Genomic DNA, 45,109 nt, shown 5'->3' on the forward strand with positions numbered 1-45,109 from the left:
TGGCCGACCGGCGGGTCAATCATCCCAAGGAGGTGGTGGCCGAAGGGGAAGAGTACGACCTGCGCATCATCCGCATTGATACGGACCGGCGGCGCATGGGGCTGAGCCTCAAGCAAGCGACGCCACCCAGCACCAATGAGGTGGAACTGGACTGGACGATTGCCCCCAGCCAGGAGGCTGATGGCAACGCCAGCTCCAACGGCCAGGTCAGCCAGGCGTCGGTCTGACCCAGGTCGCCAGAAGGTTGTTGCACCGAGCCGTGGGGGCGCTCGCCGCCCCCACGGTGATTTGCTCCATCCTGCGCCCCTGTCCGTACCCATCCTTCCCCCGGCTGATTTGAGCCCCACCCCGCTTCTCGACTCCCCATTTGAAGCTGCAGCACGCCGGTTTCGGGCGCCTGCAGGGCGTCCGTTCCTGTGGGGAACCCGTGGCAGCCTGGCAGCGTCTAAAGGGTGTATAACAGAGGTACCAACCATCGGCAGCGGGCCCATCCCGCAAGGATGACCACCGGCTCTACGACAAAAGGCCGGTTTTGTGCCCAAACCATCGTCACTTTGCACAGAAAACCTACGCCGAATTATCGGTTGACAAAGATTATCCCCTATCGTTAAAATAGCCATAGGGGAGGTTATCCGGACTGATACCGGATGGTGAGTGGAAATCCAGCATCTGTCGACCGATTTCAGCTCATGCCACTCCCATTCCCGAGTGGCACCCATGACAAATTTACCGACCAACACACGAGTGAACATGCATCAAGGGTGCGCCCCAGTTGGGGGGAGTACTGGCTGCCAGCCACGCCGGTTTGCAGCAGTGAGCTCTGCCATGGGGGATGCACCCGTAGCGTACGGTGGCATCGCACGCAGGGCCTTGCCCCTGCCACGGCTAGAGGATTCCTCATTTCGCTGATTCTATGGCGCCCAAAGAGGAACTAACGTTACGGCATCGGGTCCGCGCGATTTGGTACACTGTGTGAGCCTGAGGGTGAAAAGCCTGATGGAAACTGTTTCTCTAGAGTACTTCGGGGATCACTACAATGTCTGATAAACTGGATCGTTTTACGAAACGTGCGCGGCGGGTTCTGACTTTGGCGCAGGAAGAAGCGCTACGCCTGAACCACAACTACATCGGGACCGAGCACCTGCTCTTGGGGCTGGTGCGCGAGGAGAACGGTGTCGCCGTCAAGGTACTGCGGGAGCTTGGCGTAGAGCCTGGCCAGGTGATCCGGGCAGTGGAACGCACGGTGGGCCGGGGTGAACGTCCGCCCTTTGGCAAGCCGACCCTTGCCCCGCGTACAAAGCGCGTCATTGAGCTGGCCGTGGATGAAGCCCGCCTGATGGGGCATCATTATATTGGAACGGAACATCTCCTGCTCGGCCTGGTGCGGGAAGGGGAAGGCATCGCCGTCAACGTGTTGCGTGGTCTGGGCATCAACCTGGACCGGGTGCGCACCCAGACTGCCCGCAACATCCTGCAGACCCAGGCCCAGTCCAAGGAAAAGCAAAAGAAGGAATCGAAGACGCCCCTGGTGGATCAGTTGGGCTATGACCTGACCGCGGCCGCCGAAGAGGGCAAGCTGGATCCGGTCATCGGGCGCCAGACAGAGATCGAGCGCATGATCCAGATCCTGACCCGGCGCACCAAGAACAATCCAGCCCTGATTGGCGAGCCAGGCGTGGGCAAGACGGCCATTGTGGAAGGGCTGGCCCAGCGCATCGTGGAGGGCAATGTGCCCGAACCGCTGCTCAACCGGCGCCTGGTGATGCTGGATGTGGGCAGCCTGGTCGCGGGTACCATGTATCGAGGCCAGTTTGAAGAGCGCCTCAAGAAGGTGATCGAGGAGATCATCTCGTCCGGCTCCATCCTCTTCATCGACGAGGTGCACATGCTGGTGGGGGCCGGTGCCGCCGGCAGCAGTGTGGATGCCGCCAACATCCTGAAGCCTGCCCTGAGCCGGGGTGAGCTCCAGGTCATCGGCGCCACCACCCTGGACGAGTACCGCAAATATATCGAGAGCGACGCGGCCCTGGAACGGCGCTTCCAGCCCATCCTGGTGGAGGAACCCTCCATCGAGGAGACGGTGGAGATCCTGAAGGGGGTCAAGTCTCGCTACGAGGATCATCACAAGCTGCTGATCACCGACGAGGCCCTGGTCTCCGCAGCCACCCTGGCCGCCCGCTACGTGCCGGATCGCTTCATGCCGGACAAGGCCATCGACCTGATCGATGAGGCCGGCAGCCGGGTGCGCATGTACAAGGCGCCCTACGCCGCCAACCTGCGCGAGACCTTCATGAACCTCAAGAAGCTGCAGAAGATGAAGGAAGAGGCGTTGGAGACCCAGCGCTTCGACGACGCCATCGACCTGCGCTATCGGGAGGTGGAGCTGGAGGCCAAGCTCAACGAGCTGCGGGAAGGCTGGAACGAGGCCGCCAACCAGCCCAAGGTGACGCCGGAAGACATCGCCGAGGTGGTCTCCATGTGGACCGGCGTCCCGGTCAGCCGCATTGCCGGCGAGGAACGGGAACGCCTGCTGGAGATGGAAAAGGTGATGCGGCAGCGGGTGATCGGCCAGGAAGAGCCCATCAAGGCCATCAGCCGGGCTGTGCGCCGGGCTCGGGCAGGCCTGAAGGACCCGCGGCGGCCCATCGGGAGCTTTATCTTCCTGGGGCCCACCGGCATCGGCAAGACGTTGCTGGCCCGTACCCTGGCCGAGTTCCTCTTCGGCAGCGAGGAAGCGCTCATCAAGCTCGATATGAGCGAGTTTATGGAGCGCCACAATGTGAGCCGCCTGGTGGGCGCGCCTCCTGGCTACGTGGGCTACGAAGAAGGTGGCCAGCTGACCGAGGCAGTCCGCCGCCGGCCCTACAGCGTGATTTTGCTGGACGAGATCGAAAAGGCCCATCCCGAGGCCTTCAACATGCTGCTCCAGATCATGGAGGACGGCTATCTGACTGACGCCAAAGGTCGACGGGTCGACTTCCGCAACACCCTGATCCTGATGACCAGCAACATCGGCGCCAAGCTGATCCAGGGCGCCCATCGGGTTGGCTTTGCCATCACCCGGGAGGACGAAGAGAGCCGGGAGCAGGAATACGAGGCCATGAAGGCCAAGGTCATGGATGCCCTGAAGAAGACCTTCCGGCCAGAGTTCATCAACCGCCTGGACGGCGTCATGGTCTTCCGCAGCCTCTCCCGGGATGAGATCGCCATGATCGTGGAGCTGGAGCTGAAACCGTTGCGCATGCAGCTGGCCGAACAGGAGATGAAGCTGGTCCTGACCGACGCAGCCCGCCGGGCAGTGGCCGACCTGGGCTACGATCCGGAGTACGGCGCCCGACCGCTGCGCCGGGTGATCCAGAACCGGATCCAGGATCCGCTCAGCGAAGCGCTCCTGGCCAACAAGTTCGGGCCTGGCGACACCATCCAGGTGGACTACCGGGAGACCACCCGGGAGGATGGCAGCGTGGGCGAAGACTTCGTGCTGGAGGTCATCGAGCACGAGAACGTCGACGACGAGTCGTCCGAGACGGCCGACGCCGTGGAAGCCATGCTGCAATAAGCGGCCAGGCCTACGTCCCCTGGTCAACCCCGGCAGAGATGCCGTGTACGGAATCAGAGAGGCCGACCCTTTTGGGTCGGCCTCTTTTCCTTTCAACTTCGGACGCTTGCCCAGGAGAATGGGGCACGCGCCCGGGGATAGGGCCCGGTTTGGCCGATTCCCTTTTCCGGCGTATTATGATGTACAGGGCCTGAACCTCTTTTCACCCATCCAACCGACCCATCTAACTTCTGGAGGGAAACGATTATGAGCGAACGAGTAGGCTTCATCGGTCTCGGCATCATGGGGCGCGGGATGGCCGCCAATCTGCTCAAGGCTGGCTTCACCGTGCGCGTCTGGAATCGAACGGCCAGCCGCATGGAGCCCCTGGTCGCCCAGGGGGCTGAAGCAGGTGAAAGCCCGGCGGATGTGGCCGCCCATAGCGATATCGTTATTACCTGTGTCAGCGATACACCTGACGTAGAGGAAGTGATCCTGGGCGAGAAGGGGGTGATCCACGGCGCCAAGCCAGGATCCCTGGTGATCGACTGCAGCACCATCAGCCCCAAAGTTACCCGCCAGATCGCCGAGAAGCTAGCCGAAAAGGGCATCCATATGCTGGATGCACCCATCAGCGGCGGCAGCGAGGGGGCGGCCAATGGCACCCTGAGCATCATGGTGGGCGGCGAAGCGGACCAGTTCCAGCGGGCCATGCCGGTCTTCCAGGCCATGGGCAAGACCATCACCCATGTGGGCGGGACAGGCGCCGGCCAGACGGTCAAGCTGGTGAACCAGGTGTTGGTGGTGGGAAACTGCCTGGCCATGTGCGAGGCGCTGATGCTGGCCCAGGCGGGCGGCGTCGACCTGAAGAAGACCTACGACGCAGTCAGCCAGGGTGCCGCGGGGAGCTGGATGTTCACCAACCGGGCCCCCCAGATCATCCAGCGGGACTGGCGTCCGGGCTTCACCGTGGCCCTGCAGCAGAAGGATCTCCGCCTGGTGTTGGAAGCTGCCGATGAACTGGGCGTGCCCATTCCCGGCACCAGCCTCATCTTCCAGCTCTACCGCACCCTGGAGGCCCGGGGGCATAGCGAAGAGGGCAACCACGCCCTGATCAAGGCGCTGGAGAACCTGGCCGGCTATCAGGTCGGCGGCTGAGCGCACTTCTTTAGCTGCATCCGGGTTGAGCGGGGCTCCGGCTTTTAGGTAGCCGGGGCTCCGCTTTTTTGGGCGCTGCCCAGCCTTAGCCGCCCAGCACGCTGCCCCGCATTTCCATGGGCAGCAGAAAAACCCACACGCTGGCCACGGCCAGGAGGGCCAACAGGAGAAGCCACGGCCATGTGGAGGACCAGGCCCTCTCCGGCGACAGACGGCGACCGGCCGCTATGGTCACCCGGGCCGCCATGGCCAGGCCGCCCGTCACCAGCAGAACCTGGATCAGCTGGATCGTCCAGATGGGCGGGACGAAGCGCGCGGCCAGGGCCCAGTTGGGTTCACCCAGCAGGGGCCAGCCCAGGGTGTCGGCCAGGAAGGTCTGAAAGGCCGGCACCAGGGTCATGGCGCCCGTGAGGAAATGGAAGAGGTAGTGGGCCAGCCAGATGGCCATCCCCAGGGGCACAAAGCCATAGGCAAAGCCCATCACCAGCCGGTTCAGGGGGCGGGCAACGCCGCTGCTGTGCCGGCTCCACCACGCGGCCAGATAGGCCAGGGCCAGGGGCCCGGCCACCGCGCCCACCAGGAAGATCAAGCCCAGCACCAGGGCCTCCTCCCGGGTTTGCAGCCACTGGGCCAGGATTGCCTCCAGCCGGTAGGCCGGTGGCGTCATGGCGAAGGCATTGAGCCAACCCAGAAACGCGGCGCCCAGGGCCAGCAGGGCCAGATCCAGACGATGGGGCCAGCTTTGGCGAAATAACTCGTCGCCGGGGGGCCGGGTAGCCAGGGCCACGTTGTCATAGGGGCAGGCCCGGACACAGTCCAGGCAAAAGGTGCAGTTGAGGTTGCTCTGGATGGTGGGGACGAACAACTCCAACTGACAGCCCAGCTGGTTGTCACTGCCGTTGATACACTCGTGGCCTTCGCACTCCCGGCAGACCTGAAGATCGCGGGCCTGGATCTGGAGCGGGCTGACGGTGCTGTAGAGAAAGTTGAAGGTCCCCAGCGGGCAGAGGTAGAGACAGAAGGCGTCCCGGGTGAAAAAGGCCTCCAGGACGAAGGCGGCGACGAAGTAGGCCACTGCCAGCCAGGCGGTCCACCAGGGGCTGGCCCACAGGTCGTAGAGTTCATAGACGTACAGAATCGCCACCAGGCTGGCCAGAGCCAGCCACTTGTTGCGCAGAGGCCTGGGCCAGCGGTGTCTGGGCCGTCCCAGCCACTTGGCCAGCTTCCGAGAGAGGATGAAGGGGCAGGCTGCGCAAAAGAGGTTGCCCACCAGCAGGAGGGCCAACACCACCAACCCCCGATAGTGGACCCAGGCGGCCACCGTGGCCACATTGCGGGAGGCCAGGGGGCTGCCCACCAGGCCGTCGATCACGATGATGGCCGCCAGCCCAAAGAGAAGAAGCTGGGCGGCGGTACGGCTGTGTTTCCAGCGGAGCAGGCGGCCCAGGAGGGGCAGGCGCAGCAGGTCCAGGGCGTGACGTCGATTTTGAATCGTATTCAACATGATGGATGATGGGAGCTAAGATCCCCGCCGGGCGGTCCAGGGCACATCGGGTACCTGGGCCCGGTGGTTGGCCACCCGGGCAAGGGTGAACAGCCAGTCGGACAGACGGTTGACGTAGGCCAGGGCCTGGGGGCTGATGTCTTCCTGGCGGGCCAGGTGGACGATGGCCCGCTCTGCCTGCCGGCAGACCGTCCGGGCCAGATGCAGGTGGGCGGCCAGGGGGGAGCCGCCCGGCAGAATGAACGACTTTAGCGGCTGCAGCTCGTCGTCGAAGTGGTCGATCTCGGCTTCCAGCTGGCGTACTTCCTCTTCGCCCATGCGCACCACGTGGGCACTGCGCACATCCAGGGGCGTGGCCAGATCGGCACCCAGCACGAAGAGCTCATCCTGGATGCGCCCCAGCAGTCCATCCAGCTCGACGTCCTGGACGTAGAGGCGGGCCACACCCAGATGGGCGTTCAACTGATCCACCAGCCCATAGGCTTCGATACGGGCGTGGTCCTTGGGCACCCGGCGACCGCCGAACAGGCCTGTCTCGCCGGCATCCCCCGTCTTCGTGTAGATCTTCATGGCGCTTTCCGCTCGATTCCTCGTATCCCTATCTTTTCCCGATCTTTGCAGATTTGAGCCACCGATGTTGCAGTCGAATCGTGAACGACTGAATATCCACCCCCTATTCTACCCGATTCGGGCCAATTCTTGGGGATGGGCGAACCTTTGGGAAGCGTCGCCAAAACAGGGAGAGAGCCCACAGGCAGTGAGGGGAACTGTGGTATAATGAAGGTGCCGGGATTGTGTTTTTATTCACAAACCGGCGGGCGGATCCGCCATCGGTGATGGGCCGCCTGCTATCGATGAGGATAGAACAGGGGATGCCTGGGCTGGACGCCCCCGGCGCGCTGGCAAGGCATCCCAGGAGATGAACCATGAACAGGCACAAAGTATTGGTCCCTCTGGACGGTTCCAGCTTTAGCCGTCAGATTTTGCCGTACATCCAGGAGTTTTTGCCGCCTGCTGAAAACGAGCTCATCCTCCTGCGGGTGGGCGAACGGCCTGCTGGCCACGTGGGGCGACCGGCCCGCTTGACGGCCACGGAATCCCCGGTGGCCATTCCCGAGAGCCCCCAGGACGTGGTGGCCGCTGCCCATCCCATCTACGCCAGCCAGGAGATGGAGAGCGCCCAGGCGGAGTTTCAACGGGAGGTCCAGGCGGAACGGCAAGCCCTGGAGGCGGCCGGCTACCGGGTGACCTGTCAGGTGCGCTTCGGTGAGCCCGGCCCCGAAATCGTGAAGTACATCGAGCTGCATGACGTGGACCTGGTGGCCATGACCACTCATGGACGGACCGGCCTGGGGCGGCTGTTGTTCGGCAGCGTGGCCGAGTATGTGACCCGCCATATCTCCATCCCCATGATGGTGCTGCGCCCATCCCCGGCGGGGGGATCCCGGTCTACTGGGTGAGTTCCTGCCAGATGGCGGCCTTGTGGGGATCCTCCAGGAGACCTGCCAGGTTGAAGACGATGAGCCCTTGGCGGCCCGCTGTGGCGGCGCTGGCACAGGCCTGGGCAAATTCGGCTGCGGGGTATTGGTGGGCCGGCCCAGGGATGGCTTCCACCACCGGCCAGACGGCACAGTTGGCCTGGGCTGCGACCCGGGCGGTGACCTGGCCGGCCCAGCTGGGGGAGCGGCCACAGAGGTGGTGATAGACCATGGGCGAAAGCACATCGGCCACCTGACCCAGGAGCCGGGGATCCTGCCCAACGATGCGGATGTGGGCATCTGCCATGGGCAGGTCATCTTCTGGGCCGCCGGTCCAGGGCACCAGAAAGAGGCCCAAAAGGGCTTCCGGCTGAAGCTGGTGTAGAATCCGGGCCGCTTCGGCCACGAAGCTGACGATCTGCCGGCAGCGCCACCCGAACCAGGCTTCGGCCGCATGGTTCAGGATCCAGCGCGCGGCCGCGACGGCCGTGTCTGTGTCCGGGGGCAGGTGGATGCCCGTGTCCTGCTGAAATTGGGCCAGGGTAACCGGGTCGAAGGACGTGTGGTAGAGCCGGGGAGTGCTCCGTTCCCAGCGGGCCGGCCAGCGAATGAAGTCCAGCCAGATGCCATCCAGGGGCAGGGTCCGGGCCAGCTCTTCCACCCGCTCCAGGCGCGCCGCCCGCAGGGCAGGCAGGGTAGGCAGCGCCGGGTAATACCATTCCTCGGCCGGAGCAGGGTCGCCGTTATCGGTGATGGGGCGCGCAGCCGGCATCTCTTGCCAGAGTTCCGGACTGCCCAGGAAAATGGCGCACGAGGCATAGACCCGGAGCCCGGCCGCGCGGAGCCCCTCCACCCAGGGCTGCTCCAGCCGTTTGAGGAAGACGCCCCTGCAGCCCAGTTCCTGCAGCCGTTGGACCACCTCGGGGATCGGGCGGCCGACAAAGGGCGGTGATTGGGGATCCAGGCCGTAGGCGATGGTCTCTACCATAGAAGGGCTCCTCTCTGTCTGGCGGAATCTGGTGCACCGGCCGTGGCTTCAGAAGACGGGCCGGCGTTGGGTTGGTCCTTGCCATTATAACCGACCGCACCTTTTGGGGGTACAGAGCATGTACCAACCGGTGAAGATCGCCATCTTTTTGACAAAGTCCCACCGAGGCGGTATAGTTGTGCTTCGAATGGGCGAATAGCTCAGTTGGTTAGAGCGCCTCGCTTACACCGAGGAGGTCAGGGGTTCGAGTCCCTTTTCGCCCACTCCATTTTGCATGGGTGCATGACCCCATTGGGGACTCACGTTGGGATTCACCGCAGCGAAGCAGTCGGGACGGTTGACCCGTGTGTCCCCCACGGGAAGCACCCCTCGGCGTGGTCGGGGTGGAAGCAGGGAAAGACGGAGCAGGGCTGACCAGGCGGTCAGCCCTTTCTTGTGGCAATAGCTGGTGGCTACCGCCGTCGATGTGGCAAATGGGGACGGGGAAGCGCCAGCCAAAGCAGCCAGGAGAGTCAGACACCCATGGCGGATCCACAACAGGAGAATCGCGCGGAAGAGACCCTACATGCCGAATATCGGCGGCTGCCGGCGGTGGATGCCCTGTTGCGGGAGCCGGCCATAGCCGCCCTGACGGCCTGCTATGGCCAGGAGTTGGTCACCGAAACCCTGCGCGAGCTGCTGGCGAAGGCCCGCCAGGCCATCGGGCAGGGCAGGCCGGCCCCGCCGCCGACGGCCTGGCCGGGGCTGTTGGAGCAGGCCCTGCGCCAGGCCCATGCGCCAACCCTGCGGCCGGTAATCAACGCCACCGGCGTCATCATCCACACCAACCTGGGGCGGGCACCGCTGAGCCAGGCGGCCCGCCAGGCGGTGGATGAGATCAGCCTGGGCTATAGCAACCTGGAGTACGAACTGGACGCCGGCCAGCGGGGCAGCCGCTACGACCACGTCCGCGAGCGCCTCCGCCGCCTCACCCAGGCCGAGGATGCCCTGGTGGTCAACAACAACGCAGCCGCCGTGTATCTGGTTTTGGCCGCCCTGTGCCAGGGCCGGGAGGTCCTCATCAGCCGCGGGCAATTGGTGGAGATCGGCGGGGGATTCCGGATTCCAGATGTGTTGCGCCAGAGCGGCGCTCGACTGGTGGAGGTAGGAACCACCAACCGCACCCATCTGCGGGACTACCGGGAGGCGCTCACGCCGGAGACGGCCGCCATCATGCGGGTGCACACCAGCAACTTTCGGCAGCTCGGCTTCGTGGCCCAGCCTGCCCTGGCCGACCTGGCCGCCCTGGCCCGGGAGTACGCGGAAGCCCAGGGCCGTCCCCTCTGGCTGATTGACGACCTGGGCAGCGGCACCCTGCTGGATACCACACCCTATGGTCTGGCGCCTGAGCCCCGGGTGCAAGAGAGCCTGGCAGCCGGGGCCGACCTGGTCACCTTCAGCGGGGACAAGCTGTTGGGCGGCCCGCAGGCCGGCATCATTGTGGGGCGAGGGGAACTCATCGGGCGGCTCCGGCGTCATCCCATGGCCCGGGCCCTGCGGGTGGACAAGATGACTCTGGCTGCGCTGGACGCCACCCTGCGCAGCTACCAGCAAGGGCGGGCCCAGGCAGAGATTCCGGTATGGCGGATGATCGCGGCTTCGCTGGAAGCGTTGCGGGCCCGGGCCCAGGGCTGGCGGCAGGCCCTGCTGGACTGGGGCGTGCCGCCAGCGCTCCTTTCCCTCCGGGACGACGAAAGCGCCGTGGGTGGTGGAAGCCTGCCGGGGGAAACCCTGCCCACTGTGGTGCTGGCCGTCCACGCCGACCAGCCTTCCCAGATGGCTGCCCGCCTGCGGGCCAGGGAGGTGCCCGTCATCTGTCGGATTCAACAGGAGCAGCTCCTTTTCGATCCCCGGACAGTTTTGCCGGAGCAGGACCCGGTGCTGCTGGACACACTGCGGGAAGCCCTGGTAGATGGTGCTGAAACCGGACATGCCCAGGGTTGACTGAATTCAGGAGGCCAGCAAGGGCGCAGGAGAGCACGAAGGACAGAGCATGGGAGAGATGGTCTTTGTCAAGCTGGGCGGTTCTCTGATCACCGACAAGCAGCAGCCAGAGACACCCCGGCGGGACGTGATCCGGCGCCTGGCCCAAGAGATCGCCGCCGTGCGTCGGGCCCACCCGGCGCTACAGTTGGTCTTGGGCCACGGGTCGGGCAGCTTTGGCCACGTCTACGGCCGGCGCTACGGCACCCGGTCGGGCGTTCAGGATGCGGAAGGGTGGTATGGCTTTGCCGCCACCGCCGATGCCGCCGCCCGTCTCCATCGGATTGTGGTGGGCGAACTGCTGGCCGCCGGGGTGCCGGCCTGGGGGATCCAGCCCGGCGTGGCCCTGCGCTGCCGGGACGGCCAGATCTACGCTGGCCCGGATGAGGCGGTTCAACTGGCCCTGGGCCGGGGCCTTCAGCCGGTCCTGTACGGCGACGTGGCCCTGGATGACCTGCGTGGCGGGACGATTGCCAGCACCGAGGAGATCTTCCTGTGGCTGGCCCGGCGTCTCTCTCCCCGGCGGGTGGTGTTGTTGGGCCAGGTAGATGGCGTCTACAGCGCCGATCCCCACCTGCATCCTGCAGCCCGGCCCATCCCCACCCTGGATGCCGCCTCGCTGAGCCAGCTCCAGGGGGCCTTCGGCCAAAGTCATGGGGTGGATGTCACCGGGGGGATGGCAGCCAAGGTCCAGCAGGCGGTGGAGCTGGCCCAGGCGGTCCCTGGGCTGGAGGTGATTATCTGCAGCGGGCTGCCGCCTGGTCACCTCTCCCGGGCCCTTACGGAGGAGGCATGCACCATCGGCACACGCATTGTGTAGCATGGTGTCGCGGTGTAGCATGGTGTCGCGGTGTAGCATGGTGTCGCGGTGTAGCATGGTGTCGCGGTGTAGCATGGTGTCGCGGTGTAGCGTGGTGTCGCGGCTGGGGTGGCCGGACGGCCTGCGCTTTCGCCGGCTATCAGAGTGCAGCCGGCCCGGGATCCCTGGGGCATTTGCAGGAAGAACTTGGCAACGAGTATAATTCTCTCTATGCGCTGAGCTGGCCGGTGTCGGCGTGGGCTGTCCTTGACAGGAGCGCCCTGGAGCATCCCACACAGCCAGGCTGCGAAAGGTAAGAAGATGATTACTGTAATCTCGTTTATCATCGTCCTCGGCATTCTCGTGTTCTTTCACGAGCTGGGGCATTATCTGGTGGCCCGTCGCCACGGCATCGTGGTGGAGGAGTTCGGCATGGGCTACCCGCCGCGCCTGGTGAAGCTGTTCACCTACGACGGGACGGACTTCACCCTGAACCTCATCCCCTTTGGCGGCTTTGCCCGCATGAAGGGGGAGGATGCGGCGGACATGTCGCCGGGGGCGTTCAACGCGGCCAGTCGCTGGGCCCGGGCCTCCACCCTGTTGGCCGGCCCGATGATGAACGTGGTGTTGGCCGTCTTCCTGTTTGCGGCCAGTTTCATGGCTGGTTTTCCTGCCGCCGCGGCCTATCCCCAGCTCAACCAGATTCCTGCCGGTTCCACTGCTGCTGCAGTCGGGCTGGAGCCGGGTGATATTTTGTTGGCCATCCAGGGACGGCCGGCCCACGTCAGTGCCGTGCCCGACTTTCAGTACCGGGTGTTGCCCCAGCCCAATGCCGCCCAGGACGGCGCTGCCGGCCTGACCGTCAGCCGGAATGGGCAGATTGTGACGCTGCCCCTGTCCGATGGCTCCCTTACCCTGGAAGCGCTATTGACGGGGACCTCCTATGTGCCCGTGCTGAGCACGGAGATTACCCTGGTGGCCCCGGACAGCCCGGCTCAGGCGGCCAATTTGCAGCCGGGGGATCTGGTCTACGCCGTCAACGACACGGTGATCACCTATGAGGTGCCCCTCAACGAGGTCATCCAGGAGCATCTGGGTGAGCCGGTGATCCTGCACCTCCTGCGGGGCGATAGGTGGGTGCAGGTGGAGATCACACCGCGGGTGGATCCGCCTCCTGGCCAGGGGGCCCTGGGCGTCCAGATCGGCCCCATGACCACCCTGGCGACCCTGCCCTGGTGGCGGGCGTTGTGGGAGGGGGTGGTCAGTACCGGGCAATATGTGGTGCTGGTGCTTCAACTGCCCGTGCTTCTGTTGCTGGGCCACCTCTCCCCCGGCGATGCCCAGTTGACCGGTCCGGTGGGCATCGCCCAGATGGTGGGGGGCGCGGTCTCCGCCACCATCGATACGGGGCTCTGGTTCCCCATCTGGCGGCTGTCGGCCGTGCTGAGTGCCGCCCTGGCGGTGACCAACCTGCTGCCGTTGCCGGCGCTGGACGGTGGACGGTTGCTCTTCATCCTGGTTGAAACCGTGCGTGGTCGGCGGGTCAACCCCGAGCGTGAGGGGCTTATCCACATGGTGGGTTTCATGCTGCTGTTGGCCCTGCTGGCGCTGGTGACGGTGCGGGACATCAGCACTTCCCAACAGGGTATCGACTGGCGTGCCCTTTTGGGCCAGTGAAGCCCGCGAGCCGGCCCGTGGACCATCGGATAGGCAGATAGATATGGCCAATCATCCACAACTCGATCCATCCAGGTCTGCGAAGCTGGCCGGCGATGGCGAGGCGACCCCTGCTGGAGGTGGCGCGCGGCTGCCCTCCTTCTCGGGGGGGCGGGTAGTGGGGGTGGTGGATTGTCCCCACTGTGGCGCTTCGGTCAATGCCGGCGCCAGCGTCTGCCCGGAATGTGGGGAGCCCCTACAGACTCAGCCCAAACGGATCCGGTGTCGGCGCTGTGGCGGGCGGGCGTCGTCCCTGCTGGTCCTGTGCCCCCACTGTGGCCGGGAACTCCATCCGGCGCCGTCGCGGCTGTTGACCCTGGGGGCGCCTGCCCTGCTGGTGGGCCTCTTCTTTTTGGTGATGGTGGGAACCTGGGGACAGGGCAATCCCGTCCAATGGGTGCAGACCAGCCTGACAGACGGCGTCGACTGGCTGGAAACCTTTGGCGCCCAGATGGAGCCATCGGTAGTCATTGAGATGACGCCCATCGTCCAGCCCCAGGAGACGGTGGTGACGGCGGTCGCCCGGGCCGATGGCGAGGTCCCACCGTCGCCCACGATGGCGGAGGTCGCGGCCCAGAACCAGCCAGTGGCGGCCCTGCAGGCTCCTGCCGGGGAGACAGAGGCGACGCCTACACCGCTCCCGGCTGTGGCCGCGCCGACGATAGACGTATCGCCGACGGCAGCGCCGCCGACAGCCGAACCCCCGACAGCGGTGCCTACGGCTTCGCCGACGCCCCAGCCCACGGCCACCCCCACGCCCACCGGGACGCCGACAAGCACGGCCACCCGTGCGCCGACCGCCACCCCGACTGCCCAGCCGACGACACCATCGGCGGCGGCATCCACCGGTGGCCTGGTGATTTTGCCAACGGCGACCCCGACCCCGCAGGCGCCTGCTGCCGCGGCGGTTCAGGCCGCTTCCGTGGCAACTGCACCGCCATTGCCCACCCCGACGCCGATCCCGGCTACGGCCACGTCGACCCCCACCGCGACGCCGGCCCTCCCCCGGACCTACCGGGTGCAGGCTGGAGACACGCTGGTGGGGATTGCAGCCCGGCTGGGCGTGACGGTGGAAGCGTTGATGCGGGCCAACAACATCGCCAGCAGCGACGTCTACCGGATCCAGCCGGGGCAGGAGCTGGTGATTCCGGGCAGCGGGGCCGATACCCCCACCGCGACGCCGGCCCTTCCCCGGACCTACCGGGTGCAGGCTGGGGACACGCTGGTGGGGATTGCAGCCCGGCTGGGCGTGACGGTGGAGGCGCTGATGCGGGCCAACAACATCGCCAGCAGCGATGTCTACCGGATCCAGCCGGGGCAGGAGCTGGTGATTCCGGGCGGCGGGGCCGATACCCCCACCGCCACGCCGCAGCCACCCACGGCCACCCCCACGACCAGGCCACCGGCCACCCCGGCGCCCACAGCCACCCAGGTGGCCTACCGCCTGGATCCGCCGTTGCTGCGCAGCCCGGAAGATGGGACGCCAGTGAGTTGCGGCGCCCAGGATAGCCTGGTCTGGATTGGAGTGCCGTTCATCCAGCCCACCGACCGGTATCTGCTCCATCTGGGGTTTGTCAGCGGCTACACCGCCGATGGGCAGGAAGTGGTGACCTGGGTCCTGGAACAGCCTCGACCCTATAACTTGACGTCCTGGGAGATGGATGAAGCCCTCTGTGGGCTGGCGCCCCAGCAATATGGCCGCCAGTGGCGCTGGTGGGTGGAAGTGGTGGCTGAAGAGGGCAGCGGCTATCGCCCGGTGAGCCCGCCCAGCGAAGTCTGGGGATTCTCCTGGCAATAGGCGGCGCGGAGACGCAGCTGGTTGCGTCCCACCTGTTGGGGTGGCGTTGAATGTGTTTTTGTCCGGTGCAGATGGTTACCGGTGAGCGTAAGAAAACGAATGGCAAAACGAAAATACCAACCCTTGGATGATGGCTTCGAGTTTGATTCCATCATCGATATTCATCAGTTGCAGAATCAGGACGATGAGGAGGATGCCGGCGGCATCATCACCCCGGGCATTTCCCTGGGCGAGCTGCTCCATCGCCTGATCCATGATCCCGAGTTTCCCTCCCTGGAGCAGCTCTACGCGCTCTCCGACCTGAGCCGTCAGGACGTGGAGACGGTGCGGGAACATTGGGGTGCCATCGCCCCGCCTCGACGGCGGGAAGTGATCGAGCGCCTGGTCAGCCGGGCGATGGATGACGTCCAGCTCCACCTGGGGCGCCTGCTGCGCATTGCTCTGCAGGACGAAGATCCGTTCATTCGGCGGCATGCCATCGACGGGCTCTGGGAGGAGACGGAGGCGGACCTGCTGGGCCCCTTCGTCCACATGCTCCACAATGACCCGTCTACCGATGTGCGGGTGGCGGCTGCCGCGGCCCTGGGCAGCTACGTATTGGCCGGCGAGCTGGATGAGCTGGACGCGTCCCTGGCCATGCGGGCCGAGGAAGCGCTCCTGGCTGTCCTGCACAACGAAGATGAGCCGGTGGAACTGCGCAGCTCCGCCCTGAAGAGCCTGGCCTATTCAGGGGAGGCGGGCGTGCGCCAGCTCATCGAGGACGCCTACTATTCGCCCTACGAGGAGATGCGCATCAGCGCGCTGATCGCCATGGGCCGCAGCGCCGACATCCGCTGGCGTGGTTTCGTGCGTGCGGAGCTGCAGAACCCTTCCCCTGCCATGCGGGTAGAGGCGGCCCACGCCTGCGGCGAGCTGGAAGCCCGGGCAGCCGTGTATGAGCTCATCGCCCTGCTGGAGGACGAGGAACGGCAGGTGCGCCTGGCGTCCATCTTCGCCCTGGGCCGCCTGGGCGGTCGCCATGCCCGGGAAGCTCTGGAGGCGATGGCTGCCAGTGATGACCCAGAGGAAGCCGCCGCTGCCGAGCAGGCCCTGGAGGAGATGCTCTTCTATGCCGATCCCGACGGGGTGCCCCTGTTTGATGAGTCGCTGGAGATGGACGGCGACTGGGATCCGGACCCCTGGGATGGCTGGTTCCATTTCGACGATCGGGACCTGGGCGAGTACGAATAGGCCCAGGTCCTGCCCCCGGTCCATACGTTTTCAAGGGCGGCAACCGTGAACCTGAAATTGAAGCGCCTGGTGCGTACGGTGAGCTCCGAGCAGTACGCCCTCTTTGACCTGGACCAGCTCAACGAAGAGGACGACCAGCCGATGACCATCGGCAAGCTGGACCTCCACTATACCAACGAAGGGGTGTACGGCACGCTCCTGCTGTGGGACAGCGCATCACGCCAGTTGCGGCCGGCGGTGCGCCGGGAATTTATCCACGCCCTGTTGCGGGAAATTACCCAGCCCATGGGGGTCCCCAACGAATATGTGGTGGAATTTTTTGCCCCCACCCTGCAGGAGTATGAGGTGTTCCACAACGTGGCCCTGGCGGACGAAGAAGTCGAAGCGGAGGTGGGCCATCCGGCGGACGAAGATGGCCGGGCCTCCGGGGATGCCGTCGGTTCTCGCCGTGCCACCGCGCCTTCCTGAACGCCGACTCCATGTTCATCATCGACACGTTGCTGCCCATCTTTGTGAGTACGGTGTTGCCGGTTTTTCTGGTGGCCGGGGCCGGCTTTGCCCTGTCGTCCTGGATGTCCATCGACAGCCGTTCCCTGGGGCGGATCTTGTTTTATCTGGCCACGCCCTCCCTGGTGTTCCGTAGCCTGTATCAGATGGACATCGATTTTGTGGTCCTGCAGCATCTGGCCCTGGTGGCCGGCACCGTCACCCTCTCGGCTGGCTTTCTGGGCTGGCTGTTCAGCGCCGGCCAGGAGCGACGACAGCGGGCTGCCATGACCCTGACCAGCGCGGTGAGTAACAACGGCAACATGGGCATTCCCATCTGTTTCTTCGCCTTTGGGCAGGCTGGCCTGGCGCTGGGCTCCATCTACTACGTGGTCAGCTCCTTCCTGAGCAACACCGTGGGCGTGGTGGTGGCATCCGCCGGGCAGACGCCGGTGCGGGATGCCCTCAAGGTGAGCCTGCGGGTGCCCGTGCTCTACGCGGCTGCCCTGGGCCTGCTCCTCAACTGGACGGGTACCGAAATCCCCCTGAGCCTGTTTCGAGCCCTGGACCTCCTGGCCAATGCCGCCATTCCTGGCATGCTGGTGTTGTTGGGGATCCAGCTTCGTTCAGTTCCCCTTTTGCAAGGGCAGGCTGTCATCTTGCGCAGTGTAGCGGTCCGGCTGCTGGCTGCCCCGGTGGTAGCCTGGCAGCTCTGTGCCTGGCTGGGAATTACCGGCGTGGAGCGCAACGTGCTCATCCTCCAGGCCGCCATGCCCACCGCCGTCATGGCGGCTGTGCTGGCCACCGAATACGAGGCCGCTCCCCAGCTGGTGGCGGCGGTCATCTTCCTGAGCACAGCCGTCAGCATGGTGACCCTTTCTGTGGTGCTCTGGCTGTTGCATTGAAGGATCGGATACGACGGAGGTATTGACCCATGGCTGGCTTCGAACAATCTGAGCAGTTTCGTCGGGCGCTCAACGAAAGTGCCCGGCTCTTGCGTCAAAATCGTCCAGGCGAGGCCATCGAGAAGTTGATGCCCCTCTACGAGCAGGCGCCCGACCACCCCGATGTGGCCATCAACCTGGGTGGGGCCTACATCATGCAGCGCAAGTGGCAACGGGCCGTGGCCCTGTTGCGCGCGGCTGTGAAAGTGCACCCGGACAACGCCATGTTGTGGGCCAACCTGGGCGCGGCGGAGCTGGGGCGCCTGGAGACGGCCGGGCCTCGACAGCAGGAGCGGGCCATTGCCGCCTATCAACGCTCCCTGCAAGCCGATCCCGAGGCACCCAACGTCCACTATCATTTGGGCCTGATCTACAAGGAACGGGGCGAACTGACCCGGGCCTATGCCTTTTTCCAGCGGGCGTTGGAGGTGAATCCGGCGGACCGGGATGCCCGATACTGGCTGGAGCGGGTCGGCCGGGCCATGGCCCAGGCCCAACGGGAGCGCCAGGAAGGGGAAAACGGCACAGAGTCCCACCCGGGTGAGACCCATGGGGAAGAAGACGGAGCCGAGTCATGAATTCCCAATTTTCACGCGGGTTGGCCACCGAGTCCATCACACCTAACGGCGCCTGGGAGACCCAGTCCGTCCCCCGCTGGCGGGAGAACCCCGAGCGACTGGCCTGGCTGGTGCTCCTGATCAGCTTCGCCATCTTTGTCATGCTGGTGATCCTGGTCCCCCTTTCCATTCGCTACGTGGTTCGCTACGCCACTGTCAGCCAGGACGCCCGCCTGGAGCCCATCCTCGGGACCCTGTTGGTCTACCCTTCGGCCACCTCTTCAGAGCCCATCGCCATCACCGGCGTGCGGAATGATATCAAGGAAGGCAGCCGGATCGTGGCCACCGACGATTCCACCCAGGGGACCCTGGGCTTGATTACACAGAAGGGTTCCGATGAGGTCCTGGGCAGCATGCAGATCTACCCCAATACGGTGGTGGATGTGTTGCGCATTCGGCGCCCTTTCTTCGAGCGCAGCCCAGAGCCGTACCAGGTGCGGCTGGCCCTGCAACAGGGGCAGGCCCGCATCTTCACCAACACCGGCAGCGACCGGGGTCTGCATGTGGAGCTACAGACTCCCCACGGCCAGGTCTCCTTCGGTGCCGGGAGCTACCAGGTCTCGGTGGATGAAAACCAGACCGACATCATCGTTCGTTCGGGCCAGGCCACGGTCATTCACGGCCAGAACGAGGAGATCGTGGTGGACGCCGGCCGACGGGTCTGGATGACCCGGGATGATTTTTCCCACAATCCGGTGTCGGCGGAGCAGAACTTGATCCGCAACGGTGACTTCTCTGAGCCCATGTTCGACACCTGGCAGAGCCGGGTGGAGGCGGAGAACACCACGCCGGGCAGCATCAACATTGTGGAGCGGGAAGGGCGGCGGATCGCCCACTTCATCCGCATGGGAGAGGAAAACGTCCATACCGAGGTTCGCCTGACCCAGGAAGTCAATAAAGACGTCAACGTCTACGACTACATGAGCCTGCAGCTGGATGTCAAGCTGCTCTTCCAGAGCCTGGCCGGCGCGGGCTACCTCAGCACCGAATTTCCCTTGCGGGTGGAGCTGGAGTACACCGACATCTACGGCAAGGTGGAGCGCTGGGGGCACGGCTTCTATTTCCGGGATCCCAAAGAGGATGACGACCCTTCCAACGATAACTGGCCCATCCGGGGTGGGGAGCGCATTCCCGGCTTCAAGTGGTACACCTACCAGTCACCCAACCTGATCGAGTTGCTGGCGGCCCAGGGGACCCGGCCGGCCCGGGTCAATAAGCTCCACATCTACGCCAGCGGCCACAACTACCAGAGCATGGTCAGCGAGATCTACCTGATCGTCCGCTGATCTGGCGGCGCCTGGTGGAGATGAGCTGGTTGGGGTGATCGCGGAGATGGGACAGGGAAAGGGGCGGCTCTGGCTGGCAGCCCTGGGGTTGTTGTACCTGGGCCTGGCCTCCTTTCAGCTGGGCCTGCCCGGCCTGCACTACGACGAGGCCCGGGAGGCGGGCGTCAACGCCATGGAGTTGCTGACGGGCGCGCCCGTGACCGCCTTCCGAGGTGCTGTGGTTGCGGTGGGCAACCTGCACCTGCCCCTCATGGTGCAGGACTACATCGGCGCCCTGAACGTGTATCTGGCCCTGCCCTTTCTGGCCCTGACCGGGATCGGTGTGCCCAATTTGCGGGCCCTGCCGGTGCTCACCGGGCTGGCGACCCTCTTCCTTCTGGAACGGGCCGTCTCCAGCTGGGTGGCCATCCACGCCACGGCTCCATCTCCAGACAACCGGAGCGGAACAAGCGCCTGGCCAGTGAGCCAGGCGGGCATCCTGGCCGTTGCCCTCCTGGCGGCGTCGCCCACCTTTGTCTTCTGGAGCCGTCAGGGCATCTTCGTGACCAACCTGACCCAGCCCTTCACTCTCCTGTGCATCTGGCAGGGATTGACCTGGTTACAGGGTGGCCGCGCCCGCTCCCTGCTGCTGGCCGCGCTGGCTGGTGGGTGTGCCCTCTACGCCAAGCTGCTGGCCATCTGGGTGGTGGGGCCCTTCCTCCTCTGGGTGGGCCTGGCGTGGCTGTGGCGCCAGCAGCGGACCGAGATCCCGGCGCCGCCCCTGTCCCTACCCCTGGCTGTTGGCGCCGTCCTGGCCTTTCTCCTGCCCCTGGTGCCCCTCTTTCTCTTCAACCTGCAGACCGGCGGTACCTGGGAAGGGGTGGCCGGGCGGCTTGTTCAGAGCTACTATGGGGTGGACAACCGGGCCATTGGGCAGAATTTGATGGTGCGTTGGGGGCAGCTCCAGCAGATTCTGCGGGGGGACCAGCTCTGGTATCTGGGCGGCGTTTACGGAAATAGGGTAGCCCCGTGGCTGGCTGCTGTGGCCGTGGTGGGTGCCCTCTTGAGGCCTGGGAGACGCCTGGTGGTGGGGCCCTTGATCCTGCTGACGGCCGCCTTTGCCATGAGCCTGGTCACCATCAGCGACCTGTTTGTGACCCACTATGCTCTGTTGCAGCCGCTGGTGGTGGCGACGGTGGCCTGTGCGTTGCATGGGTGGACCTTTTCTGTGGCATGGCCGCGGCGGCAAACGCTGGCCAGGGGGATAGTCGTCGCCCTGGCGGCCCTGTGGCTTCTGGTGGACGTGGCTGTCACCCTGCAATATCATCAGGCCCTGGCCCGCAGCGGTGGCCTGGCAGACCATTCCGATGCCAGCTATCATCTGGCCTATTATCTGCAGTACAACGGCCTGGGCGCGCCCATCGCGCTGGACTGGGGGATGGATGCCACGGTGCGCTTTTTGAGTCAGGGAACGGTGCGGCCCATCGAGATCTTCGGGTACGAACGCCTGGACGGGCCCGACGCCGGCTTCGTCCAACGTCTGGAGGCGTTTCTGCAGAATCGGGACAACGTCTATCTGCTCCACGCACCGGGGCAAACTGTCTTCCAGGGGCGTCGGGAGGCGTGGATGGCCGAAGCGGCGGCCCGGGGGTTGCAGCCCGTTCTGTTGGCGGACTTTCGCCAGCGGGACGGTACGCCGGTCTACGAACTGTGGCGAGTGGTGGCTCCATAGGCGGAGCCAGGCGGTCCCGGGACCCTTTCCCGCAGGCGCGTTCATCGCGGCACCTTCGTCTTTCTCTCCTTCTCACCTTCTCCGAAAAGATTGACGCAGCCTCTCTGGTAGTGTTATGATGGAGCCCAGGATAAACTCGTCCCTTCGTACTGGTTCTGTCGCAGTTGTCGCAGTTGACGTGTAATGCACAGGGGAGGCACAGTGCAGGTCACCCAGGGCAATGTGGATTCCCGCTCTTTGCCAGAGAGCCAACATCATCCCCTGACGACGCCCACCTATTGGGGATACCGGCTGTATGCCTTGCCGCAGACAGCATGGGGCGCTCTGGCTGTTTTGATACGGGCGGAGCTCACCGTGGTGGCTGCGTTGCCGGCTCTCCTGGGGGCCCTCCTGGCCTGGTGGCAGTTCAGCCGTCTGGATCCGGTTGCCCTCTTTTTCACCGTCCTGGGCTCGCTGACGGTGGCCTGGGGCTTTCACGCCCTGGTGGAGTATTTCGACTATCAACACAGCCTCCAGACCGATACATCTGGGCTGGCGCAGCCTTTCGTCACGGGGTATACCCTCTTGCGCCGGGGGGTGATTCGACCTGTCGTGGTCCGAAACCTGGGGATCCTCCTCCTGGCCGGGGCTACCCTCTGTTGCCTCTCCCTCTACCTGTTCGTCGGGTGGCCGATCCTGTTTTTCTACAGCATGGTACTGCTGAGCCTGGCCATCCAACTGCTACTCCCCATGGGGTCGCCGTTGCGGGCGTGGGGCTTGGGCGAGGTGGGGCTCTTCCTGGGGATGGGACTGTTGCCCACCGTGGCCAGCTACTACATCCAGTCTCGCGCCCTCACCTGGCTGCCCATCTGGCTCAGCCTTCCCCTTGGCCTGTTGGTCGTTGTGATTTATCTGAATTACAACTTTGCCCACCAGCGACGAGACTGGTTGATCCGCAAGCGGACGCTCAACGTGACCCTGGGGCTGGCGCGTGCCCTGGACCTGAGCGCCCTGTTGAGCCTGTTGGCCTACGTCGCTATCCTCCTGGGCGTGAGCCTGACGGAGCTTCCCCTCTGGGCGCTGTTGGGGCTGGCACCTTTGCCGGTGGCCTTGCGCACCTTTGCGTTTATCCGGCGGGAACGCCTGGCCCCTGAGGAATGTTTCCAGCTCTATGGAACGGCCATCCACGCCACTGTGCTGACCGGCTTCTGCCTGGCTGTCGCCCTGGGGCTGGACTGGTTGCTTTAACGGCTGGTGGGGGGCGCACCCAATTTGGGCAAAGAGCTTTGCGACTCTTCTCCTCGTTACCGCGTCTCAACATGGGCGGTTCTTCCAGCCGGGAGCCAGAGCTGGTGCCTTTGACGCGCAAGGCGTTCTACGACCTGGCCATCTTCTGCCGGGAGTATGCCCAGGAGCTGGCCCGCCACGATCAGGGCCGGGTGAACTTGAAGCACTGTCACCAGTTCAACGCCTGGCTGGCGCAGCTTAAGCGCTATGACCGGCTGGCACCTCGCCTGGCCACCCTCTCACCGGCCCGCCCCATCGCCCGTTGGCAATTGACGGTCCTGGGCTTTGGCATTGGCTTTCTGGCGCTCCTGCTCCTGCCCACCCGTTTCGACCGGTTGACCAGCTCTGCCATCCTCTATACCTATCTCTTCGGCCTGATCTTCTTCCAGTTTCTGCCGGAACGGCTGTATGGCACCACCATTGAGCTGTTGGAGGGCAAGGTGCTGCGGGTGGTGGAACTGCTCGAGGAACTGCTGGTGCAGAACGAGCTCCAATTTACCGAGGCTGCCTATTTTCAAGTCAAGGAAAATTTGGCCGAAGCCCGCAAGGAACTGCGCCAGCAGATCGACCTGGCCCACCGGCGATGGCGGTAGCCGACGCCTTCATCCGCCCATGCCATCGAACCTGCCGGGCTCTATCAGGTGATGGAGCGGGCTCGCTGCAGGACCTGGGGAATGGCCGTCGCCGGATCCAGGGAGTCCGTTGTCGTTCGTCGCAGCCACATGAGGAATTCCACGTTTCCGGCCGGACCCCGGACGGGTGAGACGGTGAGGCCGGCCACCGATAGCTCCAGTTGTTGGGCCAGCTGGAACATCTCCTCCAGCACCCGCCGGTGAACCGCTTCCTTCCGCACCACCCCTCCCTTGCCTACGTCCGCCTTTCCCGCTTCGAACTGGGGCTTGATCAGGGCAATCAACTGGCCATCCGGCTTGAGCAGACGCAACGTGGCCGGCAGCACCAGGGCCAGGCTGATGAAGCTGGCATCGATGACTGCCAGGTCGGCCTGCACGCCTCCGGGCAGCTCCTCCAGATGGCGGATGTTGGTCCGTTCCAGCACCACCACTCGGGCATCCTGACGCAATTTCCAGGCCAGCTGGCCGTACCCCACATCCACGGCGAAGACCTGGGCGGCTCCTTCCTGGAGCAGGCAGTCGGTGAATCCACCGGTGCTGGCGCCCACATCCACCGCGGTCAGCCCGGCCACGGAGAGACCGAATTCGTCCAGAGCCGCTTTGAGCTTGAGACCGCCACGGCTGACGTAGGGCAAGGAGCCGCGGACACGCAGGGTAGCATCCGCCGGGACATTTTTGCCGGGTTTGTCCACCACCACTTCGTCCACCAGTACCTGACCGGCCATGATCAGGCGGCGGGCCCGCTCTCGGCTTTCTGCCAGGCCCCGCTCCACCAGCAGCAGGTCCAGCCGGCGCTTGCCGTTGCCGCGTCGGGGTGATGGCTGGGGGGCGGTGGAATTGGCGGGTGGGGTGTTGGTCATGGGGTGAACCAGAGGGGCTGGCCGGCAGCGGGCCGGTGTCCTGTCTTCAGCCAAGATTTTGACGGCCAGCAGGGCTTGCAGTAAGATGTCGGCTGGCACGCCCGGGGTGGGGGTGCCGCTTCCCGTCCAGGCTGGAGGCTGGGAGCGCCGGGTAATTGAAGAGATCGATTTGAGGCACCCTGCGCATTGACGCAGGTTCGCAATAGGTGGTTCGGACTATATCCCATGTCTTCCATCGCATTGACTGCATCGTCCATCCGGGCAAACCTGCGTGGCCTGTTGAAGGCCATGCGACCGCAACAGTGGACCAAAAACGCCATCATCTACGCCGGGCTGGTCTTTGATGGCAAACTTTTACAGCCCGACCTCTTCCTGCGGACGACCCTGGTGGCCGTCGCCTTCTGTCTGGCATCCAGCAGCGTCTACCTGATGAATGATCTGGTGGATGTGGAAAAAGATCGTCAGCATCCCCGGAAACGGCACCGGCCCTTGCCCAGCGGCGAGCTGCTACCGACGGTGGCCACCGTCGCGGCCATCCTGCTGGCCGCCGTGAGCCTGCTGCTGGGCTTCTGGCTCAATGGGTGGGTGGGGCTGGTCCTCATCGGCTATCTGCTGCAAAATGTGGCCTACAGTTTTTATCTGAAGCACCTGGTCATCATCGACGTGATGGTGCTGGCCCTGGGCTTTTTGTTGCGGGTGGTCGCCGGCGCGGTGGTGGTCTCCGTGACCAACTTCAGCCCCTGGCTCTATGTCTGCGTGACCCTGCTGGCCCTCTTTCTGGGCTTTGGCAAGCGGCGCCACGAAATCACCCTGTTGGCCGACGATGCCGGCAATCACCGCAGCAGCCTGGCGGAGTACAACCTGCCCCTCCTGGACCAGATCATCGGCATGGTGACCACCAGTACCCTGGTGGCCTACACCTTCTACAGCTTTGAAGCCCAGACCGCCCTGGCCCAGGATGGCCGCATGTTGTTGACGGTGCCCTTTGTCTTCTACTTTATCGTGCGCTACCTCTATCTGATCCACGTGCGCAAGCTGGGTGGGGCGCCTGATGAACTCTTGCTCAAGGATCGGCCCCTGTTGATCAACACCCTGCTGTGGATGATCGCCGTGGTGGTGCTCATCTACCGCTGGTAGTGCCGGAGCCGGCTGGCAAGGGAGACGTGCTCTGCCCCTGTTGGCTGCTGGGCCGACCCAGGGCGCGCCACAGTGGACGGGCGCCAAGGCTGTTGCCCCCGTCCACTGTGGCGTGCTACCTTTTACAGTAGCGTCTTCTATTCGTCTTCTATTCGTCCTGGATGAATACCGACCAGCGCCCTTCCATGCCGTCTTCGGTGACGCCGTAGAAGACCCGCAGGTGGCCGTTCTCCCGCAGGGCCAGGTCGTAGCGCAGCTTGCCCGCCCGCTTTTCACACTTGATCAGGCCAATGTCCCCGTGCCATTTCACCGCCTGGGGGTCCACCGGCCGATCTTCATGACACTGGATGGCATAGTTCCAGAGCTTGCGGGCCCCTTTGCGGGTCACATTCTTGATGATGTGGCCGTTGCGCAGGTCGTGGATGCTGTGGTACTTCTTGCCGTTGCGTTCCACAGTTTCCACAATTTCCACGCCGATTTGGGGCAGATAGAAAGCGTCCTCGCTGGAGGTCTCATCCACACTGGCCGGATCGGAGCCATTGCTGCCGGTGGCGGTGTTGCTGGAACCGTTCTGAGAAGCGGCCGCCTGGTTTCGCTGCTCCTGGCCGCTCCGCTCTCGTCGCTGGTCTCGCCCCTTGCTGCTCCGTTCCCGTTGATCGGCCGAGGATGGGCTGACGGCCTCCCGGATCAGGGCCACGATCTCATCCCGCACGGCCAGGCTGGTTTCCGACTCGTCCCGGACGTAGAACTTGAAGTCGTCCAGGCAATAAGGCCTGTCGGGACCTTTCGGCACCTGGATACGCAGGACCTTGGCGCCCTGGCTCTGCACCACCTCGAACTTGACTTCCAGGGGGGGCGTCAGCCGGGCCTCCAGGGCCTCCTGGATCTGTTGCTGGACTTCCGCGGGTTTGGCCAGGCCACTGGGTTTGCCTTTCCGGGGGCTGGCGCCGATGTAGATGGTGCCGCCCATGGTGTTGGCGAAGGCGCAGATGTCGCTGAGGATGGCGGTGAGTCGGCCACCTCGCTGGCTGGCCGATTCATGGAAACTCTGGACCAGGCTGGGGCCTTCTTCCCGGGCTGCAACGATGGGATCAAACGGGTTGTCCTTGGGGCGGACAGGCCGGGTGCGGTCGAACTGTTTGCTGCGCAGAACGGCCTGCAGGCTCTCGAAGGTGGGCGAATCCAACAGAAACTCGGTCATCCGATCACCGATGCCGAGCCGCTTGGGATTTTTCGGGTCGGCCGTGATCCGGTGAGCGTCGCTGCCCTGGATGCAGTGCATCCGTCGGGGGTACTCGTTCTTGCTCCCGTTGAAGAAGCGGGCCGTCGACCGGTATCGTTTGTCCAGGTCCGTGACCTCCAGGGCATCCAGGTTGGCGTCCTGGGTATAGGCAATCTTGGTCTGGCCCCCAAAGGGAAAATTGCGCATAGCCACGCCGTGGGTGCTGTTGGCATGGGCGGCAATGACCAGCCCGCCGGCCTCTCGGATCACCTTGTACGCCGTCAACACATCCGTGCTTGCGCCGGTCTCGGTACTGCCTTCGTCCAACTTATCGGCCGGCACGTTCAAGGTCAACAGGATGTGTTCCAACTGGCGCACCGATGTCTCCGGCGGGAAAATCCCCAAAATGTGAAACCCGAAGGTGGCCGTAAACTCAAAACCGGGAAGCACCAGGACCTTGTCCGCCAGTTCCCGCCATTCCCGCAGCCGCTCCCGCTCTTCATCCGTCAGCCGATTGGTGGCCTCCAGGCGGGTCAGCCATTCCACCTCACGTCGGATGGCGGCAATGCCGGCCACCGTGTTGTGATCGGTGATGGCTGCGATCTCAATCCCCCGCGCGGCCACCGCGCGCATCCAATCCAGATAGCTGACGTTGGGCTCTTCGTAGTCCCGGGAGGCCGGCGTGTGCAGGTGTAGATCCGCTTTGTACCACCTGCGCTGGGTCTTCGGGGCACTGGAAGCCGGTGCGGCGGTGGAAGGCGTCTGGCGATTGCTATTCGATTTTCGTCTCCTGCTCACAGATTAATCTCATCACTCCTTTTACCTATGGCTTATCTGGAATCCACGTTGGCGTTCAATGCCGGATTCCGTCGAAACCTGTCCGATAGCAACGTTTGTCAACAACTTGACACAATCATTATACCCTGGAAGCATCCAATAATGCAACAAAGGCCGGAGCGGCGGAACCTACCCGGCCCGGCCGGGTGCCGACGATTCGGCGGCCAGGGCAGGCGGCTCCACCGCTTCTGCCGGGACCTCTTCCAGGGCGGCCTGGAGCACCTCATCCACCGTGTCCACCAACACGAAATGAATCCGTTCCCGGACCGTCTCGGGGACGTCGTCCAGGTCTGCTTCGTTGTGTCTGGGCAGGATGACGGTGGTCAGGCCGAAGCGGGCCGCGGCCAGGACCTTCTCTTTGATGCCACCCACCGGCAACACCTTCCCCCGCAGGGTGATTTCACCGGTCATGCCGGTATCTGGCCGGACCCGGCGGCCGGTGAGCAGGCTGGCCAGGGCCGTGGCCATGGTGATACCGGCGCTGGGACCGTCCTTGGGGATGGCGCCGGCGGGAATGTGCAGGTGGATGTCCGACGTCTTGAAGAAGTCGGGATCGATGCCCAGATCCCTGGCCCGGCTGCGCACGTAGCTCAGGGCGGCCTGCGCGCTCTCTTTCATGACCTCGCCCAGCTGTCCGGTGAGGGTGAAGCCCTTCTCTCCGGGGACCCGGGTGGCCTCGAAGAACATGATGTCGCCGCCGGTCATGGTCCAGGCCAACCCCACGGCCACCCCGGGGATCTCCACCCGCTCGGCAATCTCTTCGCCGTGGTAGCGCCGCTTGCCCAGGTAGTGGTAAATATCCGGCGCGTCCACCACGGTGGTTTCCGGCGCGGTGCCGGCCGCGATCTTGGCCGCGATCTTGCGGCAGACCTTGCCGATCTCCCGTTCCATGTTGCGGACGCCGGCTTCCCGGGTGTAGCCCTGGATGATCTCCCGGAGGGCGGCTTCGGTCATGGTGACCTCTTCGGGCCGCAGGCCGTTCTCCCGGATCTGGCGGGGGAGGAGATAGCCCTGGGCGATCTTGACCTTCTCGTCCTCGGTGTAGCTGCTGAGCTGGATGATCTCCATGCGGTCCTGCAGCGGGCCCGGGATGGTGTCCAGCACGTTGGCCGTGGTGATGAACATCACCTGGCTCAGGTCGAAGGGGACATCCAGGTAGTGGTCCCGAAATTCCCGATTCTGTTCGGGGTCCAGCACCTCCAGCAGGGCGCTGCTGGGATCGCCCCGGAAGTCCCGCCCCAGTTTGTCCACCTCATCCAGCATGAAGACCGGGTTCTTGCTTTCCACCCGCCGCAGGCTCTGGATGATGCGGCCCGGCATGGAGCCGATGTAGGTGCGCCGGAAGCCCCGGATCTCCGCCTCGTCCCGGATGCCGCCCAGGGCCAGGCGCACGAACTTGCGATTCATGGCCCGGGCGATGCTGATGCCCAGGCTGGTCTTGCCCACGCCCGGCGGCCCCACGAAGCAGAGGACCACCCCCTCCCGTTCCCGGCGAATGCGGTCGTGGAGATCTTCCTCACCCTCGTCGCTTTTGCGTTCGGCCCGCAGCTTGCGCACGGCCAGAAACTCCAGGATGCGTTCCTTGATCTCATCCAGGCCGTAGTGATCCTCGTCCAGCACCTTGCGGGCATGTTCGATGTCCAGGTTGTCCGGCGTGGTCTTCTGCCAGGGCAGGCTGACCATCAGGTCCAGATAGGTTTTGATGACGCTGTATTCGGCTGCCTGGATGGGCATGCGCCGCATGCGGTCCAGCTCTCGGCGGGCCTCTTTCTCCGCCTCTTCGGGCATTTGGGCGGCTGCGATGCGTTCTTCCAGCTCCCGGATGTCGGCCGACTGTTCGTCATCCTCGCCCAGCTCCTTCTGAATGGCCTTGAGCTGCTCCCGGAGGAAGAAGTCTCGCTGCATGCGTTCCATCTCGCCCTGGGCCTCGGACTGGATTTTGCGGCCCAGCTCCAGCACCTCGATCTCCTTGTTCAGGAGTTGGGTGAGGCGGAGCAGCTTCTCGTAGACGCTGTCCATTTCCAGGAGTTTTTGGGCTTCCTCCACATCGAGCCGCAGGCTGCTGGCCACCAGATAGGCGAGCTGGCGGGCATTTTCGACGTTCATGGCCATGACGGCCAATTCGTCGGGCATCTGGGGTTCCAGATCGATGAGGCGACGGAAGAGATCCTGGACGGCGCGCATGAGCGCCTCCATCTTGATGTCGTCCTCGATGATTTCAGGCAACACCTCAACCCGGGCCCGCAGGTAGGGCTGCTCCTGGACATATTCCACCACCCGAATCCGCTCCATGCCCTGGACCAGCAGGCGGATGGTGCCGTCCGGTGTGCGCAGGACCCGATGGACCTGGGCGGCGGTACCGATGGTGTGGATCTGCTCTGGGGAAGGCCGCTCGATGTTCTCGTCCTTGCTGGTGACCAGGGCGATCATCCGGTTTTCGGGCAGGTTGTCTTCTACCAGGCGGATGCTGCGACGCTGGCCGATGGGCAAGGGGAGCCACATCATGGGGTAGACCACGACCCCCCGCAAGGGAAGGACGGGGAGATCGTCGGTGGAAAGGGGTTCAGCCTTTTCCACTTCGAAGTTGTAGCGTTTGCTGAACTCTTCCGATTCGTATAGGACCTGGTCTTCGTCGTCTTCGTCCCAATCTTCCAGGCCAAAATCCATAAAGTCGTTTACCATGTGTCTTTCATTCCGTGTCCAGGCTCAATGGACACCACCTTTTCTCCTCAGGATAGTCTGGCGTAAATACCACGGCAGAAATTCGGCGGCACGACCTTTGGCACGACCTCTAGCAGCGACCTCTGGTAGCGACCATCGGCGAATTTCTGCCGGGATTTTCTGCACGGGCAAGCTATTCTACCACAATTATCCGTTTTTACCTGATGAAATCTGTAAGGATCGCCGCCGTATAGGATGGCAGGTTGAAACCTTGCTGGAGATTTACGAGGTGGAGCCAAAATATTTTTGCCGCATCCGTTTCAGGAAGTCGATGGAGGCGCGCATCTCGTCCATACCGTTCATGCCGTCCTCGATGCTCACCCAGCCCTGGTAGCCCACGCCGGCCAGGATGGAAAAGATGGCGTCATAGTCGTTGAGCCCCTGGCCCGTCACCCCATGGCGCAGGTTGGGGGAATAGCCCAGGGTGCCATCGCTCTGGCGCAGCTCCTCCAGGGTCGTCCCTTCGGCCAGGTAGCGGTCGCTGGCGTGCATGCTCACCACCCGGTCCGCCACCCGGCGCAACAGCTCGATGGGATCATCGCCGGCCACGATGGCGTTGGAGGGGTCATACTGGACGCCGAAGTAGGTGCGTTCCGGGATGGCTTCCAGCAGGCGCAGGAAGACATCCTGTTTTTGGGCGAACTCCGGATACTGCCAGTAGCCATCCTTGTAGTGGTTTTCCAACCCCAGGACAATTTCGTACTCCCGGGCCACCGGCAGCAGCTCCTGGATGGCGGATACCACCCATTCCAGCCCCTGTTCCACGGAGACTTCCGGGTAGCGCTGGCCACTCAGGACCCGGCAGACGGCGCCCGGGCCGCCCAGGCGCCGGGTGATCCGGATCATCTCGGCCTCCTTCTCCACCTCCCGGCGTCGATAGTCTGGATCCGGGTTGGTGAAGTCGGGCGAACAGCACATCATGGGCATGGCGAAGCCGGCTTTATCCAGGGCCTCGCCGATGGAGTCGATGTAGGCGTCATCCAGGCTGGTCAAGAAGCCCACGTACATCTCCAGGCCTTCGGCGTCCAGATCTTTGGCCATCTCGATCCAGTCGAAGACGCTCATGGTACGGTGGATCGAAATGTCGTCCAGGTAGCATTTGGGGAAGGCCGCGATTTTCATCATCTGGGTTCCTGTGAAATGTTTCGGTTGGGGCCGGTGTTACGGCTCCAGGATCACCTTGATGAGGTCGGAGCGGCCGGTGGCCAGATCGTGGATGATCTGGGGGCCTTCTGCCAGGGGGGCGACCCGTTCGATCAGGGGTTCCACGTTGACCCGGCCACTGGCGATGGCCTGGATGGCTCGGGGAAACTCTTTGTTGAAGCCGTAGGTGCCCCGTACGGTGAGCTCCCGGGTGACGACTTCCTGCATGTTGAGCTCGATCATCTGGGCGCTGTTGCCGATCCAGGTCACGTGGCCGCCGGTGCGGGTGATGGCCAGGGCCTGCTGGACGGTGGGGGCGTAGCCCACGGCCTCGAAGGCCACATCGGCGCCCAGGCCGTCGGTGGCCTCCCGCACGGCCGCCACGGGATCCTGTTGATCCACATGGATGGCCAGGTCAGCGCCCAGCTCTTCGGCCATTTCCAGGCGGTGGGGGCTCTTATCGGTGACGATCACTGTGCCGGCTCCCTTCAGTCGGGCAGCCAGCAGGGTGAGGAGGCCGATGGTGCCTGCGCCCACGATGGCCACCGTCCCCATCAGGGGGATGGGGGTGATCTCTACCGCGTGCATGGCCACGGAGAGGGGCTCTACCATGGCGGCGTGGCGCCAGCTCATGCCTGCTGGCTTGGGGTAGACCATGGATTCTTTGACCACCAGTTGATCGGCGTAGGCGCCGGCGATGTCCACCCCCAGGACGTGGCGGTTGGTGCAGATGTTGGTCAGGCCGGCCTGGCAGTTGGGGCAGTGGCCGCAGGCCTGGATGGGGGAGACGATCACCGCATCGCCCGGGGCGACCCGTTGCACGGCCTTGCCCACGGCGACCACCTGGCCACTGAACTCATGGCCCATGATCATGGGCGGCTTACGGCGGCCGGTCTTGCCGATGTAGCCGTGGACATCGGAGCCGCAGATGCCCACGCTGCGGACCTGGATCAGGATGTCGTCGTCGCCGACCGTAGGGGCGGGGACCTCCTCCAGGGTCATGGTCATGGGGCCTTGATAAACGAGCGCTTTCATATTAGGATGTCCTTGGATGGGTCGTATCGGAATTGGCCGGCTTCTGCCGGAGTCGGGAAGTGGGCAGACGATTGATAGCAGAATGGAACCGAATCTGCAAAGATGGTATGCCAGGCACAGTATAGGATCGGGGTCGCGCTTTGTCAAAATGGTGTTGGTTGGCCTGTTGGGTTTCCCCTTCTGAGTTGCTCCAATCTGGTTTGCACCACCGCACTTTTTCGCCTGGATTCCTGGACCGCGGTACAATAATTTCGCTTCACCGTCCAATCAACCATCTGACCGGCAAAACCGCTACTGCACCGGGGTTCACGTCGTCGCCGGAATTCACCAACCGACACCAAACTGTACCGATACCAGCGCAATAAAGGGGTCACCTATGATTCAAATTGCCGAAGTCCTCCCACCTTACCCCTCCCCCCTGTGGAACATGGTCAAACAGTGCGGCGTCACCCACGTGGTCGGTACCATGGATTTCCGGCCAGGTTGGGAAAATACCCGCAACCGGGATGAGCTGCCCTGGGGCTATCAGTCCCTGGTGCGCATGAAGACCGCCTACGAAGATGCTGGCTTTGAACTGGCCGTCATCGAGAGCCGTCCGCCGCTCAACAAAGCCAAGCTGGGCCTGCCCGGCCGCGATGAAGAGATCGAGGCCGCCTGCGACCTGATCCGCAACATGGGTGCCCTGGGTATCCCCGTCTGGTGCTACGAGTGGATGGCCGTCTTCAACTGGATGCGCACCTCCACCACCGTACCTGCCCGAGGCGGTGCCATGGCCACCGGCTACAACCACCAGTACATGCGCAACGCCCCCCTGACCGAGTACGGCGAGGTCACCGAAGAGCGCCTCTGGGAAAACCTCAAGTACTTCCTGGAACGGGTCGTGCCGGTGGCCGAAAAGGCCGGCGTCAAACTGGCCATGCACCCGGACGATCCGCCCCTGTCGCCCATCCGCGGCATCGGCCGCATCATGCGCAGCGTGGAGAACTTCCAGCGCCTGCTGGATCTGGTGCCCAGCGAGGTGAACGGCATCTGCCTCTGCCAGGGCAACTTCACCCTTATGACCGACGACCTGCCCTCGGTCATCCGCCATTTCGGCAAGCAGGGGAAGATCTTCTTCGTCCACTTCCGGGATGTGCGGGGCACGCCCGAGAACTTCGTGGAGACCTTCCACGACGAAGGCAAGACCGACATGCTGGCCTGCATGCGGGCCTACAAGGAGATCGGCTTCGACGGCGTCCTGCGCCCCGACCACGTCCCCACCATGGAGGGGGACAGCAACGACCGGCCCGGCTACTCATCCATCGGCCGCCTCTTTGCCATCGGCTACATCAAAGGGCTCCGGGAAGCCGTCTACGCGGAATAGGCAACCCCGGCTCCCCTACACCCCCCCAGAGAGGACCAACCACCATGCCCAAAATCACCTTCATCGGCGCGGGAAGCCTGGGCTTTACCCGCAAGCTGGTTCGAGATATCCTGACCTTTCCCCGGCTCCAGGACGCCACCATCTCCCTGATGGACATCGACCCGGAGCGTCTGGACTTTGCACGCCGGGCCGTGGAGCGCATCGTGGAACTGGGCAACTACCCGGCCCGGGTGGAAGCCACCCTGGACCGGGCCGAAGCCCTGGACGGCGCCGATTACGTCATGGTCACCATCCTGGCTGGCGGCGTGGACATCTGGCGCCACGACATCGAGATCCCCAAAAAGTACGGCGTGGACACCAACATCGGCGACACCCGGGGCCCCTCGGGCATCTTTCGGGCTTTGCGCACCATCCCTGTCATGCTGGAGATCGCCCGGGACATGGAACGCTATTGCCCCCACGCCACCATGCTCAACTACACCAACCCCATGGCCATGCTCTGCCGGGCCCTGCAACGGGAAACCCGCATCCAGCTCACCGGTCTCTGCCACAGCGTCCAGGGGACGGCTGCCATGCTGGCCCGCTGGATCGGCGCTCCCATGGAGGAGATCACCTACACCTGTGCCGGGATCAATCACATGGCCTGGTACCTTCGCTACGAGTGGAACGGTCAGGACGCCTACCCCCTGATCCGCAAGGCCGTGACGGAGCGGCCCGAGGTCTACAACGAGGAAATCGTCCGCAACGAGATGTTCCTGGCCCTGGACTACTACGTGACCGAGTCCAGCGGCCACAATTCCGAGTACAACTGGTGGTTCCGCAAGCGGCCCGACCTCATCGAAAAATACTGCACCCACGGCACCGGCTGGAACCCGGGTGAATACGCTTATGTGGTGAAGCGCTACCAGGAGCGGGAACAGACCTGGCGGGAAGAGGCCAAAAAATGGTTTGCCGCAGAGACCCCCATCGACCTCCAACGGGGCCACGAGTACGCGGCCTACATCGTGAATGCCCTGGAGGGCGGCGAACCCTTCCAGTTCAACGGCAACGTGGCCAACAAGGGCCTGGTCACTAACCTGCCCGAAGACGCCTGCGTGGAAGTGCCCGTCTGGGCCAGCCGCAACGGCCTGGAGGCCGTGCGGGTGGGCCCCTTGCCGCCCCAGTGCGCCATGCTCACCAACCTCAGCGCCCAGATCGAAGAGATGGCAGTGGAGGGCGCCCTCACCGGCAACCCCAGGCTGGTCTACCAGGCCATCGCCCACGACCCCCTGACGGCCGCCGTCCTCTCCCTGGCCGAGATCCGCCAGATGGTCAACGAGATGTTCGAGCAGAACCGGGACTACCTGCCCCAGTTCAAACATTTCAAGGTTTAAACAGGGATCTGAAGGAGTGAATTCCGAATGCCCAAAATTACCTTCATCGGTGCTGGCAGCACCGTTTTCGCCAAAAACCTCATGGGGGACATCCTCAGCTACCCAGAGCTGGCCGACGCCACCATCAGCCTGCACGACATCGACCCGGAGCGTCTGCGCACCTCCGAGATCGTGGCCCACAAGGTGGCCGAAGCCCTGGACGCCCACCCCACCATCCAGGCGACCACCGACCGCCGGGCCGCGCTGGACGGCGCCGACTACGCCATCTCCATGATCCAGGTGGGCGGCTACAAGCCCTGTACCGTGACGGACTTTGAAATCCCTAAAAAATACGGCCTGCGCCAGACCATCGCCGACACCCTGGGTATCGGCGGCATTATGCGGGGGCTGCGCACCATCCCCGTGCTCCTGGACATGTGCCGGGACATGGAAGAGCTCTGTCCAGACGTGACCTTCCTCCAATACGTCAACCCCATGGCCATGAACTGCTGGGCCATCAGCCGGGCCACCAAGATCAAGACCGTGGGCCTCTGCCACAGCGTCCAGGGCACCGCGGCCCAACTGGCCCGGGACATCGGCGTGCCGGTGGAGGAGATCAACTACGTCTGCGCCGGCATCAACCACATGGCCTTCTACCTGCGCTTCGAACGCAAGACCGAGGACGGCGTGGAAGATCTCTATCCTCGCATCCGCCAGGTGTTGGAGGAAGGCCGGGCGCCGGCGTGGAACCTGGTGCGCTACGAGGTCTTCCGTCGGCTGGGCTACTTCGTCACCGAATCCAGCGAACATTTCGCCGAGTATGTGCCCTGGTTCATCAAACGAGACCGGCCCGACCTGATCGAGAAGTTCAACATCCCGCTGGATGAGTACATCCGCCGCTGTGAAGTCCAGATTGCCAGCTGGGAGCGGATGCGCCAGGATCTGGAGAACCCCGAGACCCGGCTCGAGGTGCGCCGCAGCCACGAGTACGGCTCCGGCATCATCCACAGCATGGAGACCGGCACGCCCCGGGTGATCAACGGCAACGTGCCCAACGACGGCCTCATCCACAACCTGCCGGAAGGCTGCTGCGTGGAGGTGCCCTGCCTGGTGGACAAGAACGGCGTCCAGCCCATCTCGGTGGGCAACCTGCCGCCCCACCTGGCCGCGCTGATGCAGACCAACATCAACGTCCAGGCCCTCACCGTGGAGGCGGCCCTCACCGGCAAGCGGGAACACATCTACCACGCCGCCATGCTGGATCCCCACACCGCGGCCGAGCTGGATCTGGAACAGATCTGGAACCTGGTGGATGACCTGATCGAGGCCCACGGCGATTGGTTGCCGGCCTATCATTGAAGGATGAAAGGAGCTCCATGAAAGTTCTTGTCACCGGAGGCGCCGGCTACATCGGCAGCATCACCGTGGAGCGGCTCATCGAAGCTGGGGATGAGGTGGTCGTCTTCGACAACCTGTACCAGGGCCATCGGGCCGCAGTCCACCCAGACGCCACCTTCGTGGAAGGGGACCTGGCCAACCGGGCCCAGGTGGACGAGGTCATGGCCGCCCACCGGCCCGATGCCATCATGCACTTCGCTTCCCATACCCTGGTGGGCGAGTCCATGGAGAAGCCCTTCCTCTACCTGGGCGACAACGTGACTAACGGCCTCAACCTGCTCCAGAGCGCCCTGGCCCATGGGGTGAAGCGCTTCATCCTCTCCTCCACCGCCAACCTTTTCGACCAGCCGGAGCGCATGCCCATCGCCGAGGACGAGCGTATCGTGCCCGGCAGCCCCTACGGCGAATCCAAGTTCATCCTGGAGCGTATGCTCTACTGGCTGGACCGGACCATGGGATTGCGCTACGCGGCCCTACGCTACTTCAACGCGGCCGGTGCATCCCCCACCCGGGGCGAGGATCACCACCCTGAATACCACCTCATCCCCCTGGTGTTGCAGGTGGCCCAGGGCAAACGGGATAAGATCACTATCTTCGGCGACGACTACCCCACCCGAGACGGTACCTGCGTGCGGGATTACATCCACGTCATGGACCTGGCCGACGCCCACATCCTGGCCATGCGGGCCCTGGACCAGGGCAGCCGGACCTACAACCTGGGCAACGGTGCTGGCTTTACGGTGAAGGAGGTCATCCAGGTGGCGCGGGAGGTAACGGGTCACCCCATCCCGGCGGAGGTGGGCCCCCGTCGGCCCGGCGATCCAGCTGTCCTGATCGCCAGCAGCGACAAGATCCGCCGGGAACTGGGCTGGCAGCCCCGCTATCCCGACCTGCGGGACATCATCGCCAGCGCCTGGCAGTGGCACCAGGCCCATCCCAACGGCTATGGCGACCGGCCCAGTTGAGCCACCCACAAACCAATAAAAAACCCGGGGGATCCGTCGGATCCCCCGGGTTGATAATGATGGCAGTGAATGAAACGGTGGGGAAAGGGAGGCGCTGGCCACCCTTACCTGCGGCAGGCCAGGGGCGAAAAGGTCAGTCGGGCTTCACCGCTGTTGCATTTTGTCCCGACCGATGCGGTCGAGGACAGCCGTGCAGCCGATGCAGAAGGCGGCAAAGGCCGGCAGCAGCGGATCTGCCGACATGCCTGTGACCTCCAGGCCCATGAAGCTGAGGAGAATGGCGACGCCAAGTCCCAGCATCGCATTACTGACCGCATGTTTTTTGACCATTTTTCTGACCACCTGATAAGACTCCACGCTATCCAAACCGGCTCCCATTCCAGTCATGAGGACGGGTCGCCGTGCACTCCGAGGGTACCAGGGCCCTTTTCAGGCCCAACTATGGGCGCATTATAGGGAATTGTCTGCAAGTTCACAAGCGCACGCGTGGGAAAATGGACAGGCAATGGACCAGTTTCAGACCGATCATCTGTGTTTCGTAGGGGAATCGTAGGTTTGATCGGGTTTTTGAGGTGGTGCATTGGTAGATGGGAGTAGGTAGACGGTAGTCAGTGGTCGGGAGAGTTCCTGGTGGCTCCAGGGTGAGAAGCGTTTTGGGGTAAAGTAAAATCGACGCGGGAACAAAAAAACGCCTGCCTAAGGTTGGGGAGGCCGACCAGGCAGGCGTGTGAGGGTATAAGTGTTTGAGGTAGCTTGACGCTCTCGTGTAAGATTTTACCATTTGGGGGTCGCCACGTCAATACCCAATTTTTTCGATTTGGATACAAAGAATGCACCATCCATGGAACGATGAACACGGAAGGGTAGGTCCGGTCTCCTGGCCGGACATCCGCACCAGGCGTGACGGGAACCCATGTCACTCTAACCGAATTCTGCAAAGAAAGTGACAAGAGCAACGAAGGGAGCCATCGATTCATGAAAGCAGACCTCGACCGCCTGATGGAGGAACGGAACCTGGATGGCCTGATGGTCCTGGGTGACTCCACAGGCAATAAGGTGCTCAACTATTTGACGGGCGGTGCCCACCTGGAACGGGCCCTGGTGGTGAAGCGACGGCAGGGCCCCCTGACCCTCCTCCACGGCAGTATGGAGCGGGACACGGCAGCCCGCACAGGCCTGCATCTGGTGGACCGGGACGCGACCTACAACATGTATCGGCTGCTGGAGAAACACCAGGGGAATCGGCTGGCTGCCATGGTGGACTTTCTCTACCAGGTGATGCAAGACCAGGGGCTGGCGGGCCGTATCGGCGTCTATGGAACCATGGACGCCGGCGCTGCCTTTGTGCTCCTCCGCCAGCTCCAGGCCATCGCGCCAGAGCTGGAGATCGTCGGCGAATACGAGGACTCCCTCTTCGCCCTGGCCCGGGAAACCAAGGATGAGTGGGAGCTGGACCAGCTCCGGGAGGCCGGGCGCCTCACCTGCCTGATCATGGGGGAAACCCAGGAGTTCATCCAGGGACACCAGGCCCGGAATGGCGTGGTGCAGAACCGGGACGGCGAGCCGCTCACCATCGGCGCGGTCAAAGCCTTCATCCGTAGCCGCCTGGCCTTCCATGGCCTGCGGGAAGATCATGAAACCATCTTCAGCCAGGGCCGGGATGCCGGGGTCCCCCACAACAGCGGCGACCCGGCCGCGCCCCTCCGCCTGGGTCAGAGCATCGTCTTCGATTTCTTCCCCGTGACTGCCAGCGGCTACTTCCACGACATCACCCGCACCTGGAGTTTGGGCTACGCCACCGACGAGGTCTGGGAAGCCTGGGCGCAGTGCAAGGAGATCTTCGACCGGGTGATGGCTTCCCTGGCGGTAGGGCAGCCCTGCCGCGAGCCCCAGCTCATGACTTGCGACTATTTCGAGGCCAAGGGACATCCCACTGTGCGTAGCCAACCGGGCACCCGGGAAGGCTACGTTCACAGCCTGGGCCACGGCATCGGCCTGGATATCCACGAGGAGCCCCGCCTGAGCCACGTGGTCGGCAATGATACCGTCTTCCAGCCCGGCCACGTCTTCAGCGTGGAGCCGGGGCTATACTACCCGGAACGGGGCTTCGGCGTGCGCATCGAGGATTCGGTGGCCTTCAACCAGGCGGGCGAACTGGAATACCTGTCCAACTACCCCTACGACCTGGTCATCCCCATTCCCGGCGCCTGAGGCAGGGCTACTCCGCCACCCCTTCCCGCCGCCGAACGTCATCAGCGAGCCGCTGCCGTTCGTAGGCGATGACATCATCCAGGATCTGGTGCAGGTCGCGGGTGGGCTGCCAGCCGATGGCCCGCTGGAGCTTGGCGGTGTCCGGTACCCGCCGTCGCATGTCCTCGAAGCCCGGTGCGTACGCCTGGCTGTAGGGGATGAAGTGGATGGGGGAGTTGCTGCCGCTTCGCTCTCGGACCAGCCCGGCCAGCTCCCGGATGGAGACCTCCTGGCTGCTGCCGATGTTGTAGATTTCACCGGCGGTCAGTTCCGGCCGATCCAGCAGGGCCGTCAGGGCCCGTACCGTATCCGCCACGTGGCAGAAGCAGCGGGTCTGGTTTCCGTCGCCGTAGACGGTGATGGGCTCTTCCAGCAGCGCCTGCCGAACGAAGCGGGGGATCACCATGCCGTAGCGTCCGGTCTGGCCCGGGCCCACGGTGTTGAAGAAGCGGGCGATGGTGACCGGCAAGTCGTATTCTCGATAGGCCGCCAGCCCCAGGAATTCGTCCAGCAGCTTGCTGGCCGCATAGCACCAGCGGCTGTGGCTGGATGGCCCCAGCAGGAGGTCGTCGTCCTCCCGAAAGGGGATGTGTACCCCTTTGCCGTACACTTCACTGGTGCTGGCGATGAGGGTGCGGCAGCGGTACCGTCGGGCGGCGCGGAGTACCGCGTGGGTGCCCAGCACATTGGTTTCAATGGTTTCGGTGGGGCGCTCTACCACCAGTTGCACACCCACTGCCGCCGCCAGATGGACGATGGCGTCCGCCTGGCTGGCCAGCCGATCCAACACCAGCGCGTTGCTGAGGTCGTCGATGGCGAAGGCAAAGCGCGGGTGCTTCTCGAAGGGGCGGATGTTCTCGAACGAGCCTGTGCTTAGATTGTCCAGGACCGAGACGGTATCTCCCCGCTCCAGCAGGGCCCGGACCAGGTGGCTGCCGATGAAGCCGGCCCCGCCAGTGACCAGTACGTGCATGGCGGCTCCTTTTCTGGAATGATGATCAGTTCTCTGTGCCCTCTATGGCAAACCATTATACCAGCTTCCTCCCGGTGGCCTCGAAGCGGGGAGATACCCGCAGGGGCCGAGGGGTTTGACGCTTGCTGCGCGGCAACGGTACAATGGCACCACCATGAGCGAGGAACAGTACTTGAATTTCAACCTGCGCATCGAAGAGACCGACGACGGGTACGTAACCCGGGTGGTGGAATCGCCCGCCGGCGAGGCCGTGATGCCCTTCACCGTCCCCTTTTCCCTGGACCAGTGGCGGCGGCTCCTGGCCAGCCTGGAGGCCCCTCAGGCGCCCGGATCCCAGGCCGCGAAGGGTGTGGAGGAGACCCTGCGCCAGTGGGGAGAGCGACTTTTCCACGCCCTCTTCCAGGATCACGTCCTGGCCTGTTACCGGGCCAGCCGCCATCTGGCCTACCAGTCACGCGCCCACCTGCGCCTGCTGTTGGACACCAACCCGGTGCCCCATCTGGCCTCTCTCCCGTGGGAATTTCTCCTGGATCCCGTCCACGACGAATTTTTGGCCGCCACGCCGGCCATGACCTTTTCCCGCTACACCCACCTGATGCACCGCGTCCCGCCCCTCCAGGTGGAGTGGCCCCTGCGGGTCCTGGTGGTCATCGCCAACCCCAGCAGCTATCCGCCGGTCCACGTGGAGCGGGAATGGCTGGGCCTGGTGGATACCCTGGACTATCTGGCCGCGGAGGGCCGCCTGATCCTGGAGCGGTTGACCCGCCCCACCCTTTTTGAGTTTCAGCGCCGTCTGCGCCAGCGCCGGTATCAGATCGTCCATTTCATCGGCCACAGCCTCTTCAACGAACAGACCGGGGAAGGCCACCTGGTCTTCGAGGATGAGATGGGCCGCAGCCGGCTGGTGAGTGGCCAGCACCTGGGCGCCCTTATGCGCGATCATCAGGACCTGCGCCTGGTGATCTTGCAGGGCAGCCAGGGCACATACGCCACCGGCTACGGCGCCTTTGTCCACGTCGCCCAGAGCCTGGTGCAGCGGGGGATGGCGGCCGTGTTGGCCACCCAGTTTGAATGGCCCCAGGAAGTGGCCCTGGGGTTTCTGGAGCCGTTTTTGTCGGCCGTGGCGGGCTGCCGGCCCGTGGATGAGGCCGTCGCAGCGGCCCGGATGGCCCTGGGGGGCGATTCTACGCTGGCCTGGGGGGCACCTATCCTCTGGATGCGTACGCCAGACGGGGTGCTGCTGAGCGACGGCCCCCTTCCGGCCCAGCCTGTGCCGGCCGAACTGAATCAGCGGGTGGCCTTCCGGCTGAACAGCCTGCGCATCCGCACGGCAACCCGGGAGACCATTGCCCGTTGGGCTTCGGAGCCTCCTGGGTAAACGAGTTGGGTAAACGAGCACGTTGAGTTTTCTCTGAGCTCTCTCTGGACTTCCGCTGCATCCTCTGCGTCTCCGCGGTGAAAAATTTTTTGCAGGGGAGTCATCTGTGCAATCTGTGACTAAAAAAGAAAGAAGGACAGAACCATGCCCCAAGCCAATATCGGACTCATCGGCCTGGCCGTGATGGGCCAGAACCTGGTGCTGAACATGGAGCGCAACGGCTATACCGTAGCCGTCTACAACCGGACCACCTCGACCATGGAAAAGTTTGTGGCCGAGCATCCGGGCAAGAAGCTGGTGCCGGCGACCACCCTGGAAGAGCTGGTCCAGAGCCTGGAACGCCCCCGCAAGATCCTGATCATGGTCAAGGCCGGGCCGGCGGTGGATGCCGTCATCCAGGGGTTGGTGCCCCTGTTGGAGCCGGGCGACCTGATCATGGACGGCGGCAACAGCTTCTACCGGGATACGGAGCGCCGCAGCAAAGAGCTGGCCGCCCAGAACCTGAACTTCATGGGGGTGGGCATCAGCGGCGGCGAGGAAGGTGCCCTCTGGGGGCCCAGCATCATGCCCGGCGGCCCCCGGGAAACGTGGGAGATGGTGCGGGATCTGCTGGAGGCCATCGCCGCCAAGGCCCCCGAGGACGGCAAACCCTGCGTGGCCTACCTGGGGCCCCGGGGTGCGGGCCACTACGTTAAGATGGTCCACAACGGCATTGAGTATGGCGACATGCAGCTCATCGCCGAGGCCTACGACATTCTCCAACGGGCCCTGGGCCTTGAGGCTGCCGAGTTGGCTGAGATCTTCGACCAGTGGAACCAGGGCGAGCTGGACAGCTTCCTGATCGAGATCACGGCCAAGATCTTCCGACGCATCGACGAGGAGACGGGCCGCCCCCTGGTGGATCTGGTGTTGGACAAGGCCGCCCAGAAGGGCACCGGCAAGTGGACCAGCCAGGATGCCTTCGACATCGGCGCACCCATTCCCACCATCAACAGCGCGGTGGTGGCCCGGATCATCTCCAGCCTGAAGGAGGAACGGGTGGCTGCCTCCAAGGTGTTGCCCGGCCCGGCCCAAACCCGCTACGAAGGCGACAAGCAGGCGCTGATCGACGCCGTGCGCCAGGCCCTCTACGCCAGCAAGATCAGCGCCTACGCCCAGGGTATGGCCCTGCTGCGCATGGCCAGCGCCGAGTACGACTATGGCCTCAACCTGGCCGAAATCGCCGCCATTTGGCGGGCCGGCTGCATCATCCGGGCCCGCTTTCTCAACCGCATCACCCAGGCCTTCAACCGCAAGCCGGATCTGGCCAACCTGTTGCTGGACGAAGAGCTGGGCAAGGCCGTGGCCGAAAGCCTGCCCGCCTGGCGGCACGTGGTCCAGACCGCGGTGGGCCTGGGGATTCCGGTGCCGGCCTTCAGTGCCAGCCTGGCCTACTACGACAGCTATCGCAGCGAACGGCTGCCTGCCAACCTGATCCAGGCCCAGCGGGACTTCTTCGGCGCCCACACTTACGAACGGGTGGATCGGGAAGGCATCTTCCATTCCAACTGGGAACCTGCATGAGCCATCGGTTCAATTCCTGGACCCTTGTTTTTTTCCTGGTGTTGGTGTTGGGGACCGGCTGGCTTTGGGCCAGCCAGGTCCCCGCCAATGCCTTGCCCCAGGCCCGGCCAGCGGAACCCGCTGTGGGACATCCCGCGCCGCCGCTGGTCCTGCCCACCCTGGATGGCTCCACCTTCGACCTGGAGCGCCTGCGGGGAACGCCTGTGGTCCTGAACTTCTGGGCCACCTGGTGTGGGCCATGCCAGCGGGAACTGCCCGCGCTTCAGGCCGCGGCGGAACGCTATGAAGGCCTGGTGGTCTTTGCCGGCGTAGACCAGGGCGAAGAGCCCGAAGTCGTTCGCCCGTATGTGGAACAGATGGGCCTGACCTTTGTCATCCCCATGGACAGGGATCACGAGGCGGCCCACCGCTACAACGTGATGGGCCTGCCTACCACCTTCTTCATCGATCAATACGGGGTGATCCGCCACATCTGGACCGGAGAGATGAACAGCATCATCCTGGCCGAGGCCGTCGCCCAGATTTTGCCCTGACAGCCTGGCACCTGTTGGCAGGCACTACCCCTCTCCTGGCCGTCCACCCCTTTCTTCCAGGCCCAGGGGCGCCAGTAAATCCCGGCAGAAATTCGCCGATGGTTTCCACTAGAGGGAGTGCCGCTTAATTTCTGCCGCGGTATTTACGCCAGACTGTACCAGGTAAAAGATCAACACCCACACCAGCATCAGGTCCGGCAGCGCGTAGCTGGCGTCGATGAGGCCGTGGGCGAGCCCGGCCGCCACGGCCGCCAGCAGCCCTGTCGCCAGGGCCTTCGTTTCCCCCCCGGCCGACCGCGCCCGCAAGCTCCGCCAGAGTCCCGCAACGCCCACCCCGAAATAGCCCAGCGCCAGCGCCAGCCCCGGGAGCCCCAGCCGGGTCCACCAGTCCAGGATCCAGTTGTGGGGATGGTTGAGGTCGGGCTCCTGCCAGGCGGTGGGCAGCAGGTATTGGCTGCGGTAGCTGTAGAGGAAGTTGTCCGGACCCACCCCCAGCAGCGGATGATCCAGGGCCATCTGCCAGGCACTGCGCCAGAGCTGGAGGCGCAGGTAACCGGTGCCCTGGCGGAGATCCAGCAGCCCCTGGAAGCGGGCCGTGTGCAGGAACGGGGTCAGGGCCAGGGCCATGAGCAGACATATGCCAGCCATCCATGCCAGAATCCGTCGTCTCTGGCCTGGAGGCACCCGCTGCCCATAGGCGGCCAGGGCCAGGGTAACCAGGGCCGCCGGCAGGCCCAGGAAGATCGCCCCCTTGCTGAAGGTGAGGAGCAGGGCCGCACCCTGCACGCCGGCCAGGATGGCCCATACGACCCAGAGCCGCCCGCGCCGGGTGAACAGGAGCAGGGCCAGGGTCACAGCCAGGGAGCGCTCCAGGTAAAGGGCCAGGTTGTTGGGGGAGCCGTAGAGGCTGCGGATGCGCTGTACGCCTTCTGCCTGGATGAGCTGGGCATCGGCCACATACTGCCCCAGGCCGATGGCTGCCACCACCGTGCTGCCCGCCAGCCAGGCCACGAGCAGCAGGCGCGCCGAGGTCGGCCAGGTCGGGTCATGGCGGAGCCCCTGCAGGGCCAGGGCGAAGAGGCCGGCCGCCAGGAAGACCGTGCGCCATTCCCGCAGCGCGACGCCGCCATGGGCTGCGGCAACCGCGCTGACCAACGCCCAGCTGACCAGGGCGGCCAGCAGCCACTGCTGCCGGCGTTGCCACGG

At 64.2% G+C, this 45,109-nt stretch carries 36 protein-coding genes and 1 tRNA gene (1 of these 37 cut by a window edge); 26 read left to right on the forward strand and 11 right to left on the reverse strand.

Annotated elements, in window-relative coordinates; translation table 11 throughout:
• The 3 genes from FKZ61_RS07095 to FKZ61_RS07105 form a co-directional block, all read left to right on the forward strand.
• Positions 1-227 carry the 3' end of a 30S ribosomal protein S1 gene (locus FKZ61_RS07095; RefSeq protein ID WP_170199391.1) on the forward strand. 1,033 nt of this gene lie to the left of the window's left edge, so only the last 227 of its 1,260 coding nucleotides appear in the window; its start codon lies beyond the left edge, outside the window; it ends in the stop codon at positions 225-227.
• Positions 228-1,036: 809 nt separating this feature from the next.
• Entirely contained in the window at positions 1,037-3,559 is a 2,523-nt protein-coding gene (locus FKZ61_RS07100; protein WP_141609383.1) for an ATP-dependent Clp protease ATP-binding subunit, read from the forward strand.
• A gap of 246 nt (positions 3,560-3,805) precedes the next feature.
• On the forward strand, positions 3,806-4,696 hold the full coding sequence (locus FKZ61_RS07105; RefSeq protein ID WP_141609384.1) for an NAD(P)-dependent oxidoreductase: 891 nt from the start codon (positions 3,806-3,808) through the stop codon (positions 4,694-4,696).
• A gap of 85 nt (positions 4,697-4,781) precedes the next feature.
• Here the strand turns inward: FKZ61_RS07105 and FKZ61_RS07110 are convergent, their stop codons facing one another.
• Positions 4,782-6,200, reverse strand: a complete 1,419-nt coding sequence (locus FKZ61_RS07110; RefSeq protein WP_141609385.1) for a 4Fe-4S binding protein — start codon at positions 6,198-6,200, stop codon at positions 4,782-4,784.
• Between the two features lie 15 nt (positions 6,201-6,215).
• Positions 6,216-6,770 (reverse strand): cob(I)yrinic acid a,c-diamide adenosyltransferase, encoded by a 555-nt coding sequence (locus FKZ61_RS07115; RefSeq protein WP_141609386.1) that lies wholly within the window; start codon positions 6,768-6,770, stop codon positions 6,216-6,218.
• 356 nt (positions 6,771-7,126) lie between these two features.
• On the opposite strand from FKZ61_RS07115, the gene FKZ61_RS07120 reads away from it, so the two are divergent.
• Entirely contained in the window at positions 7,127-7,660 is a 534-nt protein-coding gene (locus tag FKZ61_RS07120) for a universal stress protein (RefSeq protein WP_141609387.1), read from the forward strand.
• Here FKZ61_RS07120 and FKZ61_RS07125 read toward each other — a convergent pair.
• Positions 7,650-8,666 carry a glycoside hydrolase family 10 protein gene (locus FKZ61_RS07125; RefSeq protein WP_141609388.1) on the reverse strand — a complete coding sequence of 339 codons (1,017 nt, stop codon included), beginning with the start codon at positions 8,664-8,666 and terminating at the stop codon, positions 7,650-7,652. The genes FKZ61_RS07120 and FKZ61_RS07125 overlap by 11 nt on opposite strands.
• Before the next feature lie 189 nt (positions 8,667-8,855).
• Here FKZ61_RS07125 and FKZ61_RS07130 point away from each other — a divergent pair.
• The 13 genes from FKZ61_RS07130 to FKZ61_RS07190 all read left to right on the forward strand — a co-directional run bounded on the left by FKZ61_RS07130 (position 8,856) and on the right by FKZ61_RS07190 (position 23,134).
• Positions 8,856-8,929: transfer RNA gene (locus tag FKZ61_RS07130), tRNA-Val, on the forward strand.
• 259 nt (positions 8,930-9,188) lie between these two features.
• Complete coding sequence (selA, locus tag FKZ61_RS07135; protein ID WP_141609389.1) at positions 9,189-10,649, forward strand: L-seryl-tRNA(Sec) selenium transferase; 1,461 nt, start codon at positions 9,189-9,191, stop codon at positions 10,647-10,649.
• A 49-nt stretch (positions 10,650-10,698) separates the two neighbouring features.
• Complete coding sequence (locus FKZ61_RS07140) at positions 10,699-11,508, forward strand: isopentenyl phosphate kinase (protein ID WP_141609390.1); 810 nt, start codon at positions 10,699-10,701, stop codon at positions 11,506-11,508.
• Positions 11,509-11,808: 300 nt separating this feature from the next.
• On the forward strand, positions 11,809-13,164 hold the full coding sequence (gene rseP / locus FKZ61_RS07145; protein WP_141609391.1) for an RIP metalloprotease RseP: 1,356 nt from the start codon (positions 11,809-11,811) through the stop codon (positions 13,162-13,164).
• 43 nt (positions 13,165-13,207) lie between these two features.
• Positions 13,208-15,001: a zinc ribbon domain-containing protein gene (locus FKZ61_RS07150; RefSeq protein ID WP_141609392.1), complete on the forward strand. Its 1,794-nt coding sequence runs from the start codon at positions 13,208-13,210 to the stop codon at positions 14,999-15,001.
• A gap of 99 nt (positions 15,002-15,100) precedes the next feature.
• Positions 15,101-16,231 (forward strand): HEAT repeat domain-containing protein, encoded by a 1,131-nt coding sequence (locus FKZ61_RS07155; RefSeq protein ID WP_141609393.1) that lies wholly within the window; start codon positions 15,101-15,103, stop codon positions 16,229-16,231.
• A gap of 45 nt (positions 16,232-16,276) precedes the next feature.
• Positions 16,277-16,699: a hypothetical protein gene (locus FKZ61_RS07160; RefSeq protein ID WP_141609394.1), complete on the forward strand. Its 423-nt coding sequence runs from the start codon at positions 16,277-16,279 to the stop codon at positions 16,697-16,699.
• Between the two features lie 11 nt (positions 16,700-16,710).
• Positions 16,711-17,622: an AEC family transporter gene (locus tag FKZ61_RS07165; RefSeq protein WP_141609395.1), complete on the forward strand. Its 912-nt coding sequence runs from the start codon at positions 16,711-16,713 to the stop codon at positions 17,620-17,622.
• Positions 17,623-17,651: 29 nt separating this feature from the next.
• Positions 17,652-18,239: a tetratricopeptide repeat protein gene (locus FKZ61_RS07170; RefSeq protein WP_141609396.1), complete on the forward strand. Its 588-nt coding sequence runs from the start codon at positions 17,652-17,654 to the stop codon at positions 18,237-18,239.
• Positions 18,236-19,564, forward strand: a complete 1,329-nt coding sequence (locus FKZ61_RS07175) for a hypothetical protein (RefSeq protein ID WP_141609397.1) — start codon at positions 18,236-18,238, stop codon at positions 19,562-19,564. Before FKZ61_RS07170 ends, FKZ61_RS07175 begins: the two co-directional genes overlap by 4 nt.
• A 46-nt stretch (positions 19,565-19,610) precedes the next feature.
• Positions 19,611-21,275, forward strand: coding sequence for a glycosyltransferase family 39 protein (locus FKZ61_RS07180; RefSeq protein WP_141609398.1), 1,665 nt, complete (start codon positions 19,611-19,613; stop codon positions 21,273-21,275).
• A gap of 201 nt (positions 21,276-21,476) precedes the next feature.
• Positions 21,477-22,502, forward strand: coding sequence for a prenyltransferase (locus FKZ61_RS07185; RefSeq protein WP_170199393.1), 1,026 nt, complete (start codon positions 21,477-21,479; stop codon positions 22,500-22,502).
• 104 nt (positions 22,503-22,606) lie between these two features.
• Entirely contained in the window at positions 22,607-23,134 is a 528-nt protein-coding gene (locus FKZ61_RS07190) for a hypothetical protein (RefSeq protein WP_229964173.1), read from the forward strand.
• Positions 23,135-23,178: 44 nt separating this feature from the next.
• Here FKZ61_RS07190 and FKZ61_RS07195 read toward each other — a convergent pair whose 3' ends face one another.
• Entirely contained in the window at positions 23,179-24,033 is an 855-nt protein-coding gene (locus tag FKZ61_RS07195) for a TlyA family RNA methyltransferase (protein ID WP_141609401.1), read from the reverse strand.
• Positions 24,034-24,258: 225 nt separating this feature from the next.
• On the opposite strand from FKZ61_RS07195, the gene FKZ61_RS07200 reads away from it, so the two are divergent.
• Positions 24,259-25,170 (forward strand): decaprenyl-phosphate phosphoribosyltransferase, encoded by a 912-nt coding sequence (locus tag FKZ61_RS07200; protein ID WP_141609402.1) that lies wholly within the window; start codon positions 24,259-24,261, stop codon positions 25,168-25,170.
• A gap of 148 nt (positions 25,171-25,318) precedes the next feature.
• Here FKZ61_RS07200 and FKZ61_RS24245 read toward each other — a convergent pair whose 3' ends face one another.
• The 4 genes from FKZ61_RS24245 to FKZ61_RS07220 form a co-directional block, all read right to left on the reverse strand.
• Positions 25,319-26,599, reverse strand: a complete 1,281-nt coding sequence (locus FKZ61_RS24245; protein WP_407659873.1) for an AlbA family DNA-binding domain-containing protein — start codon at positions 26,597-26,599, stop codon at positions 25,319-25,321.
• Positions 26,600-27,358: 759 nt separating this feature from the next.
• Positions 27,359-29,911 carry an endopeptidase La gene (gene lon, locus FKZ61_RS07210; RefSeq protein ID WP_229964174.1) on the reverse strand — a complete coding sequence of 851 codons (2,553 nt, stop codon included), beginning with the start codon at positions 29,909-29,911 and terminating at the stop codon, positions 27,359-27,361.
• 261 nt (positions 29,912-30,172) lie between these two features.
• Positions 30,173-31,075: a sugar phosphate isomerase/epimerase family protein gene (locus FKZ61_RS07215; RefSeq protein ID WP_141609403.1), complete on the reverse strand. Its 903-nt coding sequence runs from the start codon at positions 31,073-31,075 to the stop codon at positions 30,173-30,175.
• Positions 31,076-31,111: 36 nt separating this feature from the next.
• Entirely contained in the window at positions 31,112-32,128 is a 1,017-nt protein-coding gene (locus tag FKZ61_RS07220; protein ID WP_141609404.1) for a zinc-dependent alcohol dehydrogenase, read from the reverse strand.
• Between the two features lie 376 nt (positions 32,129-32,504).
• Here FKZ61_RS07220 and FKZ61_RS07225 point away from each other — a divergent pair, with 376 nt between their 5' ends.
• From FKZ61_RS07225 to galE, 4 genes are read left to right on the forward strand one after another with little or no spacing between them, the layout of a single operon-like run.
• A complete protein-coding gene (locus FKZ61_RS07225; RefSeq protein ID WP_141609405.1) occupies positions 32,505-33,491 on the forward strand; it encodes a mannonate dehydratase in 987 nt (328 codons plus the stop codon).
• 44 nt (positions 33,492-33,535) lie between these two features.
• Positions 33,536-34,864, forward strand: coding sequence for an alpha-galactosidase (gene melA / locus FKZ61_RS07230; RefSeq protein ID WP_141609406.1), 1,329 nt, complete (start codon positions 33,536-33,538; stop codon positions 34,862-34,864).
• Positions 34,865-34,891: 27 nt separating this feature from the next.
• Positions 34,892-36,202: an alpha-glucosidase/alpha-galactosidase gene (gene melA / locus FKZ61_RS07235; RefSeq protein ID WP_141609407.1), complete on the forward strand. Its 1,311-nt coding sequence runs from the start codon at positions 34,892-34,894 to the stop codon at positions 36,200-36,202.
• Positions 36,203-36,219: 17 nt separating this feature from the next.
• Positions 36,220-37,206 (forward strand): UDP-glucose 4-epimerase GalE, encoded by a 987-nt coding sequence (gene galE, locus FKZ61_RS07240; protein ID WP_141609408.1) that lies wholly within the window; start codon positions 36,220-36,222, stop codon positions 37,204-37,206.
• 144 nt (positions 37,207-37,350) lie between these two features.
• On the opposite strand, the gene FKZ61_RS07245 is transcribed toward galE, so the two are convergent.
• On the reverse strand, positions 37,351-37,572 hold the full coding sequence (locus tag FKZ61_RS07245; protein ID WP_141609409.1) for a hypothetical protein: 222 nt from the start codon (positions 37,570-37,572) through the stop codon (positions 37,351-37,353).
• 609 nt (positions 37,573-38,181) lie between these two features.
• Here FKZ61_RS07245 and FKZ61_RS07250 point away from each other — a divergent pair.
• Positions 38,182-39,417, forward strand: coding sequence for a M24 family metallopeptidase (locus FKZ61_RS07250; protein ID WP_141609410.1), 1,236 nt, complete (start codon positions 38,182-38,184; stop codon positions 39,415-39,417).
• Positions 39,418-39,424: 7 nt separating this feature from the next.
• On the opposite strand, the gene FKZ61_RS07255 is transcribed toward FKZ61_RS07250, so the two are convergent.
• On the reverse strand, positions 39,425-40,429 hold the full coding sequence (locus FKZ61_RS07255; protein WP_141609411.1) for an NAD-dependent epimerase/dehydratase family protein: 1,005 nt from the start codon (positions 40,427-40,429) through the stop codon (positions 39,425-39,427).
• A gap of 115 nt (positions 40,430-40,544) precedes the next feature.
• On the opposite strand from FKZ61_RS07255, the gene FKZ61_RS07260 reads away from it, so the two are divergent.
• The 3 genes from FKZ61_RS07260 (at position 40,545) to FKZ61_RS07270 (ending at position 43,903) form a co-directional block, all read left to right on the forward strand.
• A complete protein-coding gene (locus FKZ61_RS07260; RefSeq protein WP_229964175.1) occupies positions 40,545-41,807 on the forward strand; it encodes a CHAT domain-containing protein in 1,263 nt (420 codons plus the stop codon).
• Between the two features lie 144 nt (positions 41,808-41,951).
• The gene (gndA, locus tag FKZ61_RS07265) at positions 41,952-43,370 is read left to right on the forward strand and encodes an NADP-dependent phosphogluconate dehydrogenase (RefSeq protein WP_141609413.1); all 1,419 of its coding nucleotides are present in this window, start codon (positions 41,952-41,954) and stop codon (positions 43,368-43,370) included.
• Entirely contained in the window at positions 43,367-43,903 is a 537-nt protein-coding gene (locus FKZ61_RS07270) for a TlpA family protein disulfide reductase (RefSeq protein ID WP_141609414.1), read from the forward strand. Before gndA ends, FKZ61_RS07270 begins: the two co-directional genes overlap by 4 nt.
• A gap of 108 nt (positions 43,904-44,011) precedes the next feature.
• Here FKZ61_RS07270 and FKZ61_RS07275 read toward each other — a convergent pair.
• A partial coding sequence (locus FKZ61_RS07275) for an O-antigen ligase family protein (protein WP_141609415.1) occupies positions 44,012-45,109 on the reverse strand: 1,098 nt, incomplete at its 5' end.

Source organism: Litorilinea aerophila (genome assembly GCF_006569185.2).
Lineage (GTDB): Bacteria > Chloroflexota > Anaerolineae > Caldilineales > Caldilineaceae > Litorilinea > Litorilinea aerophila.

What these genes read in the sequence shown, in the direction of transcription:
- FKZ61_RS07175 (WP_141609397.1), top strand. Translation starts at nt 18,236, where the DNA reads ATGAATTCCCAATTTTCACGCGGGTTGGCCACCGAGTCCATCACACCT.
- lon (WP_229964174.1), bottom strand. Translation starts at nt 29,911, where the DNA reads ATGGTAAACGACTTTATGGATTTTGGCCTGGAAGATTGGGACGAAGAC.
- FKZ61_RS07165 (WP_141609395.1), top strand. Translation starts at nt 16,711, where the DNA reads ATGTTCATCATCGACACGTTGCTGCCCATCTTTGTGAGTACGGTGTTG.
- FKZ61_RS07255 (WP_141609411.1), bottom strand. Translation starts at nt 40,429, where the DNA reads ATGCACGTACTGGTCACTGGCGGGGCCGGCTTCATCGGCAGCCACCTG.
- melA (WP_141609406.1), top strand. Translation starts at nt 33,536, where the DNA reads ATGCCCAAAATCACCTTCATCGGCGCGGGAAGCCTGGGCTTTACCCGC.
- FKZ61_RS07180 (WP_141609398.1), top strand. Translation starts at nt 19,611, where the DNA reads ATGGGACAGGGAAAGGGGCGGCTCTGGCTGGCAGCCCTGGGGTTGTTG.
- gndA (WP_141609413.1), top strand. Translation starts at nt 41,952, where the DNA reads ATGCCCCAAGCCAATATCGGACTCATCGGCCTGGCCGTGATGGGCCAG.
- FKZ61_RS07100 (WP_141609383.1), top strand. Translation starts at nt 1,037, where the DNA reads ATGTCTGATAAACTGGATCGTTTTACGAAACGTGCGCGGCGGGTTCTG.
- rseP (WP_141609391.1), top strand. Translation starts at nt 11,809, where the DNA reads ATGATTACTGTAATCTCGTTTATCATCGTCCTCGGCATTCTCGTGTTC.
- FKZ61_RS07270 (WP_141609414.1), top strand. Translation starts at nt 43,367, where the DNA reads ATGAGCCATCGGTTCAATTCCTGGACCCTTGTTTTTTTCCTGGTGTTG.
- FKZ61_RS07200 (WP_141609402.1), top strand. Translation starts at nt 24,259, where the DNA reads ATGTCTTCCATCGCATTGACTGCATCGTCCATCCGGGCAAACCTGCGT.
- galE (WP_141609408.1), top strand. Translation starts at nt 36,220, where the DNA reads ATGAAAGTTCTTGTCACCGGAGGCGCCGGCTACATCGGCAGCATCACC.
- FKZ61_RS07125 (WP_141609388.1), bottom strand. Translation starts at nt 8,666, where the DNA reads ATGGTAGAGACCATCGCCTACGGCCTGGATCCCCAATCACCGCCCTTT.
- FKZ61_RS24245 (WP_407659873.1), bottom strand. Translation starts at nt 26,599, where the DNA reads ATGCGCAATTTTCCCTTTGGGGGCCAGACCAAGATTGCCTATACCCAG.
- FKZ61_RS07105 (WP_141609384.1), top strand. Translation starts at nt 3,806, where the DNA reads ATGAGCGAACGAGTAGGCTTCATCGGTCTCGGCATCATGGGGCGCGGG.
- selA (WP_141609389.1), top strand. Translation starts at nt 9,189, where the DNA reads ATGGCGGATCCACAACAGGAGAATCGCGCGGAAGAGACCCTACATGCC.
- FKZ61_RS07155 (WP_141609393.1), top strand. Translation starts at nt 15,101, where the DNA reads ATGGCAAAACGAAAATACCAACCCTTGGATGATGGCTTCGAGTTTGAT.
- FKZ61_RS07215 (WP_141609403.1), bottom strand. Translation starts at nt 31,075, where the DNA reads ATGATGAAAATCGCGGCCTTCCCCAAATGCTACCTGGACGACATTTCG.
- FKZ61_RS07195 (WP_141609401.1), bottom strand. Translation starts at nt 24,033, where the DNA reads ATGACCAACACCCCACCCGCCAATTCCACCGCCCCCCAGCCATCACCC.
- FKZ61_RS07110 (WP_141609385.1), bottom strand. Translation starts at nt 6,200, where the DNA reads ATGTTGAATACGATTCAAAATCGACGTCACGCCCTGGACCTGCTGCGC.
- FKZ61_RS07115 (WP_141609386.1), bottom strand. Translation starts at nt 6,770, where the DNA reads ATGAAGATCTACACGAAGACGGGGGATGCCGGCGAGACAGGCCTGTTC.
- FKZ61_RS07120 (WP_141609387.1), top strand. Translation starts at nt 7,127, where the DNA reads ATGAACAGGCACAAAGTATTGGTCCCTCTGGACGGTTCCAGCTTTAGC.
- FKZ61_RS07140 (WP_141609390.1), top strand. Translation starts at nt 10,699, where the DNA reads ATGGGAGAGATGGTCTTTGTCAAGCTGGGCGGTTCTCTGATCACCGAC.
- FKZ61_RS07225 (WP_141609405.1), top strand. Translation starts at nt 32,505, where the DNA reads ATGATTCAAATTGCCGAAGTCCTCCCACCTTACCCCTCCCCCCTGTGG.
- FKZ61_RS07170 (WP_141609396.1), top strand. Translation starts at nt 17,652, where the DNA reads ATGGCTGGCTTCGAACAATCTGAGCAGTTTCGTCGGGCGCTCAACGAA.
- melA (WP_141609407.1), top strand. Translation starts at nt 34,892, where the DNA reads ATGCCCAAAATTACCTTCATCGGTGCTGGCAGCACCGTTTTCGCCAAA.
- FKZ61_RS07220 (WP_141609404.1), bottom strand. Translation starts at nt 32,128, where the DNA reads ATGAAAGCGCTCGTTTATCAAGGCCCCATGACCATGACCCTGGAGGAG.
- FKZ61_RS07250 (WP_141609410.1), top strand. Translation starts at nt 38,182, where the DNA reads ATGAAAGCAGACCTCGACCGCCTGATGGAGGAACGGAACCTGGATGGC.
- FKZ61_RS07150 (WP_141609392.1), top strand. Translation starts at nt 13,208, where the DNA reads ATGGCCAATCATCCACAACTCGATCCATCCAGGTCTGCGAAGCTGGCC.